Here is a 54,801-nt window from a genome sequence, read left to right on the forward strand (position 1 = left end):
TCTCGTAGATGGCCTTGATGACCGGCTCGCTGTGCCATTCGGCGGCACGGCGATACCAGTGATTGAGCCGAATCTCGCCGCAGAAGTGCAGCATCAGCGTCTCGAGCGGCGGTGCCGGGTCGAACTCGAAGCGCACCTCGTGCAGCTCGGCCTCGGTCGGCAGCAACTCGGGGCGGAAGCGGCGCAGGTACTCCATCAGCACCAGCGAGTGCTTCTGCTCCTCGAAGAACCAGACGCTCATGAAGGCCGAGAAGTCGCTGTCGCCGCGGTTGTCGCGCAGGAACATCTCGGTGGCCGGCAGCGCCGACCACTCGGTGATCGCATTCATCTTGACCGTCTGGGCCTGCTCGTCGGTGAGCTTGGCGGCGTCGAACTTGTCCCAAGGAATGTCCTTGTCCATGTTCCAGCGCACGGATTCGAGCTGTTTGAAGAGTTCGGGGTAAAGCATGACGGTCTTTCCGGTGGTTACAGCCATTTTAGGCAGGGACCGTGACAGTCCGCGCGGCGCGGCACCGAATCAGCGGGCTCAGCCGCGTTCGGCCCGCCAGCGCCGGACCTCGGGACCGACGGCCTCGAGCGCGTCCAGCGCCAGCACATCGGCCACCGGCCGCCGGTGCAGCACCGGCGCCGCGCCGCCGGCCCACAGCTCGACGGAGCGCGGCAGCTTGTCGCGCAGTTCGGCCAGCCCCTCGTGCACCAGGGTCGGCGTCAGCACCGAGGTGAAGCTGAGCGCGACGATGTCGGCGCGCAGCGCGGTGGCGGCCAGCGCGATGTCCCAGATCGGAGTCTGGGTCCCGAGGCTCACGCAGCGGGCGCCCTCGAGCACGAACAGCGTCTCGGCCATCAGCAGGCCGATCCCGTGCGGCTCGTTGGGAAAGGTGGTCAGCAGCACGCGCGGCCGGTCGCCGACATCGGCGCTCGGCACCGAGGCGATCGCGCTGCGCAGCACCACGTGGATCGACTCGGTGTAGAGATGCTCCTCGAAGATCTCCAGATGGCCGCGCATCCAGCTGTCGCCGACCAGCAGGTTGAGCGGCGCGATCACCTCGACCACGAAGCGGCCGAGCCCGATCCGCAGCAGCGACTGCGAGAGCGCGCGGCGCAGGCTATCGACGTCGTGCGAGCGGATCAGCTCGATGTAGTCGCGCAGGTCGGGTGCCGCGGCATCCGGCGCGCTGCGCGGCGGCGCGGGGTTGCAGCTGTCGGCCAGGCGCTGCAGGTCGTCGATCGGCATCGCCACGATGCGCCCGGGCCGGTGGCCGCCATTGAGCAGGCGCTTGATGGTGCGCAGCTTCTCGACCTGCTCGATCGGATAGACGCGCTCGCCGAAGTCGTCGCGCGCCGGCTGCGGAAAGCCGTAGCGGCGTTCCCAGACCCGCAGCGTGTCCTTGCTCAGGCCGGTATCACGCTCGACCGCAGCGATCGAGAGCGTGATCGGCCGCGCGCTGCGGCGATCATTCATGCGAGCCCCTCGCCGAGGAGCGTACGACAGGCTTGGACGGCTGAGAGACGCATCGGATATTTGTCCAGGACATTCGTTGTCATTCCGACGAAGCGTGCGTAATATAGGTCAGTACCCAGCCGCTGCCCAGGACAAATCATGCTTCGTCTCAATACCTCTCGATCACGCCACGCGGCCCGCCTAGGCCAGGCCCTGCTGCTGGCGGCCTGCCTCCACGTCGCGCCGGCACTCGCCGCCAGCTGCCCGGCGCTGCTCGACCGCAGCGTGCCACGGCTGCAGGACGAAAAGCCGCAGAACCTCTGCCAGTACGCGGGCAAGGTCGTGCTGGTCGTCAACACCGCCAGCTACTGCGGCTTCACGCCGCAGTACAAGGGTCTGGAGGCGCTCTACAAGCGCTTTCAGCCGCGCGGGCTGGTGGTGCTGGGCTTTCCGACCAACGACTTCGGCGCCCAGGAGCCGGGCAGCAACAAGGACATCGCGGCCTTCTGCGAGAACACCTTCGGCGTGCAGTTCCCGATGTTCGCCAAGACCACCGTGAAGGGTGCCAGCATCGACCCGCTGTTCGCCGAACTGAGCAAGCGCAGCGGCAAGACGCCAGGCTGGAACTTCCACAAGTACCTGATCGACCGCGAGGGCGCCACTGTTCGCAGCTACTCCAGCATGGTCGACCCGCAAGACCGCGCGCTGGTCGAGGAAATCGAGAGGCTGCTGGACAGCAAGTAGAACATGTAGTAATCTTTTGAACTGATGAGTTCAAAAGATTTCCGATCAGCCTGCGGCACCTCGAGCCTCCGTCCCTCATCCGACTCGCGGACAGGGGAACCTGCGGGCCTCGCAGCGCTCTCACCCGGAAGCGTCCATCATGCGGACGCAGCGGCCGCGGGAGACGGCCAAGGTTTTTCGCCACGAAGCCGGCGCGGGCTCGTCCCGACCGCAATCCCCGAGCGGTTCTCCTCCTCCTCCCTCCCTCCCTCCTTCGCTCGGGGGCGCTTCGCGGCGTTTCTCTTTTCGCAGGCCGCGCCGGCCCGCTTGGCGCTGCCGGGGCGATGAGCAGCACCCGCCGCATCGCGGTCGTCGGCGCCGGCATTTCCGGCCTGGCGGCCGCGTACGCCCTGGGCCGCGACCCGGCCAGCGCGCGCGCCGAGGTCGTGCTGTTCGAGGCCGGCAGCTACTTCGGCGGCCACACCAACACGGTCGAGGTCTGCCTGCCGGGCCCGCACGGAGCACTTACCCACGGCGTCGACACCGGCTTCCTGGTCTTCAACGAGCGCACCTATCCGCAGCTGATCGAGCTGTTCGCCGAGCTCGACGTGGCAACCGCGCCATCCGAGATGTCGTTCTCGGTGCAGGTGCCCGAGGAGTTCGGCGCCGGCAAGGCGCTCGAGTGGAGCGGCAGCGACCTGAACAGCGTCTTCGCCCAGCGTGCCAACCTGCTGCGGCCGCGCTTCTGGTACCTGCTGCGCGAGATCCTGCGCTTCAACCGGCTCTGCACGGCGCTGGCCGAGGCCGGCGACGACGCGTCGCTGCGCCTGCCGATCGGCGACTTCCTGAGCACGAACCGCTTCAGCGAGACCTTCTGCGACTGGTATTTCCTGCCAATGATCGGCTGCATCTGGTCGTGCCCGACCGAGCAGATGCTGCGCTTTCCGGTCGGCACGATGATCCGCTTCTGCCACAACCACGGGCTGATCCAGGTCAGCAACCGGCCCCGCTGGTACACGGTGCGCGGCGGCGCGCGGCACTACGTCGAGAAGATGCTCGCGCAGATCGGCGACGCGCGCGTGGCAACCCCGGTCGAGCAGGTGCGTCGCCGCCCCGGTGGCGTGCAGCTGAGCACCGCCGGCGGCACCGAGCATTTCGACCAACTCGTGCTGGCCTGCCACAGCGACCAGGCGCTGGCGCTGCTGGCCGACGCCACGCCGCAGGAGCGCGCCGTGCTTGGCGCGATCCGCTACCAGCCCAACCGCGCGGTGTTGCACACCGACGCCTCGGTGATGCCGTCGCGCAAGCGGGCCTGGGCCGCGTGGAACTACGAGCGCGCGGCGAGCGATGACCGGGAGCAGACCCGCGTCTGCCTGCACTACTGGCTCAACCGGCTGCAGCCGTTGCCCTTCACCCAGGACCTGTTCGTCACGCTCAACCCGGTACGCCCCCTGCGCGAGTCGGCGGTGATCGGCCGCTTCGACTACGAGCATCCGGTCTTCGACCTGGCGGCGGTCGAGGCTCAGCGCCGGTTGCCGACGATCCAGGGCCGCGACCGGACCTGGTTCTGCGGCGCCTGGACCGGCTACGGCTTCCACGAGGACGGCCTCAGGTCGGGCCTGCAGGCGGCAAGTGCGGTTGCCGCCTGCACGAGCGGGCACGAGCTGCAGCGGAGCGCCGCGTGAACTCCGCAGCCGTGCCGCTGATCGGCTTTGGCAGCGTGCGCCACGCACGCCTGCGGCCGGTCGCCAACGCCTTCGCCTACCGCAGCTACTTCCTGCTGCTGCCGATGCGCACGCTGCGCTCGACGCCCCCGGCGGCACTACCGCGCAACCGCTTCGCGCCACTGTCCTTCGATGACCGCGACCACGGCGACGGCGGCCCCGACGCGCTGGTCTGGCTCGAGCGCCTGCTGGCCAGCGAAGGCGTGGACGACGCCGACGGCGAGATCTGGCTGCAGTGCTATCCGCGCGTCTTCGGCTACGCCTTCAAGCCGGTGAGCTTCTGGTTCGCGCACCGCGCCGACGCCTCGCTGGCGGCGGTGGTGGTCGAGGTCAACAACACCTTCGGCGAACGCCATGTCTACCTGCTCCAGCGGCCGGGCATGCGCTGGGGCCAGGAGTTCGAGGCGCGCAAGGTCTTCCATGTGTCGCCCTTCTGCGCGGTCGAGGGTCGCTACCGCTTTCGCTTCCTGCGCACCGGCTCGCATCCGGATGCGGCCGGGCCGCGTAGTGATTCCCCGATGGCTCCGCACCGCTCCACCCCCGACGGCGAACGCATCGTCGTGCGCATCGACCACGACGACGCCGACGGCCCGCTGCTGCAGACCAGCCTCAGCGGCCGGCTCGAGCCGCTGACGGCCGCGTCGGCGCGCCGCGCGCTGCTCGGCATGCCGCTGATGACCCTCGGCGTCGTCGCCCGCATCCACTGGCAGGCACTGCGCCTGTGGCGCAAGCGGGTTCCGTTCCTGCGCAAGCCGCAACCACCGTCCACCCTCGTCACGCGCTGAGCGGTCCCGCGCCGACCCCATGAACATGAGCCCCAGCACCTCGGCACCCAGCGCCACCACCTCCACGGCATCGAGCGCCACGGCCCGCCTGCCGGCCGGCGCACCGGCCGCGGCACGCGCGGTGTTCCGGCTCCTGGCCCACCTGCGCCACGGCACGCTCGACGTGCAACTGCCCGACGGCAGCAGCTTGCACTTCGGCCGCGGCGCGGCGCCACGCGCCTCGATCCGGCTGCACAACTGGGCGGTTTGCGCTCGCGCGCTGAGCTCGGGCGACATCGGCTTTGCCGAGAGCTACATCGACGGCGACTGGCACAGCGCCGACCTGGTCGCGCTGCTCGAGCTCTTCATCGCCAACCGCGAGCAGATCGAGTCGGTGATCTACGGCTCCTGGTGGGGCGCGCTGCTGCACCGCGCCCGCCACCTGCTCAACCGCAACTCGCGCAGCGGCAGCCGCAAGAACATCCATGCCCACTACGACCTCGGCAACGAGTTCTACCGGCTCTGGCTCGACGAGTCGATGAACTACTCGAGCGCCTGGTTCGACGGCGACCCCACCCGGCCGACGATCGAGGCGCAGCAGGCCAAGGTCCGGCGCGCGCTCGACGAGGCCGGCGTCACCGATGGCTCGCGCCTGCTCGAGATCGGCTGCGGCTGGGGCGCGCTGGCCGAGGCCGCCGCGCTCGAGCGCGGCGCGCAGGTCACCGGCGTCACGCTGTCGAGCGAGCAGCTGGAGTTCGCGCGCCGGCGGCTGGCGCAGGCCGGCGTCGCCGGGCGCGCCGAGCTGCGCTTCCAGGACTACCGCGACATCGACGACCCGCCCTTCGACGCGATCGTCTCGATCGAGATGTTCGAGGCGGTCGGCCGCGAGTACTGGCCGGGCTTCTTCGCCACGATCAACGAGCGGCTCAAGCCCGGCGGCCGCGCCTGCATACAGAGCATCACGATCCGCGACGACCTGTTCGAGCGCTACGTCGGCTCGACCGACTTCATCCAGCAGTACATCTTTCCCGGCGGCCTGCTGCCTAGCCCGAGCGCCTTCGAGGCCGCGGCGCGCAGCGCCGGGCTGGAGGTCGAGCGGCGCCTGGCCTTCGGCGCCGACTACGCCGAGACGCTGCGCCGCTGGCGCCGGAAGTTCCACGCCGAGGGGCCGCAGGTGCGCGCGCTGCGCTTCGACGAGCGCTTCATCCGCATCTGGGACTTCTACCTCGCCTACTGCGAGGCGGCCTTCGCCACCGGCAACACCGACGTCATCCAGTTCACGCTGCGCAAGAAGCCGGCATGAAACGACGCCAAGCCCTGACGCTGCTCGCCGCAGGCGCCCTGGCGCCGGCCGCGCCGTGCGTGTTCGCGCGCGGCGTGCCGGCCGAGGTCGAGCGCGCGATTCCCGGCGCGCGCCTGCTCGGCGACGGGCGCCTGCGCTGGTTCGGCATGCACATCTACGACGCCCGGCTCTGGGTCGCGCCCGGGCATCCGTCCGGCACCGACTACGCGGGGCATCCACTCGCCCTCGAACTCGAGTACGCCCGTGCGCTCGATGGCGCCCGGATCGCCGAGCGCTCGATCGAGGAGATGCGCCGCGCCGGCGCCCTGCCCGACGCCCAGGCCGGAGGCTGGCTGACCGCGATGAAGCAGTGCTTCCCGGACGTCAAGCCCGGCGACCGCATCACCGGCCTCCAGCGCCCGGGTGAGCCGACACGCTTCTTCGTCAACGGCGAGCTGGCCTGCGAGCTGGCCGACCCCGAATTCGCGCGCCGCTTCTTCGGCATCTGGCTCGGGCCCGACAGCTCGCAACCCGCGCTGCGATCCGCGCTGCTCGGCGGTGCCCGATGAGCGCCCTCGCCGGCGCGCGCCAAGGTCTCGCCTACGGCGCGCTCGGCCTGCCGCTGGCCTTCGTCGCGCTGCCGCTCTACGTGCTGCTGCCCAGCCACTACGCCGAGCGGCTCGGCGTGCCGCTGGCGGCGCTGGGTGCGGTGCTGCTCGGCGCGCGCCTGCTCGACGCGCTGGCCGACCCGCTGATCGGCCGCCTGGTCGACCGGCTGTTCGCGCGCTCCGTCAAGCAGGTGCTGGCCTTGGCCGCCGCCGCCGCGGTGGCGCTGGCGATCGGCTTTCACGCGCTGTTCTTTCCCGCGGTGAGCGGCACGCCGGCGCTGCTCTGGTGGTGCGGCCTCGGGCTGGCGATCACCTACCTCGGCTACAGCGCGGTTTCGGTGGCGCACCAGGCCTGGGGCGCGCGGCTCGGCGGCGACGAGAGCGGCCGCGCCCGCGTCGTGGCCTGGCGCGAGGCGGCGGCGCTGGTCGGGGTCCTGGTCGCCAGCGTGCTGCCGGCGCTGGCCGGGTTGCCGGCGATGAGCGCCGGCTTTTCGCTGCTGCTCGTGCTCGGCCTGCTGCTGCTGGCGCGGGCGCCACGACCGACACCCGCGATCGACCGCGACGCGTCCGTCGTGCCCTTGCTGCTGCCGCTGCGAAGCCCCGCTTTTCGTCGACTGCTGCTGGTCTTCCTGCTCAACGGCGTGGCCAGCGCGGTGCCGGCCACGCTGGTGCTGTTCTTCATTCGCGACCGGCTGCAGGCCGCGAGCTGGGAGCCGCTGTTCCTGGCGGCCTACTTTGCCGCCGCTGCGCTGTCGATGCCGCTGTGGGTGCGGCTGGTCGGCCGCATCGGACTCGGCCGCAGCTGGCTCGCCGGCATGCTGCTGGCGATCGCGAGCTTCGCCTGGGCCTTCACGCTCGGCGCCGGTGATCGCGGCGCCTTCCTCGCGGTCTGCATCGCCAGCGGCATCGCACTCGGCGCCGATCTCGCGCTGCCCGGCGCGTTGCTGGCCGGCGTGATCCAGCGCAACGGCCATGCCGGCCGCGCCGAGGGCGCCTACTTCGGCTGGTGGAACTTCGCGACCAAGCTCAACCTGGCGCTGGCCGCCGGCATCGCGCTGCCGCTGCTGGCGGTCTTCGGCTATGCGCCCGGCGCGCGTGATGCCGACGCGCTGATCGCGCTGTCGATCGCCTACTGCGTGTTGCCCTGCGTGCTGAAGCTGCTCGCGGCGCTGGCGCTGTGGCGCCTCGGGCTAGCGCGAGCCGAGCCACGATCCGATCAACTCGCCTTCAGCACCTCATGAGCAAGCTCGAGCCGCGGCGTGCCCGGCCCGCCGCCAGCCTCCTCGTGGCCGTGTTCATCGTTGCCGGCTGTGCCGGCCCGAGCGTCGCCGACTACGCCGCCGAGCAGCCGACGCTCGACCTGGCGCGGTACCTGAGCGGCCCGCTTACGGCGCACGGCGTCTTCACCGACCGCTCGGGCAAGGTCGTCAGGCGCTTCACGGTCGCGATGACCGGTACCTGGACCGGCAACGAGGGTGTGCTCGAAGAGGACTTCCGCTACAGCGACGGCAGCACGCAGCGACGGGTCTGGAAGCTGGTCAAGCTGCAGGATGGCCGCTACACCGGCACCGCCGACGACGTGGCCGGCGTGGCGCAGGGGCAGGCGGCCGGCAACGCCTTCAACTGGAAGTACACGCTGAAGCTGCCGGTCGACGGCCGAGTCGTCGAGGTGCAGTTCGACGACTGGATGTGGCTGGTCGACGAGCGCGTCATGCTCAACAAGGCCGTGATGAGCAAGTTCGGCATCCGGCTCGGCGAGGTCACGCTCGCCTTCAGCAGGCAGCCCTGAGCCTCGATGGGCAAGCCCAACCCGAAGCTCGACGACTGGCGCGGGCGCCATGCCTGGCTGGTCGGCGCCTCGACCGGCATCGGCCGCGCGACCGCATCGGCGCTGCACGCGCGCGGCGCACGCGTGATCGTCTCGGCGCGCGGCCGCGAGGCGCTGGAGTCGTTCGTGCAGGCGCATCCGGGCGCGCAGGCGGTGGCGCTGGATGCGACCGACCACGGGTCGATGCTCGCCGCAGCCGCGCAGGTGCGCTCGCTGCTCGAGCGCCAGCCCGGCGCACGGCTCGATCTGGCGATGTACTGCGCCGGCCACTACAAGGCGCAGCGCGCCACCGAGTTCGACCTCGACGAGATGCTGTGCCACCAGCAGATCAACTACGTCGGCGCGTTGCACCTGATCGACGCAGTGCTGCCGCTGCTGCGCGCGCAGGGCGGTGGCCACCTGAGCCTGGTCGCCAGCGTAGCCGGCTACCGCGGCCTGCCCAACGCGCTGGCCTACGGCCCGACCAAGGCGGCACTGATCAATCTGGCGCAGACGCTCTACCTCGATCTGCACGAGATGGGCCTTGGCGTCTCGCTGATCAACCCCGGCTTCGTCGCGACGCCGCTGACCGCGCAGAACGCGTTCCGCATGCCGGCGCTGCTGACGCCGGAACAGGCGGCGCGCGAGATCCTGGCCGGCTGGGCTGCGGGCGATTTCGAGATCCACTTCCCGAAGCGCTTCACGCGCACCCTTAAGGCGCTCGGCCTGCTCGGCGACGGGCTCTACTTCAAGGCGATCCGGCGCGCGACAGGTAGCTAGCCCCGCCGCAGCGCCATCGCGCCGACCGACAGCGCCAGCAGTACCAGCGCCGCCGAGGCCGCGGCCGGCCCTGAAGCCTCGAGCAGGGCGCCGCTGGCCAGCGGACCGGCAGCGCCGCCGGCGGTGTAGCCGGCGATCACCGCCGCGGTGCCGGCCACCACGCCGCCGCCGGGCTCGTCGGCGAAGGTGTGGGCGACGCGGATCATCGTCAGCGTGTAGAGCGCGCCGCCGACCGCGCCCCACAGCGCCGCCGCCGGCCACAGCCACAGCGGTGACTGCACCGCCCAGGCCAGCGGCAGCGAGGCCAGCGCGAGCAGCGCGGCGGCCGCGATGAGCAGGCTGCGCGTCCCGCGGCGATCGGCCAGCCAGCCGGTCGGGTACTGCAGCGCGAAGCTGCCGATGCCGAGCACGCCGGCGATCGAGGTCGACATCGCCAGCGTCAGGCCGAGCTGCGAGCCGTAGGCGGCGGTGATCGCGCCCATGCCGGCCTCGAACACGCCGCCGACGAAGGCGGCCCAGACCAGCAGCGGGTGGCGCCGGGCCGCGTCGAGGATGCCGCCGCTGGAGCGGCCCGGCATCGCCGCGCCGAGGCAGCTCACCGGCGGCGTCATCAGCAACGCCAGGCCGAGCGCGAGGCCGGCGCAGGCCACCCAGGTGGCGCTGGTCGGCGCGAGGTCGAGCAGGCCCGGCAGGAAGGGGCCGAGCGCGAGCGCCAGCCCGAGCGCGCTCTGGTAGAGCCCCATCCAGCGCCCGCGCGCGGCACGCGGCGCATGGTGGGCGATCAGGGCCTCGGTGCCGTTCCAGACCGCGGCCGCGCCGAGGCCGCTGGCGAACGCGGCCAGGCACCAGAGTCGGAAATCGCTCGTCAGTCCGTAGACCAGCGTGGCGCCGAACTCGAGCGCCAGGCCCAGGCGCATCGCCGGCGCCAGGCCGATGCGCACCAGCAGATGTGGCAGCAGCGGGATCGACAGCCCGATCGCCGCGAACGGCAGCATCAGGAAGAAGCCGATCTCGGCGGCACCGACACCGGCCTTCTGCAGCCGCACCGCCAGCACCGGGTTGAGCAGGCTGAACATCAGCACCACCAGCGTCACGGTGGCGGCCACCAGCAGCACGCCGCGGCGCACCGCGGCGGCGTCCGGCGCGGCCGGCGACTCGGCGCGGCTCATCGGCGACCCGACCTCAGGATCGTTCAGTCGAGCCAGCCGCGACGGCGGAAGTAGAGGAAGGGCGCGACGGCGCTGAACACCATCAGGCCGATCGCCCAGGCGTACCCGTACTGCAGCTCGAGCTCGGGCATGAACTTGAAGTTCATGCCGTAGACGCTGGCGATCAGCGTCGGCGGCAGCAGCGCGACGCTGGCCACCGAGAAGATCTTGATGATCTTGTTCTGGTTGATGTTGATGAAGCCGACCGTGGCGTCCATCAGGAAGTTGATCTTGTCGAACAGGAAGGCGGTGTGCGAGTCGAGCGAGTCGATGTCGCGCAGGATCTGGCGCGCCTCCTCGAACTGCTCGGCGTTGAGCAGGCGGCTGCGCATCATGAAGCTCAGCGCGCGCCGGGTGTCCATCACGTTGCGGCGGATGCGACCGTTGAGGTCCTCCTCGCGCGCGATCGCCGCCAGCGCCTCGGCCGCGGCCTGGTCGTCGACCTTGTCCTGCAGCACACGGCGCGAGACCAGCTCGAGGCCGTCGTAGATGCTCTCGAGCGAGTCGGCCGAGTACTCGGCGTCGGCGTCGTAGAGCTTGAGCAGCACGTCCTTCGCATCCTCGATCAGCGCCGGGATCCGGCGTGCCCGCATGCGCAGCAGACGAAACACCGGCAGGTCCTCGTCGTGGATCGAGAACAGCACGTTCTTGTAGAGGATGAAGGCGACGCGCACGTTGCGCGCGCCCTTGTCCTGGTCGTCATCGTCGATCAGGAAGTCGGAGCGGATGTGCAGTTCGCCGTTGTCCTCTTCGTAGAAGCGGGCCGACTCCTCGAGGTCGTCGTCGACCGCGTCCTCGGGGATCGTCAGTCCGAAGCGGGCCGCGATCCAACCCTTCTCCTGGGCGGTCGGCGCCTCGAGGTCGACCCAGACCGGCGTGACATGGGCCAGCGCATCGGCGCTTTCAATCTCTTCCTGGAACAGGCGGCCGTTGGCCAGCGTGAACACGTTGAGCATGGATCGACTCCAGCGGGCTCGAGCGACGGCGGGGCGCCGTCACGGCATGGGCGGGTGGGTGAGCGACCGTCGCGCTCCTCGACCCGCGCATCGCACCCGGCCTGGGCACTGATGAGCAGCGATCGGAGCGGACGGTCACCGAGGGGCGGTGCTGTCCAAGTGGGTCTCCGTCATCAACCTCAAGGATTATGTCATCGGCGCGGCCACCGCCGGCGCGAGCTTCCGAGCCTCGCCAGCGGTCATCGCCTTGTCATCTCGGGGTGGGGCGCGTAGTCTGCAGACGAGGGTTGCAACGACCCTCGTGCTCTGCGCCGCGGCCCACCAGGGCCAAACCAATCCCTTGCGAAAGGAGGTCTTATGAACCTGACGATCAGCGGACACCACCTCGAAGTAACGCCATCTTTGAAGGAGTATGTACTAACTAAGTTGGACCGCGTCACACGTCATTTCGACCAGGTGGTGGACATCAACATCCTGCTGACCGTTGAGAAACTCAAGGAGAAGGAGCGCCGCCAGAAGGCGGAAGTGACTTTGCATGCCAAGGGCAAGGACATCTTTGTGGAGTCCGCCCATGAGGATCTTTATGCCGCGATCGACGAACTGATGGACAAACTCGATCGCCAGGTCTGCCGCCACAAGGATCGGCTGCAGGACCATCACCACCCGTCGCCCAAGCGGCAGTCGCTCGTCGACCTGCAGTGAGGGTGCCCGGCGCCAGAGCCTTCAGGGCACCCGGCGTCACCAAAACAAGCGGCCCGAGGGCCGCTTTTTTGCGGCATGGCTCTTCGCAGGCTCTCGGAACGTGAGAAGCGTGCCGTTGCGGTTGAGCAACCAAGCCTAGATGCCCTATTCGGGGAACCCCTCTATGAGCCCCGCTTCTTATAATTTCCGCTGTTGAGCCTGAAGTGAAGCGTCTGCCAAAGCCCCCTGGGCTGAAACCGGCGCCGTGATTGGATGAACCGACTCGCTGCCATCCTGCCTGCCAGCAACGTGCTGGTGGATGTGGACGCGACCAGCAAGAAGCGCGTCTTCGAGACCGCTGGCCTGCTGTTCGAGAACCAGCATGCGATCGCGCGTGCCACCGTCACCGACAACCTGTTCGCCCGCGAACGGCTCGGCTCGACCGGCCTCGGTCATGGCGTCGCCATCCCGCACGGACGTATCAAGGGCCTGAAGAATCCGCTCGCAGCGGTGATCCGCGCACAGCAGCCAATCGCCTTCGACGCGCCCGACGACGAGCCGGTCACGCTGCTGATCTTCCTGCTGGTGCCGGAGGCCGCAACCCAGCGCCACCTGGAGATCCTGTCCGAAATCGCCGAGCTGCTCAGCGACCGCGCCCTGCGCGACAAGCTCAAGGCCGAGCCCGACGCCGCGCAGCTGCACGCGCTGATCGCCGCGTGGGAGCCGCTCAAATCGGTCGCCTGACCCTCCTCCCGGTGGTCTTCGCATGAAGGCCACCGTCGTCAGCGCCGAGGCGCTGTTCGACGCCAACCGCGGGCCGCTGCAATGGGAGTGGATCGCGGGCCACGCCTATCCCGAGCGCCGCTTCGACGAGGTCGCGGTGCGCGACGCGCAGTCGGCGGCCGACCTGGTCGGCTACCTGAACTACCTGCATCCCTACCGGGTCCAGATCGTCGGCCGGCGCGAGGTGGCCTACCTCGAGGAAGCCAGCCCCGAGGACCAGGCGCGACGCATCTCGCGCATCGTCACGCTGGAGCCGCCGGCACTGGTGGTGGCCGACGCGCAGACGCCGCCCGACCGCCTGGTGGCGATGTGCGAGCGGGCCGACATTCCGCTGTTCGTCACGCAGGAGTCGGCCGGCTTCGCGATCGACGTGCTGCGCAGCTACCTGGCGCTGCATTTCGCCGACCGCACCACGCGCCACGGCGTGTTCATGGACATCCTGGGCCTGGGCGTGTTGCTGACCGGCGAGTCGGGCCTGGGCAAGAGCGAACTCGGCCTCGAGCTGATCTCGCGCGGCCACGGCCTGGTGGCCGACGACGCGGTCGACATCTACCGCATCTCGCAGGGCGCGCTCGAGGGCCGCTGCCCCGAGCTACTGATGAACCTGCTCGAGGTGCGCGGCATCGGCCTGCTCGACATCAAGGCGATCTTCGGCGAGACCGCGGTGCGGCGGAAGATGCGCGTCAAGCTGATCGTCCACCTGGTGCGCAAGGAGACGATGGAGCGCGAGTTCGAGCGCCTGCCCTACGAGCCGCTCTACGAGGAGATCCTCGACGTGCCGGTGCGCAAGGCGATCATCGCGGTCGATGCCGGCCGCAACCTCGCGGTGCTGGTCGAGGCCGCGGTGCGCAACACCATCCTGCAGTTGCGCGGCATCGACACCTACAAGGAATTCGTCGCCCGCCACCAGGCGGCGATGGAGCGCAACGACGACAACACCGGCTGAGCTTGCGCTGCGCCGCGCAGGCGCAGCAACTCGCTACTTGCGCCGCGGCCGGTGCTCGCAGTCCTTGCGCTCGCAGTTCGCATAGAGCGAAAGCGCATGCTCCTGCAGCCTGAAGCCGAGCTTCTCGGTCACCGCGCGCTGGCGCTGCTCGATCTCGGCGTCGTAGAACTCCTCGACCCGGCCGCAGTCGAGGCAGACCAGATGGTCGTGATGCTGGCCCTCGTTGAGCTCGAACACCGACTTGCCGCTCTCGAAATGGCTGCGCGACAGCAGCCCGGCCTGCTCGAACTGCATCAGCACCCGGTAGACGGTGGCCAGGCCGATGTCGGAGCCCAGCGTCAGCAGCGACTTGTAGACGTCCTCGGCGGTCAGGTGGCGCACCTCGGAGGTCTGGAAGACCTCGAGGATCTTGATGCGCGGCAGCGTGGCCTTCAGGCCGCTGCTCTTGAGGTCGTCGGCGTTCTTCATCATGACTCTCCACCGGCTCGCGGCGCCCTCGGGCCGGCGCACGGGCCTCCACTAGAATGGCTCGATCATACGGGGCCCTTCCGCGGCCCCGGCCCCGGCGCCTCTGCCGCGAGCCTCGTACCCCGCCTCAGCTTCGATTCGCGATGATTTCCTGCCCCCAGAAGCGCCTTGCCCTGCCGCTGCTCGCCGCCCTCACCCTGCTCGCCGCTGGCTGCAGCTCGGGCCGCGGCACCAGCGGCTGGATCGACAGCCTGACCCCCTACAAGGTCGAGGTCGTGCAGGGCAACGTGGTCACCAAGGAGATGGCCGAGCAGGTCAAGGTCGGCATGACGCGCCAGCAGGTGCGCGATGTGCTCGGCGCGCCCCTGCTGACCGACCCCTTCCACACTGACCGCTGGGACTATGTCTTCACGATCCGGCGCCAGGGCACGATCTACCAGCAGCGCCGCGTGACCGCGATGTTCGGCAAGGACGACCGGCTCGCCAGCTTCGAGGCCGACGAGCTGCCCTCGGAACGTGAGTTCGTCGCCAGCATCGACAGCAACCGCAGCCGAGGCGGCTCGCTGCCGGTGCTCGAGCTGACGCCGGAGCAGATCAAGGCCTTGCCGCGGCCGGAGCGGCCGGCGGCGAGCGCGGTGCCGGCTCCGTCCAGCGCTTCCCTGACCTCGATCCCGGCCAACCCGGCGCCCACGCGCAGCTACCCGCCGCTGGAGCCGGGCAAGTGAGTTCGGCGGGCGCCGCACCGCGCCGCGTCGCCGTCGCCGGCGCCTCCGGGCGCATGGGCCGGATGCTGATCGAGGCGCTGCTGGTCAGCGACGATTGCGTGCTCAGCGGCGCGCTCGACCGCACCGGCAGCCCGGCTCTCGGCGAGGACGCCGGCGCCTTTCTCGGCCGCAGCACCGGCGTGATCATCGGCGCCGACCTGGCCCGCGGCCTGGCCGACGCCGAGGTGCTGATCGACTTCACGCGCCCCGAGGGCACGCTCGAACACCTCGCGGCCTGCCGTGCACGTGGCGTGCAGCTGGTTATCGGCACCACCGGTTTCGACGCCGCCGGCAAGGCCGCGATCGGCGCCGCGGCCAAGGACATCGCGATCATGATGGCGCCCAACATGAGCGTCGGCGTCAACGTCGTGCTGCGCCTGCTCGACCAGGCCGCACGCGCGCTCGGCGAGGGCTACGACGTCGAGATCGTCGAGGCCCACCACCGGCACAAGGTCGACGCGCCCTCGGGCACCGCGCTGCAGATGGGCGAGGTCGTTGCCGGTGCGCTCGGCCGCTCGCTCAAGGATTGCGCGGTCTACGGCCGCGAGGGCACCACCGGCGCCCGCGACGCGGCCACGATCGGCTTTGCCACCGTCCGCGGCGGCGACGTGATCGGCGACCACACCGTGATGTTCCTCGGCCCCGGTGAGCGCATCGAGATCAGCCACAAGAGCTCGAGCCGCGGCACCTACGCGCAGGGCGCGCTGCGCGCGGTGCGCTTCCTGCGCGGCCGCGCACCGGGCCTGTATGGCATGGACGCGGTGCTCGGCTTCGATCCCACCTGAACCATCTGAGACGCATGGGCAACTTCGGCGAGTTCTGGATGCAGGGCGACGCCGTCGCCCGCGCGGTGGCGCTGCTGCTGCTGGCAATGTCGATCTCGGCCTGGGTGCTGATCCTCTGGAAGGCCTGGACGCTGCAGCGCGCCCGCCGCGACATCGAGCGCGGCGTGGCCGCATTCTGGGCCGCGCCCGACCTCGAGGTGGCGCGCCGCCAGCTGCAGACGCTCGACCGCGACGCGGTGCTGCAGCCGCTGGTCGATGCCGCCGCCACGACCGACGCGCCCGGCACGCTGGCCGCCGGCGGCGATCGCGAGTCACAACTGACGCGCCGGCTGCGCGACGCGCTGCACGAGGTGCTGCAGCAGTTGCAGTTCGGCCAGGTGGTGCTGGCCTCGGTCGGCGCCACCGCGCCCTTCGTCGGCCTGTTCGGCACCGTCTGGGGCATCTACCACGCGCTGGTCGGCATCACCGCGGCCGGCAACGCAAGCATCGACAAGGTCTCGGGCCCGGTCGGCGAGGCGCTGATCATGACCGCCGCCGGCCTCGCGGTCGCCATTCCCGCGGTGCTGGCCTACAACGTCTTCGGTCGCCTGGCCGGCACCTGCGAGGCCGCGCTCGAAGGTTTTGCGCACGACCTGCGCGAGCTCGCCCTCGGCCACCGGGCCGACCGCGACGAGGCTTAGCCGATGGCCTTCGGCCGCCTCGAACGGCGCACGCCGCCGGCGCCGATGAGCGAGATCAACATGACGCCGCTGATCGACGTCATGCTGGTGCTGCTGGTGATCTTCATGGTCACCGCGCCGCTGATGGCCTCGAACCTGCGGCTCGAGTTGCCCGAAGGTCCCGCGGCCCGGGCCGATGAGGCGCCGCCGGCGCTGCGCGTGGCGATCACAGCCGACGGCGCGCTCCACCTCGACGACCAGCCGATCGCACTCGATGCGCTCGCCGCCGAACTCAAGACCGTGGCCGCGCGCCGCAAGGACGCCGAGGTGCAACTGCGCGCCGACAAGGCCGTGCCCTACGGCCGCGTGGCCGAACTGATCGGGCGCGTGCAGGCCGCGGGGCTGACCCGCATCGGCTTCGTCACCGAGACGGTGCCCGGCACGCCCTAGCAGCAGGCGAGGGGCGCGTGCCCCGCTCCTACAATCCGGCGATGAACGAAAAGTATGTTCCCGCCGAGATCGAAACCGGTGCGCAGTCGCACTGGAACGCCCGCGACGCCTACCGCGTGAGCGAGGACCAGAGTCGTCCCAAGTTCTACGCCTGCTCGATGCTGCCCTACCCCTCGGGCAAGCTGCACATGGGCCATGTGCGCAACTACACGATCAACGACATGCTCGCGCGCCAGCTGCGCATGAAGGGCATGAACGTGCTGATGCCGATGGGCTGGGACGCCTTCGGCCTGCCGGCCGAGAACGCGGCGATGAAGAACAAGGTGCCGCCGGCGCAGTGGACCTACTCGAACATCGCGCACATGAAGGCGCAGATGCAGGCCATGGGCCTGGCGATCGACTGGTCGCGCGAGGTCGCGACCTGCAGCCCCGAGTACTACAAGTGGAACCAGTGGCTGTTCCTGAAGATGCTCGATGCCGGCATCGCCGAGCGCCGCACCCAGGTCGTGAACTGGGATCCGGTCGACCAGACCGTGCTCGCCAACGAGCAGGTCATCGACGGCCGCGGCTGGCGCTCGGGCGCGCCGGTCGAGAAGCGCGAGATCCCCGGCTACTACCTCAAGATCACCGACTACGCCGAGGAACTGCTGGCGGCGGTGGCCGACCCGGCCGACCCCAACTACCTGGCGGGCTGGCCCGAGCGCGTGCGGCTGATGCAGGAGAACTGGATCGGCAAGAGCGCCGGCGTGCGCTTCGCGTTCCCGCACGACATCCGCGGCGCCGACGGCAAGCCGATCCAGGACGGGCGCATGTGGGTCTTCACGACCCGCGCCGACACCATCATGGGCGTGAGCTTCTGCGCGGTGGCGCCCGAGCATCCGCTGGCCGCGCACGCGGCGGCGAGCAACCCGGCGCTGGCCGCCTTCATCGAGAAGTGCCAGGCCGGCGGCACCACCGAGGCTGAGCTCGCCACGCGCGACAAGGAAGGCATGCCGACCGGCCTGTTCGTGACCCACCCGCTGTCGGGCGCCGAGGTCGAGGTCTGGGTCGGCAACTACGTGCTGATGAGCTACGGCGACGGCGCGGTGATGGGCGTGCCGGCGCACGACGAGCGCGACTTCGCCTTCGCGCTGAAGTACGAACTTCCGATCACCCAGGTCGTGCATGTCGACGGCGAGCACTACGACTACGAGCGCTGGCAGGAGTGGTACGCCGACAAGCAGCGCGGCGTGGTCGTCAACTCCGGCAACTACAGCGGCCTGCACTACAAGGACGCGGTCGACGCGATCGCCGCCGACCTCGCCGCCAAGGGCCTGGGCGAGAAGAAGACCACCTGGCGGCTGCGCGACTGGGGCGTCAGCCGCCAGCGCTACTGGGGCACGCCGATCCCGATCATCCACTGCGACGACTGTGGCTCGGTGCCGGTGCCCGAGCGCGACCTGCCGGTGGTGCTGCCCGAGGATCTGGTGCCGGACGGCTCCGGCAGCCCGCTCAACAAGTGCGAATCCTTCCTGAGGGTCGACTGCCCGAAGTGCCGCAAGCCGGCGCGGCGCGAGACCGACACGATGGACACCTTCGTCGACTCGTCGTGGTACTTCATGCGCTACTGCGACCCGCAGAACGGAGAGGCGATGGTCGGCGCCGGCACCAAGTACTGGATGCAGGGCGATGGGGCTGCCGGCGGCAGCGCCGGCATGGACCAGTACATCGGCGGCATCGAGCACGCGATCCTGCACCTGCTCTACGCGCGCTTCTGGACCAAGGTGATGCGCGACCTCAAGCTGGTCGAGGTGTCCGAGCCCTTCACGAAGCTGTTGACGCAGGGCATGGTGCTCAACCACATCTACTCGCGGCGCGGCGACAAGGGCGGCATCGAGTATTTCTGGCCGCACGACGTGGAAGATGTCCACGACGCCGGCGGCAAGGTCATCGGCGCCCGGCTCAAGGCCGACGGCAGCGCGGTCGACTACGAGGGCGTGGGCACGATGTCCAAGTCCAAGAACAACGGCGTCGATCCGCAGGCGCTGATCGACCGCTACGGTGCCGACACCGCGCGCCTGTTCGTGATGTTCGCCTCGCCGCCCGAGCAGACGCTGGAGTGGAATGACGCCGGCGTCGAGGGCGCGCATCGCTTCCTCAAGCGCGTCTGGGGCTTCGCTTCGCGGAACCGCGATCTGATTCGCGGCGCCGCGCCTGCAGTCGACAGCGGACCGCTCGACCCGACGATGAAGGATCTGCGCCGCGACGTGCATCTCACGCTGAAGCAGATCAGCTTCGACTATGAGCGCATGCAGTACAACACGGTGATCTCGGGGGCGATGAAGCTGCTCAACGCGCTCGAGGCGGCAACCCCCAGCGGCTCCACCATCAAGGCAAATGACGCCGCGGCGCTGCGCGAAGGCGCCGGCGTGCTGCTGCGCGTGCTCTACCCGGCCTGCCCGCACATCGGCCACGCGCTGTGGAGCGAGCTCGGCTTCGAGGCCGCGCTGGGCGACCTGCTCGACGCGCCCTGGCCGCAAGTCGACGAGGCCGCGCTGGTGCAGGACGAGATCGAACTGATGCTGCAGGTCAACGGCAAGCTGCGCGGCGCGCTGCGCGTGCCGGCCGGCGCCGACAAGGCGACGATCGAGGCGGCCGCGCTGGCCTCGGAGGAGGTCGCGCGCTTCAGCGAAGGCCGAGCGCCGAAGAAGATCGTCGTGGTGCCGGGCCGGCTGGTGAACGTCGTCGCATGAGGCCCGCACGGCCGCCCCGAAGGGCCGAGTTCCCTCTCGGAGGGACGGCGCGCAGCGCCAAGGGTGCGCTGCTGAGGCGCCGCTGGCTTGTTGCGGGCGCACCGGCCGCGGCGCTGCTGGCTGCCTGCGGCTTCGAGTTGCGCCAGCCGCCCAAGCTGGGCTTCGAGACCATGGCCGTCAGCGGCCTGCCGCCGCGCTCGCCGCTGCTCGAGGAACTGCAGCGCCAGGTCAAGGCCACCGGGACGACGCGCATCGTCCCGCCCGGCGCACCGGCCGAGGTAGTGCTCGAACTGCTCGACAGCGGGCGCGACCGCGTCGTCGCGGCGCAGTCAACGGCCGGCCAGGTGCGCGAGTTCACGGTGCGCGTGCGGCTGCGCTTTCGGCTGCGCACCCCGGCCGGTCGCGTGCTGATCGCCGACACCGATCTGCGGCTGCAGCGCGACATGAGCTTCAACGAGAGCAACGCGCTGGCCAAGGAACAGGAAGAATCGATGCTGGTGCGCGGGATGGAGGTCGACCTGGTCGACCAGCTGATGCGCCAGCTCGCCGCCGTACCGAAGCTTTGAACCCGGCACAGGCAGCCCACGCCACGACATGCAAGTTCGCGCCGACCAGCTCGCCCAGCATCTGCAGCGCGGCCTCGCCCCGCTCTACCTGCTGCACGGCGACGAGCCGTTGCTGGCGATCGAGGCGGCCGACGCCATCCGCGCCAAGGCCCGCGCCGAGGGCTACAGCGAACGCCAGGTCCACACCGTGGCCGGCGCCCATTTCGACTGGAGCTCGCTGCTCGGCGCGGCCAGCGCCCTGAGCCTGTTTGCCGAGCGCCAGATCATCGAGATCCGCATCCCCTCCGGCAAGCCGGGCAAGGAAGGCTCGGCCGCGCTGCAGCAGTACTGCGAGCAACTGCCGGACGACACGGTCACCATCGTCTCGCTGCCGCGTCTGGATCGCCAGCAGCAGCAGAGCGCCTGGTTCACGGCACTCGACGGCGCCGGCGTCTCGATCCGGCTCGATCCGGTCGATCGCCAGGCGCTGCCGCAATGGATCGCGCAGCGCCTGGCGCAGCAGGGCCAGCGCGTGGCGACCGGCGAGGAAGGCCAGCGCACGCTCGCCTTCTTTGCCGACCGCGTCGAGGGCAACCTGCTCGCCGCTCAGCAGGAGATCCGCAAGCTCGGCCTGCTGCATCCGCAGGGCGAACTGAGCTTCGAGCACATCGAGGCCGCGGTGCTCAACGTGGCGCGCTACGACGTGTTCAAGCTCGGCGAGGCGGTGCTGGCCGGCCAGGTCGCACGCGCGCTGCGCATGCTCGACGGCCTGCAGGCCGAGGGCGAGGCCGCGGTGCTGGTGCACTGGACGCTGGCCGAGGACATCCGCGCGCTGCGCCGCTGCAAGGACGCCATCAACAACGGCAAGCCACTGCCGATGGCGCTGCGCGAGAACCGCGTCTGGGGCCTGAAGGAGAAGCTCTTCGAGCGCGCGCTGCCTCGCCTGAGCGAGACCCAGATCGAGCAGCTGGTCGAGGCCGCGCAGGTCTGCGACGGACTCGTCAAGGGTCTCAAGCACCCGGCCTGGCCGGCCGATCCCTGGGCCGGGCTGCAGCGGCTGGCCTTGATGATCAGCTCGGCAGTGATGCCGGTGGCGGCCGGCGCGGCGCGGCCGCGTTTGGTGCTGGCGGTCGGCTAGTAGCCGCGCTGGCGGTCCACCTGGTGGGCCAACGACGCGCCGTCGCGCAGGGCGCGCACGTTGAGCGCGGCCACCGCGCTGGCGCTGCGCGGGTCGGTCTGCGCCGCGGCATGCGGCAGCACAGTGATCCTCGGATGACCCCAGAACGGATGCTCCGCCGGCAGCGGTTCGCTGCGGAACACGTCGAGCACCGCGTGGCGCAGGTGGCCGCCATCGAGGGCGGCGAGCAGCTCGGCCTCGACCACATGCGCGCCGCGCGCAAGGTTGACGAGGCTGGCGCCGGCTTGCATCTGCCCCAGGCGCGCGGCATCGAAGAGATCGCGCGTCGCGTCGGTCAGCGGCAGCAGGTTGACGACGATCTGCGCCGCGCCCAGCACCGACGGCAGCGCGTCCCAGCCGGCGCGGGTGTCGATGCCGTCGATGGCACGCGCCCGCGCGCTCCAGCCCGTCACGCGGTAGCCGTGACCGGCGATGCGGCGCGCGCAGGTGGCACCCATCTGGCCGAGGCCGAGCACCGCCACCGTCGTCTCGTCGGCGCGGGTCTGGCCATGCGGCGCCCAGCGCGCCTGCTGCTGCAGGCGCTGGTAGCGGAAGAAGCCGCGATGCAGGCCGAGCACCGCCCAGAGCGCGGTCTCGGCCATCGCGGCGTTCATCAAAGGGTCGACCATGCGCGCCAGCGGCACCTCGGCCGGCAGCGTGGGGTCGGCGAGCAGGCGATCGACGCCGGCCCACAGCGACTGCACCAGGCGCAGCTTCGGCAGGCCGGCCAGCGCGCCGGGCGCCGGGTTGGCGACGATGGCGATGTCGATGGCCTCGCGCGGGCCCTCGTCGGCGTCCGTGACGAAGCGCTCGCCAGGCAGCGCGGCATCCAGCGCCGGGCGCCACGACGCCCACTCGCGCGCGTCGAAGTCGCAGGCGAGCAGGATCGTCACGCGGCCTCCGCGGCTCGCAGCAGGCGTTCGAGTGCGATGCGCACCGTCTGCGCCCGAACGGCGGCGCGGTCGCCCTTCAGTTGCAGGCGCTCGGCGCGAGGCTGCAAGCCACGCCGCGCGATCGCCAGCCAGACCAGCCCGACCGGCTTGCTCGCACTGCCGCCGCCGGGCCCGGCGATGCCGGTCACCGCGACAACCAGATCTGCCGGCGAATGAATCAGCGCGCCCTCGGCCATGGCCAGCGCCACCGGCTCGCTGACCGCACCCTCGGCAGCGATCAGCCGGGCGTCGACGCCGAGCAACTCGCTCTTGGCCGCGTTGCTGTAGCTGACGAAGCCGCGCTCGAACCAGTCGCTCGAGCCGGCGATCGAGGTGCAGGCCGCGGCGATCAGGCCGCCGGTGCAACTCTCGGCGCTGGCGACGCGCAGGCCCTTGGCGCGCAGCGTGTCGGCCAGGCGCAGCACCAGCGCCTCGTCGTCACCGTTCACGGGAACAACCTCCACCACAGCGCCATCACCAGCAGCGTGCAGCCGGCGGCGACCAGGTCATCGAAGATGATGCCGAAGCCCTGCGACCAGCCGATCGCGCCCTCGGCCCCGCGGCGCTTGAACAGCCGGTCGGCCCAACCGACCGGACCCGGCTTGACCGCATCGAAGAAGCGGAACAGGGCGAAGGCCACGACCTGGGCCCAGACCCCATGGCCGGCGACCAGCCACAGCACGAGCCAGAAGGCGATGATCTCGTCCCAGACGATTGCGCCCGGGTCGGCAATGCGCAAATGGCGGGCGGTGGCGGTGCAGGCCCACCAGCCGACGAACAGGCCGATGGCGAGCAGCAGCAGCCAGCCGCGGTCGTCGAGCCAGCGCTGCAGCACCAGGAACGAGAGCCAGGCCCAGAGCGTGCCGATCGTGCCCGGCGCCACCGGACTCAGGCCGGAGCCGAAGCCGAACGCGATCAGGTGCGCCGGGTGGCGCAGCATGAATCGGGCGCTGGGTCGCAGCGGCGCGGCGGCCGTGGCTGGGTCCGGCGTGGTGGCATTCGCGTTCTCCATCAGGCGCTCTTGAAGTGGTCGAAGCTGGCGAAGTCGACCGGAACTGCGCGGCCGTCGCGATCCTCGATGCGCACGCCGGGTTCGGCCTCGATGCGGCCGATGCGCGCGGCGGCGCAGCCGCCGGCGCGCGCGGCCGCCAGCACCTCGGCATGGCGGGCGGCCGGCGCGGTGAACAGCAGCTCGTAGTCGTCGCCGCCGGCGAGCTGGCACAGCCGGCGCAGCGCCAGCGGCTGCACGGCCAGCTCGGGGCTGCATGGCAGCGCGTCGGCGTCGATCCGCGCGCCGACGCCGCTGAGCGCCAGCACATGGCGCAGGTCGCCGAGCAGGCCGTCGGAGACGTCGATCGCCGCGCTGGCCACGCCACGCAGCGCGATGCCGAGCGCCACCCGGGGTTGTGGCAACTCCATCGCGGCGCGTACCCGCTCGAAGGCATCGCCCGGCAAGGCCAGCGTGCCGCGAAAGACTTCGAGCGCCAGCCGTGCGTCGCCGATGCCACGGCCGGGCGCGTGGCTGATCCAGAGCTCGTCGCCGGCTCGCGCGCCGCTGCGCAGCAAGGCGGCACCGGACGGCACCTCGCCGAAGACCGTGATGCACAGGTTGAGCGGGCCGGCGGTGGTGTCGCCGCCGACCAGCGCGCAGTCGTGGGCATCGGCCAGCGCGTAGAGGCCTTCAGCAAGGGCGTCGAGCCAGTCCGCCTCGGCGCGCGGCAGCGCCAGCGCCAGCGTGAAGGCCAGCGGTCGCGCGCCGCTGGCAGCGAGGTCGGAGAGGTTGACCGCCAGCGCCTTGTGGCCCAGGCGCGCCGGATCGACGGTCGACAGGAAATGGCGGCCCTCGACCAGCATGTCGCTCGACACCGCCAGCTGCATGCCAGGCTGCGGCGCCAGCAGCGCGCAGTCGTCGCCGCTGCCCAGCGCGATGCCGGGCCGCGGCTCGCGGTGGCGCATGAAGCAGCGCCGGATCAGCTCGAACTCGCCAAGGGGGGTACTCATTGGGCGTGGATTGTCCACGCGCGCTTCAAGTCCCCGGCCGCAGCAGGTTGGCCAGCTCGACCGCCGAACGCACGCCCATCTTGTCGAACACGCGTGCGCGGTGGACCTCGACCGTGCGCACGCTGATCTGCAGCCGGTCGGCGATCAGCTTGTTGGGCAGGCCGTCGATCACCAGTTGCATGACCTCGCGCTCGCGCTCGGTCAGCTCGGCGCAGCGGCGCTGCAGCGCCTGCGCCTCGTCGCGCCGCGCCAGCGCCGCGCGGCTGGCGTCGAGCGCACGTTCGATGCGGTCGACCAGCGCGTTGTCGGCAAAGGGCTTGAGCACATAGTCGAAGGCGCCGCGCTGGATCGCCGCCACCGCGCCCGGCACGTCGCCATGGCCGGTGACGAAGATCACCGGCAGCAGCGCCTGCACGCCGCGCTCGACCAGCCGCTCGAACAGCTGCAGCCCGCTCATGCCGCCGGGCATGCGCATGTCGAGCACGATGCAGGCCGGCGCGTTGAAGGCCAGATCGCCACGCGCGGCCAGCCAGGCCTCGAAGGCCTCGGCGCTGGCGTGCTGCTCGGCCAGCAGCCGGCGCGTGCGCAGCAGCCAGGCCAGCGCCTCGCGCACCACCGGCTCGTCGTCGACCAGGTGCACCAGCGGCAGCGAATGCTTCGGTGGCGGATTCATGCGGCGCTGGCCTGGGTCTGCGGCGCGTCAGCGTCAGCCGCCACCCTGGCGCAGGGCAGCGTGAAGCGAAAGCGGCTGCCGGCCGGCACACCGCCGGCGTCGCGCGGCGTGTCGAAGTCGAGCGCGCCGCCATGCTGCTCGACCACCGTGCGACACAGGCTCAGGCCGAGGCCCATGCCCTCGCGCTTGGTGGTGAAGAAGGGCGTGAAGAGCCGCTCGGCGACCTCGGGCGCGATGCCGGGGCCGCGGTCGGCGATCGAGAACTCGATGAAGTTGCCGCGCCGCGCCAGTGCGATGCGCAGAACCCGCTCGCGCCCGGGCGGATTGGCCTCCATCGCCTGCATGCCGTTGCGGGCCAGGTTGAGCAGCACCTGCTCGATCATCGTGCGGTCGCACTGCACCGTCCACGCGGGGTCGATGCTCGCGGCCTCGATGCGGCAACCGAGCTTGCGCGCCTGCAGCCCGGCCAGCGGCAACACCGCGTCGAGCAGTTCGGCGCAGCGCACCGCCTCGCGCAGCTGCTCGCGGCGACGCACGAAGTCCTGCACGCTCTTGATCACGCGGCCGGCGCGGCCGGCCTGCTCGGCAATGCGCGCGAGCGCCTCGCGGATCGGCGGCAGGCCGGCGCCATCCGCGTCGTCGATCAGGTTCAGCGAGCCGGTGGCGTAGCTGGCGATCGCCGCCAGCGGCTGGTTGAGCTCGTGGCTGAGCATCGATGCCATCTCGCCCATCGTCGCCAGGCGCGCGGTGGCCTGCAGCTTTTCCTGCTGCTGGCGCGCCAGGTCTTCGGCGCGGCGCTGGGCGCTGAGGTCGAGCACCGCGCTCATCCAGCCACTCTGGCGGCCGTCGGCGTCGAGCAGCGGCGCCTCGTAGACCATGACCGGAAAGCGCTCGCCGCCGGCATGCATGAACACGGTTTCGTGGCCCTCGCGCGGCGGTTGGGTGCCGCCGCTGCGCAGTGCCGCCTGGCGTGCTTCGTAGTGGGCCCTGAACTCGGGCGGCCAGTAGGGCGGGGCGTCGCGCCCCACCAGTTCGGCGGCGCTGAAGCCGACCATCGCGCAGAAAGCCGGGTTGACGTAGCTGATGCGGCCCTCGAGATCGCGCGCGCGCAGGCCGGCGACGAGCGAGTTCTCCATCGCGCGACGCAGCGTCAGCTCCTCGGCCAGACGCCGCTCGGCGCGGGCGCGCCGGCGCACGTCGTTGACCAGCAGCGCCACCACGCCGGCCAGCGCCAGCGAGAGGCCGAGCACCAGCGAGATCGCCAGGTTCGGGATCGCTCGCGGTGCGGTCCGGGCGCTGTCGAGTCGCAACAGCAGCGTGGCGCCGGGCAGGTCGAGCAAGCGCTCGGCGACGAACACGCCGGCGCCGCGCTGGCTGCCGGAGCGCGCCAGCCGGGTGCCGTCGGCCTCGACCAGGCTCAGTTCGCCGCTGCGCTGCAGGCCGGCGTCGAGCTCGCCGAGCAGGCCGGGCAGCGAGAAGCTGGCGACGATGAAGCCCTGCGCCTGGCCGCCGCGCAGCACCGGTACGCACAGGTCGATCGCCTCGATGCCCAGGCCGTCGGCCTGCGGCACGAAGTAGCTGCGCGACCAGTTCGGCTGGCCGCGCCGGCGGGCCGCGGCGCAGGCCACCCAGGTGTCGAGGTCGAGCTGCGCACGCGGCAGCGGCAAAGATGGAGCGCCGGCGCCGATGCCAGCGGCGGCAAACAGCGGACTCGCGTAGGGCGAATCGATCGCGTCGTCCACCGCGCCGGGTGCCAGCCCGCGCCGCTCGAGCCTCAGCAGCGCGCGCTGCGCGCGCAGCAGCGCGCGCGCCTCGGTGTGCCAATCGCCGCCGGGCTCGTTCCATTGCAGGGCGTGCACCGCCTGTAGCTGGTAGGCAAAGTGCCGGCGCAACTCGGCGGCGGCGGCGAGCGCGGACTCGTCGACGCTCTCCTGCAGCCGGTCGCGCTCGTGGCGCAGCGTCAGCACGAACAGCAGCGCCTGGGCGATGACGATCAGGCCGATCAGTGCCGCCCATGGCAGCAGGCGGCGCCAGCGGCGTGGCGTGCCCGGAGAGACAGTGCTGCCGTCCATGCCGCGATCATTCACGCTCGAGGCGAGAAACTGATACGCAGTTTCGCGCATCGGCAACGGCCACGCCGGAGCGACACTGGGTGCCCATGCCTGCCCATTTGCGGCCGCGACCCACCTGCGGCGCGCGTGCGCTTCCTACAATGGACCAAGCTCCACGGATCAATGCCATGACTCCACAAGATGCGAAGCGCGCCCAGGTGCGCGAGGAACTGCGCAGGGCCGCACTCGAGTATCACGAGTTCCCGACGCCGGGCAAGGTGGCGATCGCTGCGACCAAGCAGCTGGTCAACCAGCGCGACCTGGCGCTGGCCTACTCGCCGGGCGTGGCGGCGGCCTGCGAGGAGATCGTGGCCGACCCGGCCAACGCCTACCGCTACACCTCGCGCGGCAACCTGGTGGCGGTGGTCACCAACGGCACTGCGGTGCTCGGCCTGGGCAACATCGGCCCGCTGGCGGCCAAGCCGGTGATGGAGGGCAAGGGCGTCCTGTTCAAGAAGTTCGCCGGCATCGATGTCTTCGACATCGAACTGGCCGAGAACGACCTCGACAAGCTGGTCGACATCATCGTCGCGCTCGAGCCCACCTTCGGCGGCATCAACCTCGAGGACATCAAGGCGCCGGACTGCTTCTACGTCGAGCGCAGGCTGCGCGAGCGCATGAAGATCCCCGTCTTCCACGACGACCAGCATGGCACCGCGATCGTGGTCGGCGCCGCGCTGATCAACGGCCTCAAGGTGACCGGCAAGGACATCAAGGAGGTCAAGCTGGTGACCTCGGGCGCCGGGGCCGCGGCGCTGGCCTGCCTGAACCTGCTGGTCAAGCTCGGCGTGCCGCGCCAGAACATCTGGGCCACCGACCTCGCGGGCGTGGTCTGGAAGGGCCGCACCGAGCTGATGGATCCGGACAAGGCCGAGTTCGCACAGGAAACCAGCCAGCGCACGCTGGGCGAGGCGATCGCCGGCGCCGATGTCTTCCTCGGCCTGTCGGCGGCGGGCGTGCTCAAGCCCGAGATGGTGGCCAGGATGGCGGCGCGGCCGCTGATCTTTGCGCTGGCCAACCCGAACCCCGAGATCAGCCCCGAAGAGGTGCAGGCGGTGCGCGACGACGCGATCATGGCCACCGGCCGCACCGACTACCCGAACCAGGTCAACAACGTCCTGTGCTTCCCGTACATCTTCCGCGGGGCGCTGGACTCGGGCGCGACGACGATCACCGACGCGATGGAGATCGCCGCGGTGCATGCGATCGCCGAACTGGCCCAGGCCGAGCAGAGCGAGGTGGTGGCGGCGGCCTACGCCGGCGCGACGCTGAGCTTCGGCCCCGAGTACCTGATCCCGAAGCCCTTCGATCCGCGGCTGATGATGAAGATCGCGCCGGCGGTGGCACGCGCGGCCGCCGAGTCCGGCGTGGCGACGCGGCCGGTGAAGGACCTCGACGCCTACCGCGAGAAGCTGCAGACCTTCGTCTACGCCTCCGGCACGACGATGAAGCCGATCTTCAACCTCGCCAAGCGAGCGTTGAACAAACGCGTGGTCTATTGCGAGGGCGAGGAGGAGCGCGTGCTGCGTGCGGCGCAGATCGTGGTCGACGAGAACCTGGCGCGGCCGACGCTGGTCGGCCGGCCGCCGGTGATCGAGCAGCGCATCGAGCGCTTCGGGCTGCGGCTGGCGGCCGGCCGCGACTACGACATCGTCAACACGGAGCATGACGAGCGCTACCGCGACTACTGGCAGACCTACCACCGGATGATGGCGCGCCAGGGCGTGACCCAGCAGTTCGCCAAGATCGAGATGCGCCGGCGCCTGACGCTGATCGGCACCATGCTGCTGCACAAGGGCGAGGTCGACGGCATGATCTGCGGTACCTGGGGCACGACCGCGATGCACCTGCAGTTCATCGACCAGGTCATCGGCCGCCGGCCGGGCGTGAAGAACTACGCCGCGATGAACGCGCTGATCCTGCCCAACCGGCAGCTGTTCCTGGTCGACACCCACGTCAACTACGACCCGGACGCCGAGCAGATTGCCGAGATCACCGTGATGGCGGCCGAGGAGATGCGCCGCTTCGGCGTCGAGCCCAAGGCGGCGCTGCTCAGCCACAGCAACTTCGGCACCAGCAACCAGCCCTCGGCGCTGAAGATGCGACAGGCGCTGGCGCTGGTGCAGGCGCGCGCGCCCTGGCTGCAGGTCGACGGCGAGATGCACGGCGACTCGGCACTCGACGCCGCCGGCCGCGCCGAGACCATGCCCTTCTCGACGCTGCGCGGCGAGGCCAACCTGCTGGTGATGCCCAACATCGACGCCGCCAACATCGCCTACAACCTGCTCAAGACCACCGCCGGCGGCGGCATCGCGATCGGCCCGGTGCTGCTCGGCGCGGCCAAGCCGGTGCACATCCTGACGCCCTCGGCGACGGTGCGGCGGATCGTCAACATGACGGCGTTGACGGTGGCCGACGCCAATGCAGCACGCTGAAGGCACCAGAAAATAAAGTGTGAGCGCACGCTCACGCCGGGTTCGAGAAAATGCATCTCGGCTCCCGGCGGCATGACCGTTAATCGGTGCGCGATGTCACGATCAGCAGAGTCGATGCCGGAAGTTTGCGCAAACTGACTTACTGGATAGCCGTCACGGTCGTGCCGCATTTTTGTGCAGCGGCTTGAGCTTTGGCGCCCGCTCCGGTAACATCGCGGCTTCGCTTTTCAGGGGAAACCCGTGCTGACCTCCGGTCGAACGAGCCGCAGTTCCGGTTTCGTTGTTGCCGCGGCGCGCGTCCTGCTGACGGCGGCGGTGCTGTGCAGTGCGGGCAGCCTTGCAGCCAGAACCCCGAATGACGGCCTCGAGCCGAAGATCGTGGCACTGGCCGAACTGCCGCCCGAGGCCCGGGGCACGTTCCGGCAGATCCGGTCCGGCGGACCCTTCCCCTACGAAAAGGACGGCATTGTGTTCGGCAACCGGGAGCGATTGCTCCCCAAGTACCCGCGCGGCTACTACCGCGAGTACACCGTGCGCACGCCAGGGTCCCGCGATCGGGGGGCCAGGCGCATCGTGTGTGGGGGGCGTGAGCCCGTCATGCCCGACGCGTGCTACTACACCGACGATCACTATGCGAGCTTCCGCCTCATCGCGCAGTGAAACCAGATTCCATCAACAACATTCGAGGGGGACCGTGATCATGCTGTTGCAGACCGTCCGTCCGAACATCGTGCAGGCCATCCGCGCGTTCCGCGTGGAGGACCTGCAGCTGGCCGCGCAAGACCTGGGCCAGCACTTCCTCTACGCCAACCTGAGCGCTGCGCAGTCCAAGCAGGACGTGCTGGAAGGTATCGCCGAGGCCTTCCTGTTCCCGACCCACTTCGGCAAGAACCTCGACGCGCTGTTCGACTGCATGACCGACCTGGTCCACAAGTCGGGCCAGCAACCGGGCTTCGTGGTGGTGCTGGAACAGTTGCCCGACAACCCCAGGTTCGATCGCGAGGCGCGCGAGCAGTTGCTCGACGTGTTCCGCGACGCCGCAGACTTCTGGGGGGAACGAAAGATACCCTTCAGGTGCTTCTATTCTTTTCAGTAGCCCGCTCCCCGGACATCGGGCAGGGAGAGCGGGCGATGGAAGCCCAGGTTGAAGTGGCACCGGCCAAGCCGGCCGTCAAGACCGCCGCACAGAAGGTCGCCAGCTTCGGCATGAACATGCCGATGATGAGCAGTGCCTTCGACACCGCGAGCTGGCTGGTAGCGGCCTAGCCGCCGGTTCGGCACAAAACAAGAAGGGCCCGCGATGCGGGCCCTTCTTCATGGCGGAGCGCAGGTGCCTCAGGCCACGGCCTGCGCCAGCGCCACGTACTCGGCCACCGGCACCTCTTCGGCGCGGCGCTGGACGTCGAAACCCACCTCGACGCCACGCCCCTCGAGCCAGCGACCCAGCGTGTGGCGCAGCAGCTTGCGGCGCTGCGAGAACGCGACCTGGACCAGCTCGCCGAGCAGTGCCGGCGACACCCGCGCCGCATCCGGCAGCGGGATCATGCGCACCACGGCCGAGTCGACCCGCGGCGGCGGCTCGAAGCTCTCTGGCGGCACCTCGAGCACGGTCTCGATGTCGTAGCGCCACTGCAGCATCACCGACAGCCGGCCGTAGTCCTTGCCGCCCGGCGTCGCCGCCATGCGCTCGCAGACTTCCTTCTGCAGCATGAAGTGCTGGTCGACCACATGCTCGACCGCGCCCTGCAGGTGAAACAGGATCGGCGTGCTGATGTTGTAGGGCAGGTTGCCGACCACCCGCAGCCGCCCGCCGAGCCGTGCCGCGAGCGCCGCGAAGTCGACCTTCAGCACGTCGGATTCGATCACCTCGAGCTCGGCCCGCTTGCGCAGCCGGGCCGCGAGATCGCGATCGAGCTCGACCACCGCCAGCCGCTTGCAACGCTCGACCAGTGGGTCGGTCATCGCGCCAAGGCCGGGGCCGATCTCGACCAGCAACTCGCCTTCGCGCGGGTCGATCGCGTCGACGATGGCGTCGATGATGGCGCGGTCGGACAGAAAATGCTGACCGAAGCGCTTGCGCGCGATGTGTTTCACGCTCGGGCCGTGACCGTCAGCAAGGGCGAGACGCCGCGATCACTGCGGCGGCTCGCGCAACTCGACGTAAGCGCGGGCGCGCACCTCGCGCGACCAGTCGGAGTAGGCGGTCTCGAACTTCTGCTCACGCAGCACGTTGCGCGCCATGTCGCGCATCTGCTTGCGATCGACCACCGTCGCGCGGCGCTCGACCGGCTGGATCAGGTGCACGCCGAAACGGGTGACGACCGGTTCCGAAATCTGGTCGATCGCGAGCTTGTTCATCGCCTCCTCGAACTCGGGCACGAACTGGCCGGGCGAGGCCCAACCCAGCTCGCCGCCCTGCGGTGCGCTGCCGTCTTCGGAGATGTCGCGCGCGGCCTGCTGGAAGCTGAGTCGCCCGCCGACGATCTGGCGCCGCACGTCGGCCAGCCGGGCCGAGGCCTGGGCCGACGTCAGCTGCGGGCCGGTGCGCAGCAGGATGTGACGGGCGCGCGTCTGCTGCACCGTCATGCCGCCGTCCTTGCGCTCGAGCAGCTTGATCACGTGGAAGCCGGCCCCCGAGCGCACGAGCACCGGCACCACCTCGCCACTGCGCAGGTCGCGCACCGCGTCGACGAAAAGGTCGGGCAGGCGATCGGCGGGCCGAATGCCGATCGCGCCGCCCTGGTCCTGCGGACCCTGCGACAGCTCGGCCACCAGCTTCTCGAAGGGCTCGCCGGCGCGGGCCCGCGAGAGCGCCTTCTCGGCCACCAGGCGCCGCTCGGCAACCTCGGCCTCGCTCGCGCCCTCGGGCACGCGGACCAGGATCTGTGCGATGTTGAACTCGCTCGGCGCCACGCCGCTCTTGCGGGCGTCGACGACGCGGTCGATATCGGCGTCACTGATCTTGATGCGCGACTGCACCTCGCGCTCGCGCACCCGCTCCAGCATCATCTGGTCGCGCAGGTTGGCGCGGAAGCGCTCCCAGTCGAGCCCGTCGGCCTGCACCCGCTGGCGCAACTGGGGCAGCGTGAGCCGGTTGGCGGCCGCCACGTTGGCGACGGCGCGATCCAGATCGGAATCCTCGATCTTGAAGCCGCTTTCGCGCGCATAGGCGAGCTGGGCCCGCTCGTCGATCAGGCTATCGAGCAGTTGCTGACGCAACTCGTCGCGGGGCGGCACGGCCTGGCCGTTGCGGGCCGCCTCGCGCTGGGTGTTCTGCAGCCGCTGCGCCACTTCGCCGTTGGTCACCAGTTCGGTGCCGACCACGGCGACGATGAAGTCCTGGCCACGCAGCACGCGCTGCGGCACGACCGGCGCCGCCCTCACGGCCGGCGCCGCAGCCGGCGCCGCAGCCGGCGCCGAAGCGGCGGCCGGCGGAACATTCTGCGCGCCCGCGCCGACACTCGACAACAAGCACAGGCCGCCGAGCAGCGCGGGGCGCAGGCGAGCCAGCGCGTGAGGGGATTTCAGGGCACGCGACATCGGGAGCATCGGAACGGTCATGGCAGGGTGAGGGCGCTGTTGGCCGGCACGGCATCGTCGCGCAGCAGGCGGTAGCCCGCGATATTGTCCCTCAGCACGCCGAGCGGGTTGGAGCCGATCCTCGACAGGCCGACCAGCTCCAGTTGCAGCAGCAGCCGGGTCGTGGCTTCGCTGCGCCCGGTCGAGAGCTGCTCGCCGACGATGCGTGCGATCCAGCAGCCGGCGTCGTACTCGAAACCGACGATCGCGTCGGTCAGGCGCGAGTCGCGCAGGCTGTAGTTGAGGCGGCCGACGCTGTACCAGGCGCCCTTGCACGAACTGTTGCCGGCTGTCGCACGTCGCGCCAGCGGCTGGCCGCCGGCGGCGAGGGTCTGGTCGCGCTCGCCGAGTTCCGCGGCGTAGGCGCGGGCCGCGGCGTTCAGCGGCCATTGCCAGCCAAGCTCGACCTGCTCGCTGTTGTCGCGCGTGAAGCGGTAGGTCATGTTGACGGTGCGCAGCGGCCCCGGCGAGTAGCGCGCGCCGATGACCGAGCGTATCGAGCTGTTGATCTGCGGGCTGTACTGCACGGTGCCGTCGAACCACCAGTGCGGCACCACGTTGGTGGCGACGGTGAACAGCACGTCGGACCAGCGCTGGGTCAGCGGCGCGCCATCGGCGGTGATCTGCTGGTCGCTGAACAGCAGCCGCTGCGCGATGCCCAGCCGCAGCGCCTCGGCGCCGCTGTCACGGTCGAGATAGCGGGTGATCGCGCCAGCGGTGAGTTGGTTAACGTCGGACACCCGGTCGACGCCGGAGAACACGTTCTCGGCAAAGATTGAGGTGAAATTGAAGTCGTTGGGCGCGCTGTCGAAGTTGGGCAGTCGGCTCTGGTCGCGGAACGGCGTCGACACGTAGAGCAGGCGCGGCTCGAGGGTCTGGGTGATGGCGCGGCCGAAGGCCTCGGTCGAACGCTCGAAGACCCAGCGGCTGTCGAGCGAGACCGTGGGGATGACGCGCGAGGCGCTCATGCTGCCGTCGGCCAGCGGCTGCTCCAGGTCGTAACTGGCGGCGTTGAAGCTGGCGCGCGGGGTGATGGCCCAGCCCGGCGTGCCGGTCGGCAGCCAGGTGTAGCCGGCCGAGCCGATCGCATGCACCCGCGAGCCCGACTGCAGGTCGCGATCCTCGTTGCTGAAGCGGTTCGCCTCGAGTTCCCAGCGCCAGTCGAAGCCGCGCGCGTTGCCGAACTGGCGCACGCCGACCTGTGGCTCGCGCCGGTAGGGCGGTGGACTGATCAGGCTCTCGGGCTCGGGATCCTGCAGCGTCTGCCAGCTCTGGACCCGGGCGTAGGCCTCGGTCAGACCCCAGCTGGTGTCGAAATAGCGGCGCACCCGCAGGTCGCCGGGCAGCAGGCGCGGCGTCAGGCTCGGCAGGATGCGCGAGAAGTCCTTCCAGTACTCGTCGTCGGACGCCCGCTGCAGGTTCCAGTCGTATTCGATCTCGCCGAGCCAGTCACCCGGACGCAGCAGGCCCTTGTGCTCGAGGTTGAGTGTCCAGCGGCTGCGGTCGGCCAGCCGGTCCTGCGGCATGTAGTTGAAGTCCGCGCGTCCCTCGAAACCGGGTTCGAGGTAGCGGAACTCGCTGCCGAGCCCGACTCCGCGCCGCGTGAACACGGCCGGCGTCAGCGTCAGGTCGCGGTTGGGCGCGATGTTCCAGTACCAGGGCACCATCAGCTCGAGGCCGCTCTTGTTGTCGATGTTGATGCTCGGCGGCAACCAGCCGGACTTGCGCGCGTCGGTGAGCGGAAAGCTCAACGTCGGCGCGGCCAGGATCGGCACGCCGAGAAAGCGCAGCACCGCGCCCTCGGCCACGCCCTCGTTGGTGCCGAAGTCCATCGACACCCGATCGGTCGACAACATCCAGGCCGGATCGTCGGGCGGACAGCTGGTGTAGGTGGCGCCGGTCGCGACGCTGCGGTTCTCGTCCAGGAAGTCGATCCGCCTGGCGGTGCCACCGGCCTGGGTGCGCGCGAAGAAGTAGCTCGGCTCGAGGAAGTAGCCCTCGAAGCGCTGGATTTGCAACGACAGCTCGGGGCCACGGAAAGAGTTGCCGCCGGTGAGCACCTCGACGTTGCCGCTGGCGCGCGCCGTGTCCTGCGGCAGCGCGTAGTGGATGCGATCCGCGCGCAGCGACAGCGGCCCCCGCCGGAACTCGACCTTGCCCTCGGCGGCGGCCTCGACATCGGGAATGCCCCAAAGCCGGTCGGCCTCGATCACGATCGGCTGCGAGGCGCTGCTGTTCATCGCCGGCACCAGCCGGCCGGGATCGCCGGCGCGCTGTGGCGTGCCGGGCGCCGTCACCTGCGCGAGCGCCGAAGTGCTTCCCAGCGCAGCCAGCACGGCCAACGCCACGGGGCACAGCGAAGCGCGGGTCGGTAAGGACGCAGCGGAGGTGGAGAGCAAGCGGGTGGCGCCGCGCGCGAGGGCCGCGACCCGGTGCGGGGCTAGCCTCGAACGCGAGCGGCTGGTTCGTAGAATCCGGATGATTATTCCATGCGGGTTGCGCCGCGACGGCCCCTCAGCAACGCGCGCGACGGCGCGCGCGGCACCAGTCTCCATTCGATGAGCCAAACCCCGATCCACTGGGCCGATCCGGCCCGCGCCACGGCCTGCGCCGGCTGGCTTGGTGCCTGCGCGCCGCAGTTGCAGCTGGCGCCGGACACCCTGCGCGCCGCCAGTGCCGACGCCAGCTTCCGCCGCTACCTGCGCGTCGACGGCGGCGGTGGCCGCTCCTTCATCGTGATGGACGCCCCGCCGGCACAGGAGAACTGTGGCCCCTTCGTGCAAGTCGCCGAACTGCTGCACCAGGCCGGGCTGCACACGCCGCGCGTGCTGGCCTGGGACGAGGCGCAGGGCTTCATGCTGCTCGACGACCTCGGCCAGCAGCTCTTCCTGGCGGCGCTGCGCGACGCGCCCGCGGCCGAGGCCGACGCGCTGATGCGCGACGCGATCTCGGCGCTGGTGCAGATGCAGCTGCGCGCCGACGCCAGCGCCCTGCCCGCCTACGACGATGCGCTGCTGCGGCGCGAGGTCGAGCTGTTCCCGACCTGGTGCGTGGAGCGCGAGTTCGGCATCCGCTGGAATGCCGACCAGCAGGCCCTGTGGACCAGTGTCTCGCAGCAGCTGATCGACAGCGCGCTGGCGCAGCCCACGGTGTTCGTGCATCGCGACTGGATGCCGCGCAACCTCATGGTCTCCACGCCCAATCCCGGCGTGCTCGACTTCCAGGACGCGGTGCGCGGTCCGATCGCCTACGACATGGCCTCGCTGTTGCGCGACGCCTTCATCTCGTGGGAAGAGGAGCGCGAGCTCGACTGGGCGGTGCGCTACTGGCAGCAGGCGCGCACGGCCGGCCTGCGGGTCGACGAGGACTTCGGCGAGTTCTGGCGCCAGCTCGAATGGATGGGGCTGCAGCGCCACCTCAAGGTGCTCGGCATCTTCTGCCGCCTCAAGCACCGCGATGGCAAGCCGAGCTACAGCGCCGACCTGCCGCGCTTCTTTGCCTATGCGACCAAGGTCGCGCTGCGCTACCGGCCGCTGGCGCCGTTGCTGCGGCTGATCGAGCCGATGTCGGGCCCGATGACGCAGACCGGCTTCAGCCTGCGCTGAGCGCCGCCGGCTGGGCCGGGGTCGGGCAACCGGCCGCGCTGAGCCACGGGTCGGCGGCACGGCCGCCGAAGGCCTCGATCAGGAAATCGACGAAGACCCGCGTGCGGGCCGGGATGTGGCGACGCGAGGGCATCGCGGCGTAGAGCGGCATCGAGAACAGCCGCCAGGCCGGCATCACCCGCTCGAGGGCGCCTTCGAGCAACGCGTCCTCGGCCACGAACGAGGGCAGCCCGGCCACGCCGAGCCCGGCCAGCGCGCAGGCGTAGTTGATGTCGATCAGCGAACTGCTCAGCACCGAGCGCCGGGGCGGCGAGTCGAAGTGCTCGATCTCGTTCTGGTCGGCATCGACCCGCTGCAGGCGCAGTCCTCGCTGCAGTTCGGGCAGTGGCGGCACGATGCCGTCGAGCTTGCCGAACTCGCGCGGGTGGCGCGGCCGGCCGACCCGGTCGAGATACTCGGGCGTCGCGCACAGGATCACCTCGCTGTGGGCCAGCAGGCGCGCGACGAACTCGCCATCGAGCTGGCGCCGGGTGGCGAGGATCGTCACGTCGAAGCTCTCGTCGACGTTCTCGACCGGGCCCGGCGCCGTCAGCTCGAGGGTCAACTCCGGGTAGCGCGCATTGAAGACCGGCAGCCGCTTGGCGATCTGGTGCACCGCAAACGCCGGTGGCAGCAGCACGCGCAAGGTGCCGCGCGGCTGGCGCGCCGACTCGCTGGCCAGGGCCGAGGCCTCCTCGATATCGAGCAGGATGCGCCGCGCGCGCTCCAGATAGGCCTCGCCGATGTCGGTGAGCGCGATCCGGCGCGTGGTGCGGTGAAGCAGGCGCGCGCCGAGTTGGTCCTCGAGATCGGCCACCAGCCGAGTCACCGCGGCAGGCGACATGGCCAGGCTCTGGGAGGCGCCGACGAAGCTGCCGGCATCGGTGACCGCGACGAACACCCGCATCGCACGCAATTGATCCATGCCGCATCATTCCACGAGCCGCGTCGGCGTGCTTTGGCACACTGGCCGCATGCCACGCTTCCATGTCGACCTGCCGCTGAGCCCCGGCCTCGAGACCGCCCTGCCCTCGGGGGCGGCGCGCCACGTGCAGGTGCTGCGGCTGCAGCCCGGCGATTCGATCGTGCTGTTCGACGGCGCCGGTAGCGATTGGCCGGCGCAAGTGCTGCAGATGGGTCGCAGCGAGGTGCGGGTGCGGGTCGGCGCGCCGGTCGCAGTGGAGCGGGAGCTGCCGCTGGCGGTGACGCTGGCAGTCGGCATGCCGGCCAACGAGCGCATGGACTGGCTGGTCGAGAAGGCCACCGAGCTTGGCGCCGGCGCGATCGAGCCGCTGCTGTGCGAGCGCTCGGTACTGCGCCTGAGCGGCGAACGGGCCGAGAAGAAGCGGCTGCACTGGCAGGCGGTGGCGATCGCGGCGGCCGAGCAGAGCGGTCGCGCCCGCGTACCGCTGGTGGCGCCGGTCACGTCGCTGGCGCATCGGCTGGCGGCCGATGACCCGCGCGAACTTCGGCTGCTGTTGAGCCTGGGGGACGGCACCGGCCCCGCGCTGCCAGCGCTCCAGGCCGCCCTGCAGTCGAGCCGGCCGCTGCGCCTGCTCAGCGGACCCGAGGGCGGACTGAGCCCGGCCGAGGACCTCGCCGCGCGCGCCGCCGGCTGGCTGCCCGTCACGCTCGGGCCGCGCGTGCTGCGCGCCGAGACGGCGCCGCTGGCATTGCTCGCCACGCTGGCCTCGCTCGCCGGCTGAGGGCCCTGCCGCGTTGCGACGTGGGGGTTTCGCGGGCCTGTCTGCGCAGCCCAGAATCCGGCGACCGGGCATCCCGCCCGCGAGGAGCATCTGATGGGCTTGCTGGAATCGGTGATCGGCGCGCTAGCCGGGGGCAACCAGGGCGGGTCGGGCGCCCAGGGCGGCGACATGTTGCAGGCAGTGCTCGGCATGCTGCTGCAAGGCGGCGCGGCGGGTGGCGGCGGACAGGCGGGCGGCATGGGCGGCGCAGCGGGCATGGGCGCGGGCCTGGGCGGCTTGGGTGCGCTGGTGCAGCAGTTCCAGCAGGGCGGCCTGGGCGATCTGATGGCGTCCTGGGTCGGCACCGGCCAGAACCTGCCGATCTCGGCCGAGCAGTTGCAGGGCGTGCTCGGCTCCGAGCAGGTCGGCGCCTTCGCGCAGCAGTTCGGCCTCTCGCACGAGGACGCGGCACACCAGCTCTCGCAATTGATGCCGCAGGTGGTGAGCCAGCTGACGCCGGACGGCGAACTGCCTAGCGCCGACTCGCTCGGCGACATCGGCTCGCTGCTCGACCGCTTCGGCCAGCGCTGAAAGCACAAAGCCCGCCGAAGGGCGGGCTTTGCAGGAAGAAGACGGCGCCGCGGGGCGCGCCCGCTCCTACCTCTTGCCGCGGTACTTGCGCAGCGCCGCGATCTGCGCCGCCATCGCCGCGAACTCGCCCTGCGCCTTGGCGAAGTCGATGTCGCCCTTGGCGTTCTTCATCGCCTCTTCGGCGACCTTCTGCGCTTCGAGAGCCTTGGCTTCGTCGAGGTCCTTGCCGCGGATCGCGGTGTCGGCCAGCACCGTCACGCGGTCCGGCTGCACTTCGAGGATGCCGCCGGCCACGAACACGAACTCCTCTTCACCGGTGTCGGCGCGCTCGATGCGCACCGCGCCCGGCTTGATGCGGGTGATCAGCGGCGTGTGCTTGGGCAGGATGCCCAGTTCGCCGCTCTCGCCCGGCAGCGCGACGAATTTCGCCTCGCCCGAGAAGATCAGCTCTTCGGCGGAAACGACGTCGACGTGGATGGTTGCCATCAGGAGACTCCGTCCCGCTTACTGCAGCTTCTTGGCCTTCTCGAAGGCCTCGTCGATGGTGCCGACCATGTAGAAGGCCTGCTCCGGCAGCGAGTCGCACTCGCCGGCCACGATCATCTTGAAGCCACGAATGGTTTCCTTCAGCGGCACGTACTTGCCGGGCGAGCCGGTGAAGACCTCGGCCACGTGGAAGGGCTGCGACAGGAAGCGCTGGATCTTGCGGGCGCGGGCCACGGTGAGCTTGTCTTCCGGCGCCAGCTCGTCCATGCCCAGGATCGCGATGATGTCGCGCAGTTCCTTGTAGCGCTGCAGGATGCCCTGCACCGCACGGGTCGTGTTGTAGTGCTCCTCGCCGATCACGTTGGGGTCGATCTGGCGCGAGGTCGAGTCGAGCGGATCGACCGCCGGGTAGATGCCGAGCGAGGCGATGTCACGCGACAGCACGACGGTGGCGTCAAGGTGGGCGAAGGTGGTCGCCGGCGACGGGTCGGTCAGGTCGTCGGCAGGCACGTAGACGGCCTGGATCGAGGTGATCGAGCCGACCTTGGTCGAGGTGATGCGTTCCTGCAGCCGGCCCATCTCTTCGGCCAGCGTCGGTTGGTAGCCCACCGCCGACGGCATCCGGCCCAGCAGCGCGGACACCTCGGTGCCGGCCAGCGTGAAACGGTAGATGTTGTCGACGAAGAACAGCACGTCCTTGCCCTCGTCGCGGAAGGACTCGGCCATCGTCAGGCCGGTCAGCGCCACGCGCAGGCGGTTGCCCGGGGGTTCGTTCATCTGGCCGTAGACCATCGCGACCTTCGAGTCGCCGAGGCTCTCGAGGTTGACGACGCCCGAATCGGCCATCTCGTGATAGAAGTCGTTGCCCTCGCGGGTGCGCTCGCCGACACCGGCAAACACCGACAGGCCGCTGTGCGCCTTGGCGATGTTGTTGATCAGCTCCATCATGTTGACGGTCTTGCCGACGCCGGCGCCGCCGAACAGGCCGACCTTGCCGCCCTTGGCGAAGGGGCAGATCAGGTCGATCACCTTGATGCCGGTCTCGAGCAGCTCCTGCGACGGGCTCAACTCGTCGTAGGCCGGGGCCTTGCGGTGGATCGAGGCGGTGAGTTCGGTGCTGACTTCGCCGCGCTCGTCGATCGGGTTGCCGAGCACGTCCATGATGCGGCCGAGCGTGGCCGGGCCGACGGGCACCATGATCGGCTTGCCGGTGTTGCGCACCTCGCTGCCGCGGCGCAGGCCGTCGGAGGAGCCGAGCGCGATGGTGCGCACGACGCCGTCGCCGAGCTGCTGCTGCACTTCGAGGGTCAGCGAGCTGCCGTCCATCTTGAGCGCGTCATAGACGCGCGGCATGCGGTCGCGCGGGAACTCCACGTCCACCACGGCGCCGATGCATTGGACGATCTTGCCGACCGCTTGGGCTTGAGTGTTCGACATCTTCTTTCCTTCAATCTCGATTCGTTGTGCGGCGTGATCTGCGATCAGCCACCGATGGCGGCGGCGCCGCTGACGATTTCAGACAGTTCCTTGGTGATCGCGGCCTGGCGGGTCTTGTTGTAGACCAGCTTGAGGTCGTTGATCACGGTACCGGCGTTGTCGGTGGCGGCCTTCATCGCGACCATGCGCGCCGACTGCTCGGACGCCATGTTCTCGGCCACGGCCTGGTAGACCAGTGCCTCGAGGTAGCGCAACAGCAGCTCGTCGATGACGGTCTTCGCGTCCGGCTCGTAGAGGTAGTCCCAGTCACGGCCGCTCGGCTTGAGCTGATCGGCCTGCAAGGGCAGCAGCTGTTCGATCACCGGCTCCTGCTTCATGGTGTTGATGAAGCGGGTGTAGCAGAGGTAGACCGCGTCGAGCTTGCCTTCGGCATAGGCGTCGAGCAGCACCTTGACCGGCCCGATCAGCCGCTCCAGGTGCGGCGTGTCGCCGAGCTGGGTGGCATGCGAGACGACCTTGGCGCCGATGCGATTCAGGAAGCCCAGGCCCTTGGAGCCGATCGCCACCGCCTCGGCCTTGCTGCCGCGTGCCTCAAGCTCCCTGAGCTGCTGGGTCAGTTGACGCAGCAGGTTGGTGTTGAGGCCGCCACACAGGCCCTTGTCGGTCGTGACCACCACGAAGCCCGACTTGCCCGCCGGCGTGGCCGGCGCGCTCATGAAGGGATGGACGTAGTCCGGGTTGGCCTGCGCCAGGTGGGCGGTGATGTTGCGCACCTTGTCGGCGTAGGGCCGTGCCGCGCGCATGCGCTCCTGCGCCTTGCGCATCTTCGAAGCCGCGACCATTTCCATGGCCTTGGTGATCTTCTTGGTGTTCTCGACGCTCTTGATCTTGCCGCGAATTTCCTTGCCGGCTGCCATGACAGAGCTCCTTTCAGCGTGAGTTCGTCAGGGACTTCAGGCAAAGCTCTTCTTGAACGCGGTGATCGCGCCGCTCAGCTCTTCCTCGGCCGCCTTGTCCATGGCCTTGTCGGCCTCGAGCTTGGCGAGCAGACCGGCATGGCTGGTCTTGAGGAACTGATGCAGGCCGCTCTCGAACGCCAGCACGCGCTTGGTGTCGACGTTGTCGAGGAAGCCCTTGTTCACCGCGTACAGCGTCGACGCCATCAGGCTGATCGGCAGCGGCGAGTACTGCGGCTGCTTGAGCAGTTCGGTCACCCGGGCGCCGCGGTCGAGCTGCTTGCGGGTCGCGTCATCGAGGTCGGAAGCGAACTGGGCAAACGCGGCCAGCTCGCGGTACTGCGCGAGGTCGGTACGGATGCCGCCCGACAGGCTCTTGATCAGCTTGGTCTGGGCGGCGCCACCGACGCGCGACACCGAGATGCCGGCGTTGATCGCGGGACGGATGCCGGCGTTGAACAGGCTGGTCTCGAGGAAGATCTGGCCGTCGGTGATCGAGATCACGTTGGTCGGCACGAAGGCCGAGACGTCACCGGCCTGCGTTTCGATGATCGGCAGCGCGGTCAGCGAACCGGTCTTGCCCTTGACGGCGCCGTTGGTGAACTTCTCGACGTAGTCGGCGTTCACGCGCGCGGCGCGCTCGAGCAGGCGGCTGTGGAGATAGAACACGTCGCCGGGATAGGCTTCGCGGCCCGGCGGGCGGCGAAGCAGCAGCGAGATCTGGCGGTAGGCCACGGCCTGCTTGGACAGGTCGTCATAGATGATCAGCGCGTCTTCGCCGCGGTCGCGGAAGTACTCGCCCATCGTGCAGCCGGAGTAGGCCGAGACGTACTGCATCGCGGCCGATTCGGAGGCCGAGGCGGCGACGACGATGGTGTAGTCCATCGCGCCGTTGGCTTCGAGCGCGCGCACCACGTTCTTGATCGACGAGGCCTTCTGGCCGATCGCGACGTAGACGCAGGTCATGTTCTGACCCTTCTGGCTGATGATCGTGTCGATCGCCACCGCGGTCTTGCCGGTCTGGCGGTCGCCGATGATCAGCTCGCGCTGGCCGCGGCCGACCGGCACCATCGAGTCGATCGACTTCAGGCCGGTCTGCACCGGCTGGTCGACCGACTTACGCGCGATCACGCCCGGCGCGACCTTCTCGATGACGTCGGTCATCTTGGCGTTGATCGGGCCCTTGCCGTCGATCGGGCGGCCAAGCGCGTCGACCACGCGGCCGACCAGCTCGGGGCCGACCGGCACTTCAAGAATGCGGCCGGTGCACTTGACCGTGTCGCCTTCGGAGATGTGCTCGTACTCGCCCAGGATCACGGCGCCGACCGAGTCGCGCTCGAGGTTCAGCGCCAGGCCAAAGCTCGGCTGGCCGTCCTTGCCGGCCGGGAACTCGAGCATTTCGCCCTGCATCGCGTCCGACAGGCCGTGCACGCGCACGATGCCGTCGGTCACCGAGATCACGGTGCCCTGGTTGCGGATGCCCGACGCGGCGCCAAGGCCTTCGATGCGGCTCTTGATCAGTTCGGAAATTTCAGCGGGATTCAATTGCATGGCTTTCTCCGTTGCGCCGGACCTCAGGCGGTCAGCGCGACTCTCATCTGTTCAAGGCGGGCCTGGACCGAGGTGTCGAGCACCTCGTCACCGACCACCACGCGAATGCCGCCGATCAGCGATGCATCCACCACCACCGTGGCGCTGAGCTTGCGACCGAAGCGCTTCTCGAGCGACGCCATCACCTCGGCCAGTTGGGCCGGCGCGATGTCGAAGGCGCTGTAGACCGTGGCGTCGGACACGCCGGACTCGGCGTTGACCAGCGCATGGAACTGGCTGGCGATCTCGGGCAGCGCGGCCACGCGGCCGTTCTCGACGACGACCGCGAGCAGGTTCTTGACGCTGGCGGCCAGCGGCGCCTTCACCACCGAGGTGAAGAGCTCCACGACCTGGCCGGCGCTGACCTTCGGGCTGTCGGCGAACTGGCGCAGCTGCGGGTCGGCGGCGACCTCACCGAGCGCCTTGAGTTGCTGTGCAGCGGCGGCCAGATCAGGCGATCCGGCTGCGGCCTTGAACAGCGCCTCGGCGTAGGGACGGGCGATGGTTGCAAGCTCGGCCATGGTCTCAGAGCTCGGTCTTGAGGCGACCCAGCAGGTCGGCGTGCACCGAGGCGTTCACTTCCTTGCGGAGGATCGCTTCGGCGCCCTTGACGGCGAGCGCGGCAACCTGCTCGCGCAGCGCCTCGCGTGCCTTCACCGATTCCTGCTCGGCCTCGGCGCGTGCATTGGCGACGATCTTGGCGGCCTCGTCGCTGGCGCGACCCTTGGCCTCCTCGATCATCGAGTGGGCCAGGCGCTCGGCGTCGGCCAGGCGCTTGGTCGCGTCCTCGCGGGCAGCGGTGAGCTGCTCCTCGACACGCTTGTTGGCCGTGGCCAGATCGGCCTTGGCCTTGTCGGCGGCGGACAGGCCATCGGCGATCTTGCTCGCCCGCTCGTCGAGCGCGGCGATGATCGGCGGCCAGACGAACTTCATCGTGAACCAGACCAGGATCAGGAACACGATCATCTGGATGATCAGGGTACCGTTGATGCTCACTTTGATGCCTCAATCACGGTGGTGTGGGGAAGGCCGTCGACCCGGGTCGACGGCCTGCTCGGGCGCCGTGCCGGATTACTTAGCGAGCGAGGCCAGCTGGGCCAGGAACGGGTTGGCGGTGGCGAACCACAGCGCGATACCGGTGCCGATGATGAAGGCCGCGTCGATCAGGCCGGCGAGCAGGAACATCTTGGTCTGCAGCTCGTTCATCAGCTCGGGCTGACGGGCGGCCGACTCGAGGAACTTGCTGCCCATGATGCCAATGCCGATACAGGCGCCGAGGGCACCCAGACCAATGATCAGACCGGTGGCGAGAGCAACAAAACCAATGACTTCCATGATGACTCCTAGATAGAACAGTGAGGTAGAGAAGAAAAGCGAGAACTGCGAGAAATCAATGCGCGTCGTGCGCCTGGCCGATGTAGATCAGTGCCAGCATCATGAAGATGAAGGCCTGCAACGTGATGATCAGGATGTGGAAGATCGACCACGCCGTGCCGGCAATGATGTGGCCGATGGCCAGGCCGATGCCGGTGGCGTTCCAGGCGAAGGCGCCGCCCATCAGCGCGATCAGCATGAAGATCAGTTCGCCGGCATACATGTTGCCGAACAGCCGCATGCCATGCGAGACGGTCTTGGCGACGAACTCGATGATCTGCATCGCGAAGTTCACCGGATACAGGAACCACTTGTCGCCGAACGGCGCCGACACCAGTTCATGGGCCCAGCCGCCGAGGCCCTTGATCTTGACGTTGTAGACCAGGCAGACGATCAGCACCGACAGCGACATGGCCATCGTGATCGACAGGTCGGCGGTCGGCACCACGCGCATGTAGTGGATCCCCACCAGCCCGGCCAGCCAGGGCAGCAGGTCGACCGGCAACAGGTCCATCGCGTTCATCAGGAAGATCCAGACGAACAGCGTCAGCGCCAGCGGCGCGACCAGCTTGCGGCTTTGCGCGTTGTGGATGATGCCCTTGGCCTGGTTGTCGACCATCTCGACAAGCCATTCGACGGCAGCCTGGAAACGGCCCGGCACGCCGGAGGTCGCGGTGCGCGCGGCCTTCCAGAGCAGGAAGGCGCCAAGGATGCCGAGGGTGATCGACCAGAAGATCGAGTCGAGATTGAAGACCGTGAAGTCGACGATCGACGTCTGCTTGTGGTTCTGCAGGTGTTGCAGGTGGTGAACGATGTATTCACCGGCCGTCTGCCCGCCTGTCTGCGCCTGACCCTCAGCTGCCATTTGACGTGTCCCGTAGCTTCAACTGTTCTTCTTCGGGCGACGCCACCAGAGCGCCACCCAGTACACCTTGGTGCACACCACCAGACCCACCAGCAGGGCGGGCCACGACAGCGGCACCACGATCCGGTAGGCCAGCATCAGCAGCACCACCGAAACGCCAATCTTCAAGAACTCCCACAACATGAAGCTCACGGCACCGGTGCCGGGCGACAGGCTGGAGAGCCGGCTGGTCATGCCACGCGCCATCAAGGCACCCGGAAGGACCACCACTCCGGCGCCATACAGCGCCGACCAGAACACCACCATCTCACCGGTGACCAGCCTTGCAAGCAAGGCCACCACCAGCCCGACCGCGGCTTGCACCGCGATCACCCGCCATGGCGAAAGCTGCGGGTTGTCCGCCCTCCAGGCCTTCGCCTCCTCGGCGGAAAGCGGCTTGAAAGGCAGATCCTCGTCCGCACCTTCGTCCCAGGCATCCGGGATGTCACGTCGTAGGGGCGCGCTCATCTCGGGGCGGGTCGTGTGGTGCAAAGCCTGAGAATTGTACGTGATTACCCGCGCCTTTCCGAACCGGGGTGCCGAGCGATGCATCGGGCGCGCCGTGGAGCGACCGCGCCGGCGACACTGCCCCCCTCAATCAGCACGATGCTGGCATGAACTCCACCGACGAGGCCTCACCACCATCACCGCAGCGCCCGAGCGCTCGTCGCCGCGGCGCTCCGCTCGCGGCGGCGCTGCTCGCGGCCGTCGGCTGGGCCCAGGCCAACCCGGCCTTCGATCCGGCCAAGCCGCACCACCGGCCCGACGGCTTCCAGAACCGCTACACCGAGTTCAAGCCCAAGGGCCTGCTCGAACTGATGCAGTGGCGCTGGGACGCTTGGCGCAACAACCTGCCGCCGCCGCCAACCCAACCCATTCCCACCGTCGCCGCGGACCGCGCCTTCATCGACGCCAACGCGCGCGCCGGCGCCGCGATGCAGCCGGCCGTCACCTGGGTCGGCCATGCCACCGTGCTGGCGCAGTTCGGCGGCCTCAACGTCATCACCGACCCGGTCTTCAGCCAGCGTGCCTCGCCCTTCGAGTCGATCGGGCCGCTGCGGGCCCAGCCGCCGGCGCTGGCCGCGGCCGAACTGCCGCACATCGACGTCGTGCTCATCAGCCACAACCACTACGACCATCTCGACGAGGCCAGCGTCGTCGCGCTCAACGCGCAGGCCGGCGGACCGCCGCTGTTCATCGTGCCGCTCGGCCTCAAGGCCTGGCTGGCCGGGGTCGGCATCGCCAACGCGGTCGAGCTCGACTGGTGGGATGGCCACAAGGTGCCCGGCGGCCAAGGTACCCAAGCACCGGTCGAGTTCGTGCTGACCCCGGTCCAGCACTGGTCGGGGCGCAGCATCAACGATCGCCTGCAGACGCTGTGGGGCGGCTTTGCCGCATTCGCGCCCGACCTGCATTTCTTCTTCGCCGGCGACACCGGCTACTCGCCCGACTTCAAGGACATCGCACGGCATTTCGCCGCGCGCCAGGGCCGCGAGCAGGGCGGCGGCTTCGATATTGCGTTGATCCCGATCGGCGCCTTCGAACCGCGCTGGTTCATGAAGATCCAGCACGTGAACCCGGTCGAAGCGGTGCAGATCCACCGCGACCTCGGCGCCAAGCGCTCGCTGGGCGTGCACTGGGGCACCTTCGAACTGACCGACGAACCGCGCGACCAGCCGCCGCGCGACCTCGCCGCCGCGCGCAAGGCGCAGGGCGTGGCCGAAGAGGACTTCTTCACCCTCGCGATCGGCGAGACGCGCAAGCTGCCGCGGCGCCCTTAGCGGGCAGGCGATTCCTCAGTAGGCGTGGGTGCCGGCCGCCAGCGTGTGAACGACGGCGGTGTCCGGGCTGCGCAGCGCCGCCAGGGCCGCCTGCGCCGCGTGCACCAGCAGCCCGAGGTCGGTGCCGAGACCGACGAAGTCGAAGCCGGCCGCGCGCGCATGCGCCGCCTGCTCGGGCGTCGTTGCCAGCGTTCCGATCGGCTTGCCGACGACGCGCGCACGCGCCACCGCCTGGCCCATCGCTGCGCGCACCTCGGCATGGGTCGACTCGCCCAGGTGGCCCAGGCTGGCCGCGAGGTCGGCCGGGCCGATGAACAGCGCATCGATGCCGTCGACCGCGGCGATCTCCTCGAGCCGCTGCAGGGCCGGTGCCGACTCGATCTGCGCGATCACGCAGATGCCGGCGTTGGCGTGGCGCGCGTAGTTGGGCAGCGTGCCGAAGTGGGTGGCGCGGCTGACGCCCGCCATGCCGCGGATGCCCTCGGGCGGATAGCGCGTCGCGGCCACCGCGGCCATCGCCTCGGCCGCGCTCTGCACGAAGGGCACCATCACCGTGGTCGCGCCGGCGTCGAGCACGCGCTTGAAGATCACCGGCTCGTTGCCCGGCACCCGCACCACCGGCACCGTCTTCACCGAGCCGAAGGCCTGCAGCAACGCGACCACGCCGCCCAGTTCGAGCGGCGAATGCTCCATGTCGATCACCGCCCAGTCGAAGCCGGCATAGCCGATCGCCTCGGCCACCAGCGGGCTGGCCGACGAGATCCAGGTTCCCAGCGGAACCCGCTGGTGCGGCACGCGTGGGCTGTTGGCCGACATCAGCATCGGCGGCTGCAGCAGCTGGCGAAAGGCGTTCATCGCGGCTCCTTCCAGAGCAGGGGCATTCAGTAGCGGGAAACCATGCCGTCCAGATCGGCCCGCAGGTAGTGTGCGCCCGGGATCGGGTTGTAGTAGTAGGGCGGGATCTCCTCGAAGCCGAGCGAGGCGTAGAGCTCGCGCGCGGCCTCCATGTCGTCGAGCGTGTCGAGCAGCATCGCCGAATAGCCGGCGTGGCGGGCGAGGTCGATCAGCGCCTCGGCCAGCAGCCGTCCGACGCCAAAGCGGCGGAAGGGCCGGCGCACATAGAGCCGCTTCATCTCGCAGGCATTGGGCTCGTCGGCCTCGGGCAGCGGGCGCAACGCGCAGCAGCCGGCCAGCTCGCCATCGCACCAAGCCAGCAGCAGCGCGCCGGTGGGCTCGGCATAGTCGCCCGGCAGCGTGGCCAGTTCGGCCTCGAAGTTCTGGAAGCAGAGGTCGACGCCGAGCGCGTCGGCGTACTCGCGGAACAGCGCGCGCGCGGCGTCGATCTCCTCGGCGTCGGCGGCGTTGCGCAGCGTCAGTTCGGGCGGGTTCGAGACCTGCGGCTGGGCCATGCGGGCAACTCTACACGCCGTCGGCAAAGCCCAGTACGACCCTGCGGGTCATCGCACTCTTCTTCTCGATTTTCGTCACCACCACGGCGCCGATCTCGGCGGTGTTGGCCACATGGGTGCCGCCGCAGGGCTGCAGGTCGACGCCCTCGATCTCGAGCAGGCGCACGCGGCCCGAGCCGCGTGGCGGCTGCACGCTCATGCTGCGCACCAGCTGCGGGTTGGCGTCGAGCTCGGCGTCGCTGATCCAGCGGTGGCGCACCGGGTGCGCCGCCGCCACCAGGCGCGCGATGCCCGCCGTCAGCGCCTCCTTGTCGAGCGGCTCGTTCATGTGGAAGTCGAGCCGCGCATAGCCGGCGGTGATCGAGCAGCCGTCGACCGGATGCGGCACCAGCGCGCACAGCAGGTGGGTCGCGGTGTGAAAGCGCATGTGGGCCGAGCGGCGTGCGCGGTCGATGCGGGCCGTGACTTGCGCGCCGATCTCCGGCAGCGCCTGCTCCGGCGCCGGCACATGCAGCAACTCGCCGGTATCGCGGTCCTTGCGCGTGTCGGCGATCGCGATCTCGCGACCGTCGGCCAGCCCGAGCACGCCGCCGTCGCCGGCCTGGCCGCCGCCGGTGGGATAGAACACCGTGCGGTCGAGCACGATGCCTCGTTCGTCGACCGCGATCACGCTCGCCTCGCACTCGGCAAGCGTCGCGTCCTCGCGGAACAGTTCTTCGGTCATGGCACTCCTTCGTCGTCGGCGGCCAGGGTCACGCTGCCGCGCGGGGTCTGCAGCCTTGCGCGCAGCGGCACGGGCAACCAGTCGGCCAGCTCCAGTTGCGCGGCATGCAGTTGCTGCAGTACCGGCGCCGGCCGTACCTCCAACGCCTGCAGGTGGATCTTGCTGTGCGGCATCGCCTCGGTCGGGTGGGCCGAGTCCCACTGGATCAACGCCGGCAGTGCCCCGCCCAGCAGCGGCCGGCCGTCGCGCCGCACCGAGATGCGCCAGCGCAGCCGCCCGCGCACCGAGTCGCGCGCTGCCGCGACCGGCAAGCCGGGATCGGCCCCATGTGCGCGCAGGCGCCGCCGCAGCGCCAGGATCGAGTTCGTGCGCGCCACCCAGTGCACGAGCCGCGGACCGTGCTCGACCAGCCGCCGCTGCAGCGCCGGTTCGTCGAGACCGAACCAGCGCGCGAACCGGGTCGGCGCCGCACCGTGCGGGTCGACCGCGATGATCTCGAGGTAGGCGAGAGCCGCACCCTCCAGCCGCAGCAGCCGGTTGTGCGTGCCCATCAGCGGATGCCGGCCGCCAGGGTCGGGCGTGACGCCGAGCGTGGCTTCGCACCAGGCCACGCCCTGCTCGAGCGTGGCGGCGGCGACCACCAGGTGGTCGATCTCCGCGCTGGCCGGTCTCACCACGCGTCGAGCGTGCCGCGCACGTGCGTCACCACGTCGCCGCCGATCCAGATGTCGGCGCCCTGCTGCTCCACGCGCACGCGCCCGGCGCGCCGCAGCGCCGCGCCCTGCGCCGCCACGTAGCGCGCCGGCGCGAGGCCGGCGCCGATGAGCCACTGGGCGAGGCCGGCGTTGAGGCTGCCGGTGACCGGATCCTCGAAGTGATGGCCGCCGGCCGGGAAGAAGGCTCGCACCTCGAAGTCGGCGTCATGGCCCGCGGCCTGCGGCGCGATCACGCCGAGCTTGAGCGTCGGCACTGCGGAGAAGTCGGGCTTCAGCGCCAGCGCCTGCGACGCGCTGCCCAGCATCACGGCGGCCCAGCCCGGACCGTTGTCGGCCCATTGGTGGTCGACGATCTCCGCGCGCGCCACGCCGAGCGCCTGCGCAATCTGCCCGAGCAGCGTTTCGTCGAGCGGGCCGCTGCGCTTGAGGGGTGGCGCCGCAAACGCGAGCGCGCGGCGTGCATCGCTGCCGCCGCTCGTTCGTTCGTCGGCCCGCACCCGCACCAGGCCGACGCCGCATTCCTGCACCACGACGCCGGCGGCCTTCGGCATCCCGCCGCTCGCCAGCCACGCATGGCAACTGCCCAGCGTCGGATGGCCGGCAAAGGGCAGCTCGCCAGCCGGCGTGAAGATGCGCACCCGGTAGTCGGCCGCGGGGTCGGAGGGCGGCAGCAGGAAGGTGGTCTCGGACAGGTTGGTCCAGCGCGCAAAGGCGGCCATCTGCGCATCATCGATGCCCGCAGCATCGACCACCACCGCGAGCGGGTTGCCGCTCAGCGCAGTGGCGCCGGCGAACACGTCGAGCTGCAGGAAGCGGCGATCCATCGTCTACGCCTTCTTCTGCGCCTCGAGCGTCTCGCGCAGCAGCGCGCCGATCAGCGCCACGCCGCGCTCGATGCGCGCCGCGTCGACCGTCACGAAGGACAGCCGCAGCGTGTTGGCCTGCGCCGGGTGCCGGGCCGCCCCAAACCCGGCCGCGCCCCCTTGGGGGGCAGCGACCGCAGGGAGCGTGGGGGCTGTCGGCGCTTCGGCAAAGAAGGCCGAGCCCGGCACGTAGGCGACGCCGCGCCTGACCGCCTCGGGCAACAGCGCCATCGCGTCGATCCCGGCCGGCAGCGTGAGCCAGAAGAACATGCCGCCCTTGGGCACCACGTAGTGGCAGCCCGGTGGCAGGTGGCGCTCGAGCGCGAGCTTCATCGCGTCGCGCTGCTGCGCGTAGCGCGCGCGCACCGCCGGCACATGCTCCTTGAGGAAGCCGTCCTTGATGACCTCGTAGACCACGCGCTGGTTGAAGATCGGCGTGTGCAGGTCGGCCGCCTGCTTGGCCTGCAGCAGCTTGCCGTAGAGCGGCGCCGGCGCCGCCATGAAGCCCAGCCGCAGCCCCGGCACCAGCGTCTTGGAGAACGAGCCGAGGTACAGCACGCCCTCGGGCCAGCGCGCGGCCAGCGGCGGCGGCGGCGGCGCGTCGAACCAGAGGTCGCCGTAGGGGTTGTCTTCGACCAGCGGCACGCCGGCGCGCTGCGCGGCCTCGATCACCGCGACCCGGCGGCCCTCGGACATCAGATGCCCGCTCGGGTTCTGGAAATTCGGCAGCAGGTAGGCAAAGCGCGCCTTCGAGGCCGCCAGCGCCTCCGGCAGCACGCCCTCGTCATCGCACTCGAGGCTGAGAAAGCGCGGCTCGTAGGGCGTGAAGGCCTGCAGCGCGCCGAGGTAGGTCGGCGATTCCACGGCGACCGTCGAGCCCGGATCGGCCAGCACCTTGCCGACCAGGTCGAGCCCCTGCTGCGAGCCGGTGGTGACCAGCACATGCGCGGCATCGACCGCCATGCCGTGGCTGGCGAGCTCGGCGGCGATCCACTCGCGCAACGGCGCGTAGCCCTCGCTGGCGGCGTACTGCATGGCCTCGCGCGGCGCATCGTGCAGCACGCGCGCGGTGGCCTCGCGCATCGCCTCGACCGGAAAGAGGTCGGCCGCCGGCAGGCCGCCGGCGAGCGAGATGATGGATTGACTCTCGGTGAGCTTGAGGATCTCTCTGATCACCGAGGGGTTCATGCGGGCGCTGCGCTCGGCAAGCGTCCAGGGGCGGGTGGTGGTCATGGCCGTGGTCGGGCAAAGGGAAGGGAGCGATGGTGCCACGCGGCGCGCTCGCGCAGCGGACGCGGGCGTCGAGCGGCTATCCTCGGGCTGCGCGTGCAGCGGCACGGCATCAACCGCAAGGAAGCACCAACATGATGTACGTCAAGAATGGTCTCGCGGCCCTGGCCCTGCTGGCGGCCGCCAATGCCCCGGCGCTGGCCGCTGGCGCCTCGGCCAGCTCGGTGGGTTCGTCGGCGGTCGGCGGCTCGTCGGCCTCGGTCGGCGCCAGCTCCGATTCGATCGGCACCTCGAGCAACAAGTCGTCCGACAGCTCCAAGACCGAGAAGGTCGCCGAGGGCAAATACAAGGTGGTCGAGCTCGCCGCGGCCGAGGACCGCCCCGGCCGCATGCGCCTGAAGCTGCAGCCGGTGGACGCCGGCGCTGCCGCCGAGAGCTTCGATCTCTACCTGCCCGTGGCCACGGTCGAGCAGGCCCGCCTGGCCGAAGGTGGCGTCGTCAGCGCGCTGCACCGGCCCTACGGCCTGGAATTCGCGCATGCCGACAACGGCAAGGCCTTCTTCCTGGTGCTGCACGACGGCTGGCACCGCGAGCTCGCCTCGCGCCCCGTGGCGATCTGATCGGTGCGGGCGGCGCTGCGCATCGCGCTGCTCGGCGCCGCCCTGCTCGGCGCGCTGCCGGCGCAGGCCGGCGTGCTGCGCGTCTGCGACGAGCCGCCCGAACCCAGCGCCGCGCAGCAGGATCTGCTGCTGCGCTTCAGCGCGATCGTCAAGGACGAGCTCGAGCGCTCCGGCCAGCCGCTGGCGCTGGTGGCACGCTCGGGGCTCGACCTGGCGCGCTTCGGCCAGCGCTACTCGCACGCCGGCATCAGCCTCAAGGCCAGCGGCAACACGCCGTGGTCGGTGCGCCAGCTCTACTACGCCTGCGACGAGAAGCGCCCGCGCATCTACGACCAGGGCCTGTCGGGCTTCTTGTTCGGCACCGACAACCTGCGCGAGGGCTACATCTCGGTGCTGCTGCTGCCGGCCGAGGCCGCGGCCGAGTTGGAGCGCGCCGCGCTCGACGATGCGCGCGCGGTACAGTTCCTCGGGCCCGTCTACAGCGCCAACGCCTACCCCTACGCGCTGAAGTACCAGAACTGCAATCAGTGGGTGATGGAGCTGCTGGCCGCCGCCTGGAGCACGCCGGCACCGGTGCAGGGCCGCGAGCAGGCGCAGCAGTGGTTGCGCGAGGCGGGCTACGCGCCCACGCGCTTCGAGGTCGGCAACCCGGCGCTGATGTGGGCCGGCTCGCTGGTGCCCTGGCTGCACAACGACGACCACCCGGCCGACGACCTCGCGCAACAGCGCTACCAGGTCAGCATGCCGGCCTCGATCGAGGGCTTCGTGCGCCAGCGGCTGCCGCAAGCGCAGCGCATCGAGTTCTGCCACGCCGAGCGCCGGGTGGTGGTGCGGCGCGGCTGGGAGGCGATTGCCGACGGTTGCCAGCCCGCGGCCGAGGACACGGTGATCACGCTGAACTGACACGCGGCTCCTTCGCCGGCGGCACCGGCGCCGGCGCCCCGGCCGCCGGCATGCGCCGCCCGAGCCAGACCGTGCCCATCACCGCCAGCGCAAAGCCCACGGTCGCGAGGTCGAGCTTTTCGCCGAGCAGCGGAACCGCCAGCAGCATCGACAGGAAGGGCTGCAGCAACTGCACCTGGCTCACCCGCAGTGCGCCGCCGAGCGCGAGCGCGCGGTACCAGGCGAAGAAGCCGAGCCACATCGAGAACAGCGCCACGTAGCCAAAGCCGAGCCAGGCACTGGCGCGCACCGGCGCCGTGGGCCAGGCGACGATCGCCACCGGCAGCGTCATCGGCAGCGCCAGCACCAGCGCCCAGGAGATCACCTGCTCGGGCTTCATCTGCGCGGACAGCCGCGCGCCGCTGACGTAGCCGAGCGCGCCGGCCAGCACCGCGCCGAGCAGCCAGGCATCGGCCACGACCAGCGCGCCGCCGCCGCGCCAGGCGGCAAAGCCGATCACCAGTGCGGTGCCGGCCAGCGCGCACAGCCAGAAGCCAAGGCTCGCGCGCTGGCGGTTGACGAGTGCGGCCATCACCGCGGTGGCCAGCGGTAGCAGGCCCGAAATCACCGAGGCGTGGATCGCGTCGACCTCGCGCACCGCATAACCCATCAGCAGCGGAAAGCCGAACACCACGCAGCTCGCGGTGAGCGCCAGCGGCGGCCACTGCGCCGGCGTGGGCCAGGGCGCGCGCGTAAGCATGAGGTAGGCCAACGACAGCAGCCCGGCCACCGCCGCGCGGCCGAGCGCGACGAACAGCGGGTCGAGCTGCGGATCGCTGGCCGGGCCGCCGGCCAGGCGCGTCATCGGGATCGTCAGCGCGAACAGGAACACGCC

At 70.1% G+C, this 54,801-nt stretch carries 59 protein-coding genes (2 of these 59 running past the window's edge); 28 read left to right on the forward strand and 31 right to left on the reverse strand.

All coding sequences use genetic code 11. The features are described from left to right. Both EV670_RS06805 and EV670_RS06810 read right to left on the reverse strand, forming a co-directional pair. Positions 1 to 448 carry the 5' portion of a ferritin family protein gene (locus EV670_RS06805; protein ID WP_130431087.1) on the reverse strand. It extends 431 nt beyond the left edge of the window, so the window shows 448 of its 879 coding nt (coding positions 1-448); its start codon is at positions 446 to 448; its stop codon lies beyond the left edge, outside the window. A gap of 78 nt (positions 449 to 526) precedes the next feature. Then, positions 527 to 1,462: a MerR family transcriptional regulator gene (locus EV670_RS06810; RefSeq protein ID WP_130431088.1), complete on the reverse strand. Its 936-nt coding sequence runs from the start codon at positions 1,460 to 1,462 to the stop codon at positions 527 to 529. 138 nt (positions 1,463 to 1,600) lie between these two features. Between EV670_RS06810 and EV670_RS06815 the strand changes: the two genes are divergently transcribed. The 8 genes from EV670_RS06815 (at position 1,601) to EV670_RS06850 (ending at position 9,129) form a co-directional block, all read left to right on the forward strand. Then, positions 1,601 to 2,185 carry a glutathione peroxidase gene (locus tag EV670_RS06815; RefSeq protein ID WP_130431089.1) on the forward strand — a complete coding sequence of 195 codons (585 nt, stop codon included), beginning with the start codon at positions 1,601 to 1,603 and terminating at the stop codon, positions 2,183 to 2,185. A 323-nt stretch (positions 2,186 to 2,508) separates the two neighbouring features. Next, entirely contained in the window at positions 2,509 to 3,849 is a 1,341-nt protein-coding gene (locus tag EV670_RS06820) for an NAD(P)/FAD-dependent oxidoreductase (RefSeq protein WP_130431090.1), read from the forward strand. Next, on the forward strand, positions 3,846 to 4,673 hold the full coding sequence (locus EV670_RS06825) for a DUF1365 domain-containing protein (protein ID WP_130431091.1): 828 nt from the start codon (positions 3,846 to 3,848) through the stop codon (positions 4,671 to 4,673). The genes EV670_RS06820 and EV670_RS06825 overlap by 4 nt, the downstream gene beginning before the upstream one ends. A 19-nt stretch (positions 4,674 to 4,692) precedes the next feature. Beyond that, the gene (locus tag EV670_RS06830) at positions 4,693 to 5,955 is read left to right on the forward strand and encodes an SAM-dependent methyltransferase (protein WP_130431092.1); all 1,263 of its coding nucleotides are present in this window, start codon (positions 4,693 to 4,695) and stop codon (positions 5,953 to 5,955) included. Continuing rightward, positions 5,952 to 6,503, forward strand: coding sequence for a chalcone isomerase family protein (locus EV670_RS06835; protein WP_130431093.1), 552 nt, complete (start codon positions 5,952 to 5,954; stop codon positions 6,501 to 6,503). The genes EV670_RS06830 and EV670_RS06835 overlap by 4 nt, the downstream gene beginning before the upstream one ends. After that, the gene (locus tag EV670_RS06840) at positions 6,500 to 7,783 is read left to right on the forward strand and encodes an MFS transporter (RefSeq protein ID WP_130431094.1); all 1,284 of its coding nucleotides are present in this window, start codon (positions 6,500 to 6,502) and stop codon (positions 7,781 to 7,783) included. The genes EV670_RS06835 and EV670_RS06840 overlap by 4 nt, the downstream gene beginning before the upstream one ends. Then, positions 7,780 to 8,331 (forward strand): DUF3833 domain-containing protein, encoded by a 552-nt coding sequence (locus tag EV670_RS06845; protein ID WP_130431095.1) that lies wholly within the window; start codon positions 7,780 to 7,782, stop codon positions 8,329 to 8,331. Before EV670_RS06840 ends, EV670_RS06845 begins: the two co-directional genes overlap by 4 nt. A gap of 6 nt (positions 8,332 to 8,337) precedes the next feature. Then, positions 8,338 to 9,129, forward strand: a complete 792-nt coding sequence (locus tag EV670_RS06850) for an SDR family NAD(P)-dependent oxidoreductase (RefSeq protein ID WP_130431096.1) — start codon at positions 8,338 to 8,340, stop codon at positions 9,127 to 9,129. Here the strand turns inward: EV670_RS06850 and EV670_RS06855 are convergent. Both EV670_RS06855 and corA read right to left on the reverse strand, forming a co-directional pair. Continuing rightward, positions 9,126 to 10,298, reverse strand: coding sequence for an MFS transporter (locus EV670_RS06855; RefSeq protein ID WP_130431097.1), 1,173 nt, complete (start codon positions 10,296 to 10,298; stop codon positions 9,126 to 9,128). The genes EV670_RS06850 and EV670_RS06855 overlap by 4 nt on opposite strands. Positions 10,299 to 10,321: 23 nt before the next feature. Next, a complete protein-coding gene (corA, locus tag EV670_RS06860) occupies positions 10,322 to 11,293 on the reverse strand; it encodes a magnesium/cobalt transporter CorA (RefSeq protein ID WP_130431098.1) in 972 nt (323 codons plus the stop codon). 357 nt (positions 11,294 to 11,650) lie between these two features. On the opposite strand from corA, the gene hpf reads away from it, so the two are divergent. From hpf to hprK, 3 genes are all read left to right on the forward strand, one after another. Next, positions 11,651 to 11,995, forward strand: a complete 345-nt coding sequence (hpf, locus tag EV670_RS06865) for a ribosome hibernation-promoting factor, HPF/YfiA family (protein ID WP_130431099.1) — start codon at positions 11,651 to 11,653, stop codon at positions 11,993 to 11,995. Between the two features lie 252 nt (positions 11,996 to 12,247). Beyond that, entirely contained in the window at positions 12,248 to 12,718 is a 471-nt protein-coding gene (locus EV670_RS06870) for a PTS sugar transporter subunit IIA (protein WP_130431100.1), read from the forward strand. A gap of 22 nt (positions 12,719 to 12,740) precedes the next feature. Then, entirely contained in the window at positions 12,741 to 13,703 is a 963-nt protein-coding gene (gene hprK, locus EV670_RS06875; protein ID WP_130431101.1) for an HPr(Ser) kinase/phosphatase, read from the forward strand. A gap of 33 nt (positions 13,704 to 13,736) precedes the next feature. Here hprK and fur read toward each other — a convergent pair whose 3' ends face one another. Further along, positions 13,737 to 14,171 (reverse strand): ferric iron uptake transcriptional regulator, encoded by a 435-nt coding sequence (gene fur, locus EV670_RS06880; protein WP_130431102.1) that lies wholly within the window; start codon positions 14,169 to 14,171, stop codon positions 13,737 to 13,739. Between the two features lie 143 nt (positions 14,172 to 14,314). Here fur and EV670_RS06885 point away from each other — a divergent pair, with 143 nt between their 5' ends. Genes EV670_RS06885 through holA form a run of 7 tightly spaced genes read left to right on the forward strand, consistent with a single transcriptional unit; the run spans position 14,315 to position 21,244 of the window. Then, positions 14,315 to 14,896, forward strand: coding sequence for an outer membrane protein assembly factor BamE (locus EV670_RS06885; RefSeq protein WP_130431103.1), 582 nt, complete (start codon positions 14,315 to 14,317; stop codon positions 14,894 to 14,896). Next, positions 14,893 to 15,720, forward strand: a complete 828-nt coding sequence (dapB, locus tag EV670_RS06890; protein WP_278044410.1) for a 4-hydroxy-tetrahydrodipicolinate reductase — start codon at positions 14,893 to 14,895, stop codon at positions 15,718 to 15,720. The genes EV670_RS06885 and dapB overlap by 4 nt, the downstream gene beginning before the upstream one ends. A 14-nt stretch (positions 15,721 to 15,734) precedes the next feature. Next, a complete protein-coding gene (locus tag EV670_RS06895; protein ID WP_130431104.1) occupies positions 15,735 to 16,400 on the forward strand; it encodes a MotA/TolQ/ExbB proton channel family protein in 666 nt (221 codons plus the stop codon). Between the two features lie 3 nt (positions 16,401 to 16,403). Beyond that, positions 16,404 to 16,829: an ExbD/TolR family protein gene (locus EV670_RS06900; RefSeq protein ID WP_130431105.1), complete on the forward strand. Its 426-nt coding sequence runs from the start codon at positions 16,404 to 16,406 to the stop codon at positions 16,827 to 16,829. 41 nt (positions 16,830 to 16,870) lie between these two features. Beyond that, a complete protein-coding gene (gene leuS / locus EV670_RS06905; protein WP_130431106.1) occupies positions 16,871 to 19,561 on the forward strand; it encodes a leucine--tRNA ligase in 2,691 nt (896 codons plus the stop codon). Then, positions 19,558 to 20,127, forward strand: a complete 570-nt coding sequence (locus EV670_RS06910; protein ID WP_130431107.1) for an LPS-assembly lipoprotein LptE — start codon at positions 19,558 to 19,560, stop codon at positions 20,125 to 20,127. Before leuS ends, EV670_RS06910 begins: the two co-directional genes overlap by 4 nt. Positions 20,128 to 20,155: 28 nt before the next feature. Beyond that, on the forward strand, positions 20,156 to 21,244 hold the full coding sequence (holA, locus tag EV670_RS06915; RefSeq protein ID WP_130431108.1) for a DNA polymerase III subunit delta: 1,089 nt from the start codon (positions 20,156 to 20,158) through the stop codon (positions 21,242 to 21,244). Here holA and EV670_RS06920 read toward each other — a convergent pair. From EV670_RS06920 to EV670_RS06945, 6 genes are read right to left on the reverse strand one after another with little or no spacing between them, the layout of a single operon-like run. Then, positions 21,241 to 22,176, reverse strand: a complete 936-nt coding sequence (locus EV670_RS06920; RefSeq protein ID WP_130431109.1) for a 2-hydroxyacid dehydrogenase — start codon at positions 22,174 to 22,176, stop codon at positions 21,241 to 21,243. The genes holA and EV670_RS06920 overlap by 4 nt on opposite strands. Then, positions 22,173 to 22,664, reverse strand: a complete 492-nt coding sequence (locus tag EV670_RS06925) for a CinA family protein (protein ID WP_207225019.1) — start codon at positions 22,662 to 22,664, stop codon at positions 22,173 to 22,175. The genes EV670_RS06920 and EV670_RS06925 overlap by 4 nt, the downstream gene beginning before the upstream one ends. After that, positions 22,661 to 23,227, reverse strand: coding sequence for a phosphatidylglycerophosphatase A family protein (locus tag EV670_RS06930; RefSeq protein ID WP_130431111.1), 567 nt, complete (start codon positions 23,225 to 23,227; stop codon positions 22,661 to 22,663). Before EV670_RS06930 ends, EV670_RS06925 begins: the two co-directional genes overlap by 4 nt. Then, the gene (gene thiL / locus EV670_RS06935) at positions 23,227 to 24,216 is read right to left on the reverse strand and encodes a thiamine-phosphate kinase (protein WP_130431112.1); all 990 of its coding nucleotides are present in this window, start codon (positions 24,214 to 24,216) and stop codon (positions 23,227 to 23,229) included. The genes EV670_RS06930 and thiL overlap by 1 nt, the downstream gene beginning before the upstream one ends. A 25-nt stretch (positions 24,217 to 24,241) precedes the next feature. After that, the gene (locus EV670_RS06940) at positions 24,242 to 24,889 is read right to left on the reverse strand and encodes a response regulator transcription factor (protein ID WP_130431113.1); all 648 of its coding nucleotides are present in this window, start codon (positions 24,887 to 24,889) and stop codon (positions 24,242 to 24,244) included. Continuing rightward, positions 24,886 to 26,961, reverse strand: coding sequence for a sensor histidine kinase (locus EV670_RS06945; RefSeq protein ID WP_130431114.1), 2,076 nt, complete (start codon positions 26,959 to 26,961; stop codon positions 24,886 to 24,888). The genes EV670_RS06940 and EV670_RS06945 overlap by 4 nt, the downstream gene beginning before the upstream one ends. Positions 26,962 to 27,128: 167 nt before the next feature. On the opposite strand from EV670_RS06945, the gene EV670_RS06950 reads away from it, so the two are divergent. The 4 genes from EV670_RS06950 (at position 27,129) to EV670_RS18930 (ending at position 30,701) form a co-directional block, all read left to right on the forward strand. Next, positions 27,129 to 29,435: an NADP-dependent malic enzyme gene (locus tag EV670_RS06950; RefSeq protein ID WP_278044411.1), complete on the forward strand. Its 2,307-nt coding sequence runs from the start codon at positions 27,129 to 27,131 to the stop codon at positions 29,433 to 29,435. A gap of 318 nt (positions 29,436 to 29,753) precedes the next feature. After that, a complete protein-coding gene (locus EV670_RS06955; RefSeq protein WP_242616900.1) occupies positions 29,754 to 30,095 on the forward strand; it encodes a guanyl-specific ribonuclease in 342 nt (113 codons plus the stop codon). 40 nt (positions 30,096 to 30,135) lie between these two features. Next, entirely contained in the window at positions 30,136 to 30,531 is a 396-nt protein-coding gene (locus EV670_RS06960; RefSeq protein WP_130431117.1) for a barstar family protein, read from the forward strand. A gap of 35 nt (positions 30,532 to 30,566) precedes the next feature. Further along, positions 30,567 to 30,701 carry a hypothetical protein gene (locus tag EV670_RS18930; RefSeq protein ID WP_278044412.1) on the forward strand — a complete coding sequence of 45 codons (135 nt, stop codon included), beginning with the start codon at positions 30,567 to 30,569 and terminating at the stop codon, positions 30,699 to 30,701. A 69-nt stretch (positions 30,702 to 30,770) separates the two neighbouring features. On the opposite strand, the gene rsmA is transcribed toward EV670_RS18930, so the two are convergent. Genes rsmA through EV670_RS06975 form a run of 3 tightly spaced genes read right to left on the reverse strand, consistent with a single transcriptional unit; the run spans position 30,771 to position 35,350 of the window. Next, positions 30,771 to 31,529, reverse strand: a complete 759-nt coding sequence (gene rsmA, locus EV670_RS06965; protein ID WP_130431118.1) for a 16S rRNA (adenine(1518)-N(6)/adenine(1519)-N(6))-dimethyltransferase RsmA — start codon at positions 31,527 to 31,529, stop codon at positions 30,771 to 30,773. 39 nt (positions 31,530 to 31,568) lie between these two features. Then, entirely contained in the window at positions 31,569 to 32,975 is a 1,407-nt protein-coding gene (locus EV670_RS06970; protein ID WP_130431119.1) for a peptidylprolyl isomerase, read from the reverse strand. A gap of 17 nt (positions 32,976 to 32,992) precedes the next feature. Continuing rightward, positions 32,993 to 35,350, reverse strand: a complete 2,358-nt coding sequence (locus EV670_RS06975; RefSeq protein WP_242616869.1) for an LPS-assembly protein LptD — start codon at positions 35,348 to 35,350, stop codon at positions 32,993 to 32,995. Between the two features lie 222 nt (positions 35,351 to 35,572). On the opposite strand from EV670_RS06975, the gene EV670_RS06980 reads away from it, so the two are divergent. Then, the gene (locus tag EV670_RS06980) at positions 35,573 to 36,619 is read left to right on the forward strand and encodes an aminoglycoside phosphotransferase family protein (protein WP_130431121.1); all 1,047 of its coding nucleotides are present in this window, start codon (positions 35,573 to 35,575) and stop codon (positions 36,617 to 36,619) included. Here EV670_RS06980 and EV670_RS06985 read toward each other — a convergent pair. Next, positions 36,606 to 37,583 carry a LysR family transcriptional regulator gene (locus EV670_RS06985; RefSeq protein ID WP_130431122.1) on the reverse strand — a complete coding sequence of 326 codons (978 nt, stop codon included), beginning with the start codon at positions 37,581 to 37,583 and terminating at the stop codon, positions 36,606 to 36,608. The genes EV670_RS06980 and EV670_RS06985 overlap by 14 nt on opposite strands. Before the next feature lie 49 nt (positions 37,584 to 37,632). On the opposite strand from EV670_RS06985, the gene EV670_RS06990 reads away from it, so the two are divergent. Together EV670_RS06990 and EV670_RS06995 are read left to right on the forward strand one after the other, a co-directional pair. Continuing rightward, a complete protein-coding gene (locus EV670_RS06990) occupies positions 37,633 to 38,364 on the forward strand; it encodes a 16S rRNA (uracil(1498)-N(3))-methyltransferase (RefSeq protein WP_130431123.1) in 732 nt (243 codons plus the stop codon). Between the two features lie 93 nt (positions 38,365 to 38,457). After that, a complete protein-coding gene (locus EV670_RS06995) occupies positions 38,458 to 38,934 on the forward strand; it encodes a YidB family protein (RefSeq protein ID WP_130431124.1) in 477 nt (158 codons plus the stop codon). Between the two features lie 66 nt (positions 38,935 to 39,000). On the opposite strand, the gene EV670_RS07000 is transcribed toward EV670_RS06995, so the two are convergent. The 9 genes from EV670_RS07000 to EV670_RS07040 form a co-directional block, all read right to left on the reverse strand. After that, positions 39,001 to 39,420 (reverse strand): F0F1 ATP synthase subunit epsilon, encoded by a 420-nt coding sequence (locus EV670_RS07000; RefSeq protein WP_130431125.1) that lies wholly within the window; start codon positions 39,418 to 39,420, stop codon positions 39,001 to 39,003. 18 nt (positions 39,421 to 39,438) lie between these two features. Then, positions 39,439 to 40,857: a F0F1 ATP synthase subunit beta gene (gene atpD / locus EV670_RS07005; RefSeq protein ID WP_130431126.1), complete on the reverse strand. Its 1,419-nt coding sequence runs from the start codon at positions 40,855 to 40,857 to the stop codon at positions 39,439 to 39,441. Between the two features lie 44 nt (positions 40,858 to 40,901). Further along, a complete protein-coding gene (atpG, locus tag EV670_RS07010) occupies positions 40,902 to 41,774 on the reverse strand; it encodes a F0F1 ATP synthase subunit gamma (RefSeq protein ID WP_130431127.1) in 873 nt (290 codons plus the stop codon). A 36-nt stretch (positions 41,775 to 41,810) separates the two neighbouring features. Further along, a complete protein-coding gene (gene atpA, locus EV670_RS07015) occupies positions 41,811 to 43,364 on the reverse strand; it encodes a F0F1 ATP synthase subunit alpha (RefSeq protein ID WP_130431128.1) in 1,554 nt (517 codons plus the stop codon). Between the two features lie 23 nt (positions 43,365 to 43,387). Continuing rightward, the gene (locus EV670_RS07020) at positions 43,388 to 43,924 is read right to left on the reverse strand and encodes a F0F1 ATP synthase subunit delta (protein ID WP_130431129.1); all 537 of its coding nucleotides are present in this window, start codon (positions 43,922 to 43,924) and stop codon (positions 43,388 to 43,390) included. 4 nt (positions 43,925 to 43,928) lie between these two features. Further along, positions 43,929 to 44,399, reverse strand: coding sequence for a F0F1 ATP synthase subunit B (locus EV670_RS07025; protein WP_130431130.1), 471 nt, complete (start codon positions 44,397 to 44,399; stop codon positions 43,929 to 43,931). 75 nt (positions 44,400 to 44,474) lie between these two features. Then, positions 44,475 to 44,741 (reverse strand): F0F1 ATP synthase subunit C, encoded by a 267-nt coding sequence (atpE, locus tag EV670_RS07030; RefSeq protein ID WP_207225042.1) that lies wholly within the window; start codon positions 44,739 to 44,741, stop codon positions 44,475 to 44,477. A 52-nt stretch (positions 44,742 to 44,793) separates the two neighbouring features. Then, a complete protein-coding gene (atpB, locus tag EV670_RS07035; RefSeq protein WP_130431132.1) occupies positions 44,794 to 45,642 on the reverse strand; it encodes a F0F1 ATP synthase subunit A in 849 nt (282 codons plus the stop codon). A gap of 18 nt (positions 45,643 to 45,660) precedes the next feature. Then, a complete protein-coding gene (locus EV670_RS07040) occupies positions 45,661 to 46,149 on the reverse strand; it encodes an ATP synthase subunit I (protein ID WP_130431133.1) in 489 nt (162 codons plus the stop codon). Positions 46,150 to 46,295: 146 nt separating this feature from the next. Here EV670_RS07040 and EV670_RS07045 point away from each other — a divergent pair, with 146 nt between their 5' ends. Beyond that, positions 46,296 to 47,462 (forward strand): MBL fold metallo-hydrolase, encoded by a 1,167-nt coding sequence (locus EV670_RS07045; protein WP_130431134.1) that lies wholly within the window; start codon positions 46,296 to 46,298, stop codon positions 47,460 to 47,462. 15 nt (positions 47,463 to 47,477) lie between these two features. Here EV670_RS07045 and EV670_RS07050 read toward each other — a convergent pair whose 3' ends face one another. From EV670_RS07050 to EV670_RS07075, 6 genes are read right to left on the reverse strand one after another with little or no spacing between them, the layout of a single operon-like run. After that, positions 47,478 to 48,317: an HpcH/HpaI aldolase family protein gene (locus tag EV670_RS07050; RefSeq protein ID WP_130431135.1), complete on the reverse strand. Its 840-nt coding sequence runs from the start codon at positions 48,315 to 48,317 to the stop codon at positions 47,478 to 47,480. Positions 48,318 to 48,343: 26 nt separating this feature from the next. Next, positions 48,344 to 48,871, reverse strand: coding sequence for a GNAT family N-acetyltransferase (locus EV670_RS07055; protein ID WP_130431136.1), 528 nt, complete (start codon positions 48,869 to 48,871; stop codon positions 48,344 to 48,346). Positions 48,872 to 48,881: 10 nt separating this feature from the next. Then, a complete protein-coding gene (locus tag EV670_RS07060; RefSeq protein WP_130431137.1) occupies positions 48,882 to 49,595 on the reverse strand; it encodes an alanyl-tRNA editing protein in 714 nt (237 codons plus the stop codon). Continuing rightward, complete coding sequence (locus tag EV670_RS07065) at positions 49,592 to 50,269, reverse strand: VOC family protein (RefSeq protein WP_130431138.1); 678 nt, start codon at positions 50,267 to 50,269, stop codon at positions 49,592 to 49,594. Before EV670_RS07065 ends, EV670_RS07060 begins: the two co-directional genes overlap by 4 nt. Continuing rightward, entirely contained in the window at positions 50,266 to 51,135 is an 870-nt protein-coding gene (locus EV670_RS07070; RefSeq protein WP_130431139.1) for a PhzF family phenazine biosynthesis protein, read from the reverse strand. Before EV670_RS07070 ends, EV670_RS07065 begins: the two co-directional genes overlap by 4 nt. A 3-nt stretch (positions 51,136 to 51,138) precedes the next feature. Continuing rightward, complete coding sequence (locus tag EV670_RS07075; protein ID WP_130431140.1) at positions 51,139 to 52,407, reverse strand: aminotransferase-like domain-containing protein; 1,269 nt, start codon at positions 52,405 to 52,407, stop codon at positions 51,139 to 51,141. Positions 52,408 to 52,538: 131 nt separating this feature from the next. Between EV670_RS07075 and EV670_RS07080 the strand changes: the two genes are divergently transcribed. After that, positions 52,539 to 53,024 carry a hypothetical protein gene (locus EV670_RS07080; RefSeq protein WP_130431141.1) on the forward strand — a complete coding sequence of 162 codons (486 nt, stop codon included), beginning with the start codon at positions 52,539 to 52,541 and terminating at the stop codon, positions 53,022 to 53,024. A 3-nt stretch (positions 53,025 to 53,027) separates the two neighbouring features. Continuing rightward, positions 53,028 to 53,927, forward strand: coding sequence for a DUF2145 domain-containing protein (locus tag EV670_RS07085; protein ID WP_130431142.1), 900 nt, complete (start codon positions 53,028 to 53,030; stop codon positions 53,925 to 53,927). On the opposite strand, the gene EV670_RS07090 is transcribed toward EV670_RS07085, so the two are convergent. After that, a protein-coding gene (locus EV670_RS07090) for a DMT family transporter (RefSeq protein WP_130431143.1) crosses the window boundary here: on the reverse strand, positions 53,914 to 54,801 show its 3' portion. 66 nt of this gene lie beyond the right edge of the window; 888 of the gene's 954 nt are visible here — the last part of the coding sequence; the start codon falls outside the window, past its right edge; the stop codon is at positions 53,914 to 53,916. The genes EV670_RS07085 and EV670_RS07090 overlap by 14 nt on opposite strands.

Origin of the sequence: Rivibacter subsaxonicus (genome assembly GCF_004217215.1) — a bacterium.
Taxonomy (GTDB): Bacteria; Pseudomonadota; Gammaproteobacteria; order Burkholderiales; family Burkholderiaceae_C; genus Rivibacter; species Rivibacter subsaxonicus.

Coding starts and splice junctions, on each gene's coding strand:
- corA (WP_130431098.1), bottom strand. CDS start 11,293: ATGCTCAACGTGTTCACGCTGGCCAACGGCCGCCTGTTCCAGGAAGAG.
- fur (WP_130431102.1), bottom strand. CDS start 14,171: ATGAAGAACGCCGACGACCTCAAGAGCAGCGGCCTGAAGGCCACGCTG.
- EV670_RS06895 (WP_130431104.1), top strand. CDS start 15,735: ATGGGCAACTTCGGCGAGTTCTGGATGCAGGGCGACGCCGTCGCCCGC.
- EV670_RS07040 (WP_130431133.1), bottom strand. CDS start 46,149: ATGAGCGCGCCCCTACGACGTGACATCCCGGATGCCTGGGACGAAGGT.
- EV670_RS06845 (WP_130431095.1), top strand. CDS start 7,780: ATGAGCAAGCTCGAGCCGCGGCGTGCCCGGCCCGCCGCCAGCCTCCTC.
- EV670_RS07080 (WP_130431141.1), top strand. CDS start 52,539: ATGATGTACGTCAAGAATGGTCTCGCGGCCCTGGCCCTGCTGGCGGCC.
- EV670_RS06980 (WP_130431121.1), top strand. CDS start 35,573: ATGAGCCAAACCCCGATCCACTGGGCCGATCCGGCCCGCGCCACGGCC.
- EV670_RS06870 (WP_130431100.1), top strand. CDS start 12,248: ATGAACCGACTCGCTGCCATCCTGCCTGCCAGCAACGTGCTGGTGGAT.
- EV670_RS06810 (WP_130431088.1), bottom strand. CDS start 1,462: ATGAATGATCGCCGCAGCGCGCGGCCGATCACGCTCTCGATCGCTGCG.
- EV670_RS06855 (WP_130431097.1), bottom strand. CDS start 10,298: ATGAGCCGCGCCGAGTCGCCGGCCGCGCCGGACGCCGCCGCGGTGCGC.
- EV670_RS07070 (WP_130431139.1), bottom strand. CDS start 51,135: ATGGATCGCCGCTTCCTGCAGCTCGACGTGTTCGCCGGCGCCACTGCG.
- EV670_RS06900 (WP_130431105.1), top strand. CDS start 16,404: ATGGCCTTCGGCCGCCTCGAACGGCGCACGCCGCCGGCGCCGATGAGC.
- EV670_RS07020 (WP_130431129.1), bottom strand. CDS start 43,924: ATGGCCGAGCTTGCAACCATCGCCCGTCCCTACGCCGAGGCGCTGTTC.
- atpD (WP_130431126.1), bottom strand. CDS start 40,857: ATGTCGAACACTCAAGCCCAAGCGGTCGGCAAGATCGTCCAATGCATC.
- hprK (WP_130431101.1), top strand. CDS start 12,741: ATGAAGGCCACCGTCGTCAGCGCCGAGGCGCTGTTCGACGCCAACCGC.
- atpG (WP_130431127.1), bottom strand. CDS start 41,774: ATGGCAGCCGGCAAGGAAATTCGCGGCAAGATCAAGAGCGTCGAGAAC.
- EV670_RS06840 (WP_130431094.1), top strand. CDS start 6,500: ATGAGCGCCCTCGCCGGCGCGCGCCAAGGTCTCGCCTACGGCGCGCTC.
- EV670_RS07055 (WP_130431136.1), bottom strand. CDS start 48,871: ATGGCCCAGCCGCAGGTCTCGAACCCGCCCGAACTGACGCTGCGCAAC.
- EV670_RS18930 (WP_278044412.1), top strand. CDS start 30,567: ATGGAAGCCCAGGTTGAAGTGGCACCGGCCAAGCCGGCCGTCAAGACC.
- holA (WP_130431108.1), top strand. CDS start 20,156: ATGCAAGTTCGCGCCGACCAGCTCGCCCAGCATCTGCAGCGCGGCCTC.
- EV670_RS07045 (WP_130431134.1), top strand. CDS start 46,296: ATGAACTCCACCGACGAGGCCTCACCACCATCACCGCAGCGCCCGAGC.
- leuS (WP_130431106.1), top strand. CDS start 16,871: ATGAACGAAAAGTATGTTCCCGCCGAGATCGAAACCGGTGCGCAGTCG.
- EV670_RS06850 (WP_130431096.1), top strand. CDS start 8,338: ATGGGCAAGCCCAACCCGAAGCTCGACGACTGGCGCGGGCGCCATGCC.
- EV670_RS06985 (WP_130431122.1), bottom strand. CDS start 37,583: ATGGATCAATTGCGTGCGATGCGGGTGTTCGTCGCGGTCACCGATGCC.
- EV670_RS06930 (WP_130431111.1), bottom strand. CDS start 23,227: ATGGAGAACGCGAATGCCACCACGCCGGACCCAGCCACGGCCGCCGCG.
- EV670_RS06815 (WP_130431089.1), top strand. CDS start 1,601: ATGCTTCGTCTCAATACCTCTCGATCACGCCACGCGGCCCGCCTAGGC.
- EV670_RS06885 (WP_130431103.1), top strand. CDS start 14,315: ATGATTTCCTGCCCCCAGAAGCGCCTTGCCCTGCCGCTGCTCGCCGCC.
- hpf (WP_130431099.1), top strand. CDS start 11,651: ATGAACCTGACGATCAGCGGACACCACCTCGAAGTAACGCCATCTTTG.
- EV670_RS06970 (WP_130431119.1), bottom strand. CDS start 32,975: ATGTCGCGTGCCCTGAAATCCCCTCACGCGCTGGCTCGCCTGCGCCCC.
- EV670_RS06820 (WP_130431090.1), top strand. CDS start 2,509: ATGAGCAGCACCCGCCGCATCGCGGTCGTCGGCGCCGGCATTTCCGGC.
- EV670_RS06950 (WP_278044411.1), top strand. CDS start 27,129: ATGACTCCACAAGATGCGAAGCGCGCCCAGGTGCGCGAGGAACTGCGC.
- EV670_RS06910 (WP_130431107.1), top strand. CDS start 19,558: ATGAGGCCCGCACGGCCGCCCCGAAGGGCCGAGTTCCCTCTCGGAGGG.
- EV670_RS06995 (WP_130431124.1), top strand. CDS start 38,458: ATGGGCTTGCTGGAATCGGTGATCGGCGCGCTAGCCGGGGGCAACCAG.
- EV670_RS07060 (WP_130431137.1), bottom strand. CDS start 49,595: ATGACCGAAGAACTGTTCCGCGAGGACGCGACGCTTGCCGAGTGCGAG.
- EV670_RS06940 (WP_130431113.1), bottom strand. CDS start 24,889: ATGAATCCGCCACCGAAGCATTCGCTGCCGCTGGTGCACCTGGTCGAC.
- EV670_RS06830 (WP_130431092.1), top strand. CDS start 4,693: ATGAACATGAGCCCCAGCACCTCGGCACCCAGCGCCACCACCTCCACG.
- EV670_RS06990 (WP_130431123.1), top strand. CDS start 37,633: ATGCCACGCTTCCATGTCGACCTGCCGCTGAGCCCCGGCCTCGAGACC.
- EV670_RS06945 (WP_130431114.1), bottom strand. CDS start 26,961: ATGGACGGCAGCACTGTCTCTCCGGGCACGCCACGCCGCTGGCGCCGC.
- EV670_RS06960 (WP_130431117.1), top strand. CDS start 30,136: ATGCTGTTGCAGACCGTCCGTCCGAACATCGTGCAGGCCATCCGCGCG.
- EV670_RS07050 (WP_130431135.1), bottom strand. CDS start 48,317: ATGAACGCCTTTCGCCAGCTGCTGCAGCCGCCGATGCTGATGTCGGCC.
- EV670_RS07075 (WP_130431140.1), bottom strand. CDS start 52,407: ATGACCACCACCCGCCCCTGGACGCTTGCCGAGCGCAGCGCCCGCATG.
- thiL (WP_130431112.1), bottom strand. CDS start 24,216: ATGAGTACCCCCCTTGGCGAGTTCGAGCTGATCCGGCGCTGCTTCATG.
- EV670_RS07000 (WP_130431125.1), bottom strand. CDS start 39,420: ATGGCAACCATCCACGTCGACGTCGTTTCCGCCGAAGAGCTGATCTTC.
- atpA (WP_130431128.1), bottom strand. CDS start 43,364: ATGCAATTGAATCCCGCTGAAATTTCCGAACTGATCAAGAGCCGCATC.
- atpB (WP_130431132.1), bottom strand. CDS start 45,642: ATGGCAGCTGAGGGTCAGGCGCAGACAGGCGGGCAGACGGCCGGTGAA.
- EV670_RS06835 (WP_130431093.1), top strand. CDS start 5,952: ATGAAACGACGCCAAGCCCTGACGCTGCTCGCCGCAGGCGCCCTGGCG.